The 44,077-nt window shown below is 70.2% G+C and carries 46 protein-coding genes and 1 tRNA gene (1 of these 47 running past the window's edge); 33 read left to right on the forward strand and 14 right to left on the reverse strand.

Annotated features, from left to right (window positions below; genetic code table 11):
* Together Dac01nite_RS10910 and rsrA are read left to right on the forward strand one after the other, a co-directional pair.
* Positions 1–393, forward strand: the 3' portion of a protein-coding gene (locus Dac01nite_RS10910) for a sigma-70 family RNA polymerase sigma factor (RefSeq protein WP_239066623.1). It extends 222 nt beyond the left edge of the window; the window shows 393 of its 615 coding nt (coding positions 223–615); its start codon lies off the left edge, out of view; its stop codon occupies positions 391–393.
* Entirely contained in the window at positions 374–616 is a 243-nt protein-coding gene (rsrA, locus tag Dac01nite_RS10915; RefSeq protein WP_203656883.1) for a mycothiol system anti-sigma-R factor, read from the forward strand. The genes Dac01nite_RS10910 and rsrA overlap by 20 nt, the downstream gene beginning before the upstream one ends.
* Before the next feature lie 89 nt (positions 617–705).
* Here the strand turns inward: rsrA and Dac01nite_RS12235 are convergent, their stop codons facing one another.
* Entirely contained in the window at positions 706–780 is a 75-nt protein-coding gene (locus tag Dac01nite_RS12235; RefSeq protein ID WP_371327667.1) for a 50S ribosomal protein bL37, read from the reverse strand.
* 133 nt (positions 781–913) lie between these two features.
* On the opposite strand from Dac01nite_RS12235, the gene Dac01nite_RS10920 reads away from it, so the two are divergent.
* Complete coding sequence (locus tag Dac01nite_RS10920; protein ID WP_203656884.1) at positions 914–2,002, forward strand: type IV pilus twitching motility protein PilT; 1,089 nt, start codon at positions 914–916, stop codon at positions 2,000–2,002.
* A 99-nt stretch (positions 2,003–2,101) separates the two neighbouring features.
* Here Dac01nite_RS10920 and Dac01nite_RS10925 read toward each other — a convergent pair whose 3' ends face one another.
* The 4 genes from Dac01nite_RS10925 to Dac01nite_RS10940 form a co-directional block, all read right to left on the reverse strand.
* Complete coding sequence (locus Dac01nite_RS10925) at positions 2,102–2,713, reverse strand: GDSL-type esterase/lipase family protein (protein WP_203656885.1); 612 nt, start codon at positions 2,711–2,713, stop codon at positions 2,102–2,104.
* Positions 2,710–6,471 (reverse strand): multifunctional oxoglutarate decarboxylase/oxoglutarate dehydrogenase thiamine pyrophosphate-binding subunit/dihydrolipoyllysine-residue succinyltransferase subunit, encoded by a 3,762-nt coding sequence (locus Dac01nite_RS10930; protein WP_373307250.1) that lies wholly within the window; start codon positions 6,469–6,471, stop codon positions 2,710–2,712. Before Dac01nite_RS10930 ends, Dac01nite_RS10925 begins: the two co-directional genes overlap by 4 nt.
* 193 nt (positions 6,472–6,664) lie before the next feature.
* Positions 6,665–7,477, reverse strand: a complete 813-nt coding sequence (locus Dac01nite_RS10935; RefSeq protein WP_203656891.1) for an ABC transporter permease — start codon at positions 7,475–7,477, stop codon at positions 6,665–6,667.
* Entirely contained in the window at positions 7,474–8,376 is a 903-nt protein-coding gene (locus tag Dac01nite_RS10940) for an ATP-binding cassette domain-containing protein (RefSeq protein WP_203656895.1), read from the reverse strand. Before Dac01nite_RS10940 ends, Dac01nite_RS10935 begins: the two co-directional genes overlap by 4 nt.
* Before the next feature lie 88 nt (positions 8,377–8,464).
* On the opposite strand from Dac01nite_RS10940, the gene Dac01nite_RS10945 reads away from it, so the two are divergent.
* From Dac01nite_RS10945 to Dac01nite_RS10955, 3 genes are all read left to right on the forward strand, one after another.
* Complete coding sequence (locus Dac01nite_RS10945; RefSeq protein ID WP_203656897.1) at positions 8,465–9,775, forward strand: hemolysin family protein; 1,311 nt, start codon at positions 8,465–8,467, stop codon at positions 9,773–9,775.
* Positions 9,776–9,783: 8 nt separating this feature from the next.
* Positions 9,784–10,821 carry a hemolysin family protein gene (locus Dac01nite_RS10950; protein WP_203656976.1) on the forward strand — a complete coding sequence of 346 codons (1,038 nt, stop codon included), beginning with the start codon at positions 9,784–9,786 and terminating at the stop codon, positions 10,819–10,821.
* Positions 10,822–10,971: 150 nt separating this feature from the next.
* Positions 10,972–11,817 carry a M15 family metallopeptidase gene (locus Dac01nite_RS10955; RefSeq protein ID WP_203656899.1) on the forward strand — a complete coding sequence of 282 codons (846 nt, stop codon included), beginning with the start codon at positions 10,972–10,974 and terminating at the stop codon, positions 11,815–11,817.
* 57 nt (positions 11,818–11,874) lie between these two features.
* Here Dac01nite_RS10955 and Dac01nite_RS10960 read toward each other — a convergent pair whose 3' ends face one another.
* Complete coding sequence (locus Dac01nite_RS10960; RefSeq protein WP_203656901.1) at positions 11,875–12,555, reverse strand: head GIN domain-containing protein; 681 nt, start codon at positions 12,553–12,555, stop codon at positions 11,875–11,877.
* A 261-nt stretch (positions 12,556–12,816) separates the two neighbouring features.
* On the opposite strand from Dac01nite_RS10960, the gene ald reads away from it, so the two are divergent.
* Entirely contained in the window at positions 12,817–13,932 is a 1,116-nt protein-coding gene (ald, locus tag Dac01nite_RS10965) for an alanine dehydrogenase (protein ID WP_203656902.1), read from the forward strand.
* Here the strand turns inward: ald and Dac01nite_RS10970 are convergent.
* The gene (locus Dac01nite_RS10970; RefSeq protein ID WP_203656903.1) at positions 13,832–14,680 is read right to left on the reverse strand and encodes a patatin-like phospholipase family protein; all 849 of its coding nucleotides are present in this window, start codon (positions 14,678–14,680) and stop codon (positions 13,832–13,834) included. The two genes, ald and Dac01nite_RS10970, sit on opposite strands and share 101 nt — an antisense overlap.
* A gap of 22 nt (positions 14,681–14,702) precedes the next feature.
* Between Dac01nite_RS10970 and Dac01nite_RS10975 the strand changes: the two genes are divergently transcribed.
* The 4 genes from Dac01nite_RS10975 (at position 14,703) to Dac01nite_RS10990 (ending at position 16,679) form a co-directional block, all read left to right on the forward strand.
* A complete protein-coding gene (locus tag Dac01nite_RS10975) occupies positions 14,703–15,173 on the forward strand; it encodes a hypothetical protein (RefSeq protein ID WP_203656904.1) in 471 nt (156 codons plus the stop codon).
* Positions 15,174–15,269: 96 nt separating this feature from the next.
* Positions 15,270–16,145 (forward strand): aldo/keto reductase, encoded by an 876-nt coding sequence (locus Dac01nite_RS10980; RefSeq protein WP_203656905.1) that lies wholly within the window; start codon positions 15,270–15,272, stop codon positions 16,143–16,145.
* Positions 16,146–16,149: 4 nt separating this feature from the next.
* Entirely contained in the window at positions 16,150–16,392 is a 243-nt protein-coding gene (locus Dac01nite_RS10985; RefSeq protein WP_203656906.1) for a hypothetical protein, read from the forward strand.
* Positions 16,393–16,439: 47 nt separating this feature from the next.
* Positions 16,440–16,679 (forward strand): hypothetical protein, encoded by a 240-nt coding sequence (locus tag Dac01nite_RS10990; protein WP_203656907.1) that lies wholly within the window; start codon positions 16,440–16,442, stop codon positions 16,677–16,679.
* A 93-nt stretch (positions 16,680–16,772) separates the two neighbouring features.
* Here the strand turns inward: Dac01nite_RS10990 and Dac01nite_RS10995 are convergent.
* Positions 16,773–16,845: transfer RNA gene (locus tag Dac01nite_RS10995), tRNA-Arg, on the reverse strand.
* 121 nt (positions 16,846–16,966) lie between these two features.
* Here Dac01nite_RS10995 and Dac01nite_RS11000 point away from each other — a divergent pair.
* Genes Dac01nite_RS11000 through lysA form a run of 6 tightly spaced genes read left to right on the forward strand, consistent with a single transcriptional unit; the run spans position 16,967 to position 22,602 of the window.
* On the forward strand, positions 16,967–18,040 hold the full coding sequence (locus Dac01nite_RS11000) for a LacI family DNA-binding transcriptional regulator (RefSeq protein WP_239066625.1): 1,074 nt from the start codon (positions 16,967–16,969) through the stop codon (positions 18,038–18,040).
* Entirely contained in the window at positions 18,037–18,375 is a 339-nt protein-coding gene (locus Dac01nite_RS11005; RefSeq protein ID WP_203656908.1) for a hypothetical protein, read from the forward strand. The genes Dac01nite_RS11000 and Dac01nite_RS11005 overlap by 4 nt, the downstream gene beginning before the upstream one ends.
* A 4-nt stretch (positions 18,376–18,379) precedes the next feature.
* Entirely contained in the window at positions 18,380–19,171 is a 792-nt protein-coding gene (locus tag Dac01nite_RS11010) for an MBL fold metallo-hydrolase (RefSeq protein WP_203656910.1), read from the forward strand.
* Between the two features lie 10 nt (positions 19,172–19,181).
* Positions 19,182–19,556 (forward strand): MmcQ/YjbR family DNA-binding protein, encoded by a 375-nt coding sequence (locus Dac01nite_RS11015; RefSeq protein WP_203656919.1) that lies wholly within the window; start codon positions 19,182–19,184, stop codon positions 19,554–19,556.
* 32 nt (positions 19,557–19,588) lie between these two features.
* Positions 19,589–21,262: an arginine--tRNA ligase gene (gene argS / locus Dac01nite_RS11020; protein ID WP_203656927.1), complete on the forward strand. Its 1,674-nt coding sequence runs from the start codon at positions 19,589–19,591 to the stop codon at positions 21,260–21,262.
* Between the two features lie 2 nt (positions 21,263–21,264).
* Complete coding sequence (gene lysA / locus Dac01nite_RS11025; RefSeq protein ID WP_203656935.1) at positions 21,265–22,602, forward strand: diaminopimelate decarboxylase; 1,338 nt, start codon at positions 21,265–21,267, stop codon at positions 22,600–22,602.
* Positions 22,603–22,713: 111 nt separating this feature from the next.
* Here lysA and Dac01nite_RS11030 read toward each other — a convergent pair whose 3' ends face one another.
* Positions 22,714–23,565 (reverse strand): SDR family oxidoreductase, encoded by an 852-nt coding sequence (locus Dac01nite_RS11030; protein ID WP_203656936.1) that lies wholly within the window; start codon positions 23,563–23,565, stop codon positions 22,714–22,716.
* 88 nt (positions 23,566–23,653) lie between these two features.
* Between Dac01nite_RS11030 and Dac01nite_RS11035 the strand changes: the two genes are divergently transcribed.
* The 4 genes from Dac01nite_RS11035 to Dac01nite_RS11050 all read left to right on the forward strand — a co-directional run bounded on the left by Dac01nite_RS11035 (position 23,654) and on the right by Dac01nite_RS11050 (position 25,081).
* Positions 23,654–24,007 (forward strand): winged helix-turn-helix transcriptional regulator, encoded by a 354-nt coding sequence (locus Dac01nite_RS11035; protein WP_203656938.1) that lies wholly within the window; start codon positions 23,654–23,656, stop codon positions 24,005–24,007.
* 121 nt (positions 24,008–24,128) lie between these two features.
* Entirely contained in the window at positions 24,129–24,371 is a 243-nt protein-coding gene (locus Dac01nite_RS11040) for a hypothetical protein (RefSeq protein WP_203656940.1), read from the forward strand.
* A 134-nt stretch (positions 24,372–24,505) separates the two neighbouring features.
* The gene (locus Dac01nite_RS11045; protein WP_203656942.1) at positions 24,506–24,739 is read left to right on the forward strand and encodes a hypothetical protein; all 234 of its coding nucleotides are present in this window, start codon (positions 24,506–24,508) and stop codon (positions 24,737–24,739) included.
* Positions 24,740–24,886: 147 nt separating this feature from the next.
* Complete coding sequence (locus tag Dac01nite_RS11050; RefSeq protein WP_203656944.1) at positions 24,887–25,081, forward strand: hypothetical protein; 195 nt, start codon at positions 24,887–24,889, stop codon at positions 25,079–25,081.
* Positions 25,082–25,090: 9 nt separating this feature from the next.
* Here Dac01nite_RS11050 and Dac01nite_RS11055 read toward each other — a convergent pair whose 3' ends face one another.
* Together Dac01nite_RS11055 and Dac01nite_RS11060 are read right to left on the reverse strand one after the other, a co-directional pair.
* Positions 25,091–25,648 carry an arsenate reductase/protein-tyrosine-phosphatase family protein gene (locus Dac01nite_RS11055; RefSeq protein WP_203656946.1) on the reverse strand — a complete coding sequence of 186 codons (558 nt, stop codon included), beginning with the start codon at positions 25,646–25,648 and terminating at the stop codon, positions 25,091–25,093.
* A 16-nt stretch (positions 25,649–25,664) separates the two neighbouring features.
* Positions 25,665–26,522: a DUF817 domain-containing protein gene (locus Dac01nite_RS11060; protein ID WP_203656948.1), complete on the reverse strand. Its 858-nt coding sequence runs from the start codon at positions 26,520–26,522 to the stop codon at positions 25,665–25,667.
* A 69-nt stretch (positions 26,523–26,591) separates the two neighbouring features.
* On the opposite strand from Dac01nite_RS11060, the gene Dac01nite_RS11065 reads away from it, so the two are divergent.
* The 9 genes from Dac01nite_RS11065 (at position 26,592) to Dac01nite_RS11105 (ending at position 36,603) form a co-directional block, all read left to right on the forward strand.
* Positions 26,592–27,887, forward strand: coding sequence for a homoserine dehydrogenase (locus tag Dac01nite_RS11065; protein ID WP_239066626.1), 1,296 nt, complete (start codon positions 26,592–26,594; stop codon positions 27,885–27,887).
* On the forward strand, positions 27,887–28,945 hold the full coding sequence (gene thrC, locus Dac01nite_RS11070; RefSeq protein ID WP_203656950.1) for a threonine synthase: 1,059 nt from the start codon (positions 27,887–27,889) through the stop codon (positions 28,943–28,945). The genes Dac01nite_RS11065 and thrC overlap by 1 nt, the downstream gene beginning before the upstream one ends.
* Before the next feature lie 2 nt (positions 28,946–28,947).
* A complete protein-coding gene (gene thrB, locus Dac01nite_RS11075; RefSeq protein ID WP_203656952.1) occupies positions 28,948–29,874 on the forward strand; it encodes a homoserine kinase in 927 nt (308 codons plus the stop codon).
* Between the two features lie 72 nt (positions 29,875–29,946).
* The gene (locus Dac01nite_RS11080) at positions 29,947–30,636 is read left to right on the forward strand and encodes a ThuA domain-containing protein (RefSeq protein WP_203656954.1); all 690 of its coding nucleotides are present in this window, start codon (positions 29,947–29,949) and stop codon (positions 30,634–30,636) included.
* Between the two features lie 2 nt (positions 30,637–30,638).
* Complete coding sequence (locus tag Dac01nite_RS11085) at positions 30,639–31,220, forward strand: GNAT family N-acetyltransferase (RefSeq protein WP_239066628.1); 582 nt, start codon at positions 30,639–30,641, stop codon at positions 31,218–31,220.
* Positions 31,217–32,176, forward strand: coding sequence for an FUSC family protein (locus Dac01nite_RS11090; protein WP_203656956.1), 960 nt, complete (start codon positions 31,217–31,219; stop codon positions 32,174–32,176). The genes Dac01nite_RS11085 and Dac01nite_RS11090 overlap by 4 nt, the downstream gene beginning before the upstream one ends.
* Before the next feature lie 49 nt (positions 32,177–32,225).
* Positions 32,226–32,831: a TetR/AcrR family transcriptional regulator gene (locus tag Dac01nite_RS11095; RefSeq protein WP_203656958.1), complete on the forward strand. Its 606-nt coding sequence runs from the start codon at positions 32,226–32,228 to the stop codon at positions 32,829–32,831.
* A 5-nt stretch (positions 32,832–32,836) separates the two neighbouring features.
* On the forward strand, positions 32,837–34,570 hold the full coding sequence (locus Dac01nite_RS11100) for an ABC transporter ATP-binding protein (protein WP_203656959.1): 1,734 nt from the start codon (positions 32,837–32,839) through the stop codon (positions 34,568–34,570).
* Positions 34,567–36,603, forward strand: a complete 2,037-nt coding sequence (locus Dac01nite_RS11105; RefSeq protein ID WP_203656960.1) for an ABC transporter ATP-binding protein — start codon at positions 34,567–34,569, stop codon at positions 36,601–36,603. The genes Dac01nite_RS11100 and Dac01nite_RS11105 overlap by 4 nt, the downstream gene beginning before the upstream one ends.
* A 117-nt stretch (positions 36,604–36,720) precedes the next feature.
* On the opposite strand, the gene Dac01nite_RS11110 is transcribed toward Dac01nite_RS11105, so the two are convergent.
* Both Dac01nite_RS11110 and Dac01nite_RS11115 read right to left on the reverse strand, forming a co-directional pair.
* Complete coding sequence (locus Dac01nite_RS11110) at positions 36,721–37,773, reverse strand: ABC transporter permease (RefSeq protein WP_203656961.1); 1,053 nt, start codon at positions 37,771–37,773, stop codon at positions 36,721–36,723.
* Entirely contained in the window at positions 37,770–39,290 is a 1,521-nt protein-coding gene (locus Dac01nite_RS11115; RefSeq protein WP_203656962.1) for a sugar ABC transporter ATP-binding protein, read from the reverse strand. The genes Dac01nite_RS11110 and Dac01nite_RS11115 overlap by 4 nt, the downstream gene beginning before the upstream one ends.
* Positions 39,291–39,575: 285 nt before the next feature.
* Between Dac01nite_RS11115 and Dac01nite_RS11120 the strand changes: the two genes are divergently transcribed.
* The 3 genes from Dac01nite_RS11120 (at position 39,576) to Dac01nite_RS11130 (ending at position 42,936) form a co-directional block, all read left to right on the forward strand.
* On the forward strand, positions 39,576–40,640 hold the full coding sequence (locus Dac01nite_RS11120) for a substrate-binding domain-containing protein (protein ID WP_203656964.1): 1,065 nt from the start codon (positions 39,576–39,578) through the stop codon (positions 40,638–40,640).
* Positions 40,641–40,744: 104 nt separating this feature from the next.
* Entirely contained in the window at positions 40,745–41,914 is a 1,170-nt protein-coding gene (locus Dac01nite_RS11125; protein ID WP_239066629.1) for a Gfo/Idh/MocA family protein, read from the forward strand.
* A gap of 20 nt (positions 41,915–41,934) precedes the next feature.
* Positions 41,935–42,936 (forward strand): sugar phosphate isomerase/epimerase family protein, encoded by a 1,002-nt coding sequence (locus tag Dac01nite_RS11130; protein ID WP_203656965.1) that lies wholly within the window; start codon positions 41,935–41,937, stop codon positions 42,934–42,936.
* Between the two features lie 132 nt (positions 42,937–43,068).
* On the opposite strand, the gene Dac01nite_RS11135 is transcribed toward Dac01nite_RS11130, so the two are convergent.
* The coding region (locus Dac01nite_RS11135; protein WP_203656966.1) for an ROK family protein at positions 43,069–44,077 on the reverse strand (1,009 nt) is incomplete at its 5' end.

Below are 44,077 nucleotides of genomic sequence, written 5' to 3' on the forward strand. Positions count from 1 at the left end.
AAGAAGCAGCGCCAGCCCAAGGTGTCCGACGCCGAGCAGGTCGAGGACTGGCAGATCGCCGCAGCCGCCGAGCACACCAGCTCAGGCCTCGCGTCCGCCGAGCAGGAGGCGCTCGACCAGATCGGCGACGACGAGATCAAGCGTGCGCTCGCCGATCTGCCGGAGGACTTCCGCATGGCCGTCTACCTGAGCGACGTCGAGGGCTTCGCCTACAAGGAGATCGCCGAGATCATGGACACGCCCGTGGGCACCGTCATGTCGCGGCTGCATCGCGGACGAAAACTTCTGAGAGAGAAGCTGAGAGAGTACGCGGCCGAGCGCGGCATCTACGACAAGCGCCCTGCCACCAAGAAGGACAGTGGGGAGGTGTGCCATGCCCGGAAGGGAGTGTGAGGAGGCCCTCGATCGACTGTTCGAATACATCGATGACGAGCTGCCTGACGACGAGCTTCGGCGGATCGGCGATCACCTGAAGACGTGCCCGCCCTGCGAGGCGGAGCACAAGATCAAGGAAAAGATCAAGAATCTGACGTCGCGCACCGGCGGCGACGCCGCGCCCGAGGAGCTGCGCCAACGCATCCTCGCGTCGATCCGCAGCGCACGCGACGACCACTGACGTCGCTGCGCGAAGCCCGTGCCCGCATCGACGGTCCGGGCATGCGAAAGGCCGCATCGGTGACACCGATGCGGCCTTCTGCTCGCCTGTCAGGCGTTGGGGCGCTTGCCGTGGTTGGCTCCGCCCTTGGCACGCGCCTTGCGCTTGCGGCCTCGCTTGCTCATCGGGATCCCCCTTTCTTTGGCAGGGTACGGCTGTGAAGAAGACTATCTATCTTCCCACACTCCACTTCCGTCCGTGCGCGGGCGCAGCTAGCCTCCCCTCAAGACCACGCCCCTGAGTGCCGATGGAGTTCCCGTGAGCGATCAGCCTGTTTCCGTCATCCCGTTCCTGCACGCGCTCGCGAGCACGGGCGGCTCCGACCTGCACTGCAAAGTGGGCTCCGCCCCCCGCATCCGCGTCGACGGCCGTCTGCGCAAGCTCCAGGTGCCGCCGCTCACGCCAGCGGACACCCGCAACATGGTCGCGCAGGTGCTGCCCGAGGACCTCGTGGCGCAGTTCCGCGACACCCACGAGGCCGACTTCGCGTTCTCCCTGTCCGGCGTGGGGCGCTTCCGCGTGAACGCCTACGTCGCGCGCGGCACCGACTGCCTGGTGTTCCGCCGCGTCGCCGTGGGCGCGACGCCCATGGAGGACCTCGGGCTGCCGGCGGTGATCGCGGACCTCGCTCTCGAGCCGCGCGGGCTGGTGCTCGTCACGGGCCCCACGGGATCCGGCAAGACCACCACGCTGGCGTCGATGATCGACCTCATCAACACCTACCGCGAGGTCAACATCATCACCATCGAGGACCCGATCGAGGTCCTCCACAGCGACAAGAAGGCGATCATCTCGCAGCGCGAGGTGCGCTCCGACACCCTCGACTTCACCAACGCGCTGCGCGGCGCCATGCGTCAGGACCCGGACGTCATCATGGTGGGCGAGATGCGCGACATCGAGACCGTGCGCGCCGCACTGTCCGCCGCGGAGACCGGCCACCTGGTGCTCGCGACCCTGCACACCGTGGATGCGCAGGACACGATCAACCGCATCATCGATTTCTTCACCCCCCACGAGCAGTCCCAGGTGCGCGCGACCCTGTCGCAGACGCTTCGCGGCATCATCTCGCAGCGCCTGGTGCGGCGCGGCGACGGCTCCGGCCGCACGCTCGCCGCGGAGGTCATGGTCAACCACGGGCGCATCGCGGAGGCGATCGTCGACCCGTCCAGCCAGCCGCCCATCGCGGACCTCATCGCCGAGGGCGACTACTACAAGATGCAGACCTTCGACCAGCACCTGTTCCAGCTGGTGCAGGAGCAGATGGTCAGCGTCGACGATGCCGTCGCGATCGCCACGCGCCCCCACGATCTGCTGGTGAGCCTGCGCAACGCGGGCGTGATCGTCTAGCGGCTGCGAAGCTCCGCGCCTGTCGGCCCGACCTGTCCTGCTGGGCAGGAACGGCGCAGAGCGCAGACCGAGTCCTGAGGCTCCTGCCAGGGGATGGAGTCAGTCCCGCTGCGCGACGGTGGGGTCGATCCCCAGCCACTCGTGCCACTGGGAGTGCAGCACCAGCCAGGCCATGAGGCCGTAGCCGGCCTGCAGCGGCAGCTCGCCGCCGGACGTGTCCATGTCCGTGGCCCACTGGTCGTGCCGCGCGAGCGGGCCGTACATGTCGACGTAGGGCACGTCGCGCCGGGTGGCGGACTCCTCGCACAGCGCCGCGTACTCGGCGATGGCTCGGCGGTCCACGGCGGCGATGGGCGGTGGTCCCACGAGCATCGCCTTGAGGCCCAGCGCCGATGCGCGGTCGAGCGTGTTCGCCAGGTGCAGCCGGGTCATGGTGGGGGAGACGCCCTGAGACACGTCGTGGCGGCCGATCGCGACCACCACGTGGTCGCTGCCCGTGGACTCCTCGGCAGGACCGCGGCGCCGCAGCACCTCGTCATCCCAGCGGCTAGCGAGCTCGCCGGTGGTCTCTCGTGGCACGGCGAGCGTGTGGAAGCGCAGGTCCGCGCTCAGCGGCAGCGTCCGCGCGACCACGCGCCCCGACCATCCCAGCGCCTTGGGGTCTCCGTGGCCCGCGACCAGCTCGTCGCCCACGAAGAACACGTTCCTCATCGCGACAGCGCCCTCGTCACCAGGTCCTCCTGCTCCTCCTTGTGACGCGAGCTGAGTCCGGAGGCGGGGGAGGCGGCGGCGGGGCGGGTGATGCCCGTGACCTCACGGCCCAGCGCGTTGGGCAGCGCGTGGGAGAGGTACGTCCATCCGCCCTGGTTGCGAGGCTCCTCCTGGACCCACCTGAGGGGCGCATCGCCGTATGGGGCGAGCGCCTTCTCGAGAGCGTCGTGGTCGAGCGGGTACAGCTGCTCGAGCCGCAGGATGGCCGTCGACGTGTCGCCGGACTTGTCGCGCTGCGCGGCCAGGTCGTAGTAGACCTTTCCGGCGCACAGCAGCACGCGATCCACGCCTGCGGGGTCCACGGTGTCGCCGATGACCGGCTCGAAGGTGCCGGTGGTGAAGTCCTCGACCGCGGACTGCGCCGCACGCAGTCGCAGCATCGACTTGGGCGTGAAGACGATCAGCGGGCGCCGCGGGCGGTCATACGCCTGGCGCCGCAGCAGGTGGAAGTAGCTCGCAGGGGTGGAGGGCATCGCGGCGATCATGTTGTCCTCCGCGCACAGCTGCAGGAAGCGCTCGACGCGGGCGGACGAGTGGTCCGGACCCTGGCCCTCGTAGCCGTGCGGCAGCAGCAGCACCACGGAGGAGGACTGCCCCCACTTCTGCTCGGCGGAGGAGATGAACTCGTCGATGATGGTCTGCGCGCCGTTGACGAAGTCGCCGAACTGCGCCTCCCACAGCGTCAGTGCATCGGGCCGCTCGACCGAGTAGCCGTACTCGAAGCCCACCACCGCGTACTCGCTCAGCGACGAGTCGTAGATGTGCAGCGGCGCCTGGTCTGCGGTCAGGTAGCGCAGCGGCGCCCACTCGGCGCCGGTGGCGCGATCGTGGAACACGGCGTGGCGCTGCACGAAGGTGCCGCGGCGCGTGTCCTGCCCCGACATGCGCACCGGGACGCCCTCCTGGAGCAGCGTGCCGAACGCGAGGATCTCGCCGTAGCCCCAGTCGATGCCGCCTTCCCGGGTCATGGCCTCGCGGCGCTCGAGCAGCTTCGCGAGCTTGGGGTGCACCGCGAAGCCCTGAGGCGGGCGCGTGTGCGCGCGGCCCACGCGCTCGATCTGACCGGGGCTCGCCGCCGTCTGCCAGCCCACCATCATGCCGGCGTCGGAGGACTGCGAGCTGGGCAGCTCGAGGCCGGAGATGGACTCCGTGTCCGTCCCCTGGAAGCCGTCGCGAGTCTCGATGAAGACGCGCTCGAGCTGGGCGAGGTAGTCCTGCGACACGGCCTCGGCCTCGTCCTCGGTGATGTCGCCACGCCGGATCAGCGCCTCGGTGTAGAGGTGGCGCACCGAGCGCTTGGCCTCGATGAGGTCGTACATGCGCGGCTGCGTCATCGAGGGGTCGTCGCCCTCGTTGTGGCCGCGGCGGCGGTAGCAGACCATGTCGATGATGACGTCCCGACCGAACGCCTCGCGGTACTCGAACGCCAGCCGGGCGGCGCGCACGCAGGCCTCCGGGTCGTCGCCGTTCACGTGGAAGATCGGGATCTGGTAGCCCTTGGCGATGTCCGTGCAGTACCGCGTCGAACGCGAGTCGCCAGGCCCGGTGGTGAAGCCCACCTGGTTGTTGATGATGACGTGGACCGTGCCACCAGTGGCGTAGCCGCGCAGCCCTGCCAGGTTGAGGGTCTCCATCACCACCCCCTGGCCGGCGAAGGCCGCGTCGCCGTGCACCAGCACGGGCAGGACGGGGAAGCCGTCCGTGGCCGGGTCGGCGGACAGCTGGTCGAGCTTGGCTCGCACGATGCCCTCGAGCACCGGATTGACCGCCTCGAGGTGCGAGGGGTTGGCCGCCAGGTAGACGTTGGTGGTCTCGCCGGACTCCGCGGTGAAGGTTCCCTCGGTGCCGAGGTGGTACTTCACGTCGCCCGAGCCCTGGACGGAGCCGGGAACGGCGGTGCCGTCGAACTCGGAGAAGATCTGCGAGTAGCTCTTGCCGGCGAGGTTCGCGAGCACGTTGAGGCGCCCGCGGTGCGCCATGCCGATGCACACCTCCTGGATGCCGGCCACGGCGGCCGCGGACATCACGGAGTCGAGCAGCGGGATCAGGGACTCGCCGCCCTCGAGCGAGAAGCGCTTCTGGCCCACGTACTTGGTCTGCAGGAAGGCCTCGAAGGCCTCCGCGGCGTTGAGGCGGCGCAGCACTCGCAGGTGCTCCTCGCGGGTGGGCTTGGTGTAGCCCTTCTCGAGGCGCTCCTGGAGCCAGGCGCGCTGAGCGCGGTCCGCGATGTGCATGTACTCGACGCCCACGGTGCGGCAGTACGCGTCGCGCAGGCGACCCAGGACGTCACGCATCTTCCAGGTGTTCTGGCCGCCGAACCCGCCGGTGGCGTAGTGGCGGTCCAGGTCCCACAGGGTGAGGCCATGGGTCTGGACGTCGAGGTCGGGGTGCTTGCGCAGCCGGGTGGACAGCGGGTCGACGTCCGCCATCAGGTGGCCGCGCGAGCGGTAGGCGTGGATGAGCTCGGCGATGCGCGCGGGCTTCGCGGCCTCCGCCTCCTCGTTGGTCGCCGAGTCCTGGACCCAGCGCACGGGCTCGTAGGGCACGCGCAGGGCCACGAACACGCGGTCCCAGAACCCGTCGAGTCCCAGCAGCTTCTTGTGCACGAGCGCGAGGAACTCGCCGGACTGGGCGCCCTGGATGACGCGGTGGTCGTAGGTCGAGGTGAGGGTCATCACCTTGGACACGCCCAGGCGGGCGATGGTCTCGTTGGAGGCGCCCTGGTACTCGGCGGGGTAGTCCATCGAGCCCACGCCGATGATCGCGCCCTGGCCCTCCATGAGGCGCGGCACGGAATGCACCGTGCCGATGGTGCCCGGGTTGGTGAGCGTGATGGTGGTGCCCTGGAAGTCCCCGGCTTGGAGCGCTCCGGTGCGCGCCTTGCGGACGATGTCCTCGTACGCGGACCAGAACTTCGCGAAGTCCATCCGGTCCGCGTCCTTGACGTTCGGCACCAGGAGCTGGCGTACGCCGTCGCCCTTGTCGAGGTCGATCGCGAGCCCGAAGTTGACGTGCTCTGGAGTGCGGATCGCGGGCTTGCCCTCGTCCTGCGCGTAGGCGACGTTCATCGCGGGCTGCTCGGTGAGCGCCTCGACGATCGCGTAGCCGATGAGGTGCGTGAAGCTGACCTTGCCGCCTCGGGTGCGCGACAGGTGGTTGTTGATGACCGTGCGGTTGTCCATCAGCAGCTTGGCCGGGATGGTGCGCACCGACGTGGCGGTGGGGACGGAGAGGCTGGCCTCCATGTTGGTGACCACGCGGGCCGCGGGACCCCGCAGGCGCGACAGGCCGTGCTCGACGTCCTTGGCGGCCAGGGCCTGGTGGTCGTGGCTCTGGAGGTACGCGGCCGTGGGAGCCTGCGCCGTCGCGATGGGCTGCGTCGCGGTCGACTCGACGTCCGCCTCCGGAGCCGGGCTGTCGTCTGCCTTCGCGGCGGTGGCGTCCACCTGTGCGGCGGGCGTGGGCATCTCCTGCGTCGAGGGCTGCTCGATGCGGGGGCGTGCGGTTCCGGCGGCCGATGCGCTGGGCGCTGCGGGCGCGGACGCCTGGGCGGGCGCGGGGCTCGGCTCGCTCGCGGGAGCGGGAGCGCTGGCCGGCTCGGCCTCGGCGGCGGAGTCGACCGCAGTGGCTGACGGCTCCGCGGCTGGCGCCGCGCTCGGGCTCGACGGCGTGGATCCTGAGGCGTCTGCGCCGAGGATCAGGGAGGCGACGGAGGGTGCTCCGGCGCTCCGGGTGACGGTGGTGCGGTCAGTATCTGGCGCGCTGGTGTCGGTGGACACGTCCGGGGCCGCTCGCTTTCTTGGCGCTCATGCGTCGATGACAACTGTGTACTGGCATTCTCCAGCCTAAACGCCTCACCTGAGTGCCGCGTGCCACGATTTGGGAGAATCGTTATGCGATGTCCCGCCGGAACGTCACGAGCCAGCCGATCACGCCCGCGATGGCCGCGTAGCCGAGCAGCACGGCGAAGCCCGCCCACGGCGACAGCAGGTCTCCGGCGCCCACACTGGTGTAGAAGCTGGCGCCAGCCATCGCCTCGCCGGCCGCGCCTGGCAGGAACTTCGCGGCGCCGGCGACGGGCTCGATGAAGGCGAGCGCGACGCGGACGATGGGCTCCACGAGCTGCGTCCAGCCCAGCAGCACCACGATCACCACCACCTGGTTGGTGAGCGCGGACCCGAAGCCCACGCCCACGACGCCCCAGACGGTGAGCGCGACGACGCTCATGCCGAGCATCTGCCACACCTCGACGCTGTCCAGTCCCGTGGGCTCACCGCCGAGCATCAAGGCGCCGGCACCCACTGCGACGCCGCTGGCCATGCCCACGACGCCGTAGAGCAGCGCGAAGGGCAGCACCGCGATGAACTTGGCGGCGATCACGCGCGCGCGGCTGGGCGCGAGCAGCAGCGTGGTGTCGATGGTGCGATGCCGGAACTCGCTGGTGACCGCCAGCGCGCCCAGGATCACCGGGAACACGTAGCCGAACGAGACCGGGAGAGAGTAGACCGTGCGGGCGGTCTCCAGCGGATCCATCATCACGGGCTCGCCCGTCGCGCTGGTGCCGCCGAGCTCGTCCGCGAAGGCGAAGGAGAAGGCGATCGAGCCGGTGATGAAGGCGACGCCGACCGCCATGGAGATGAGCAGCACCCACCACAGTCGCGTCGAGCGGAGCTTGCGCAGCTCGGAGGTGATCGCGGCGCTCATACGATCGACTCCGTCCCGGTGAGGCCCAGGAAGACGCTCTCGAGGCTCTCACCGGCCTCGCTCAGGCCATGCACCTCGAGCCCGTCGGCGTATGCCGCCGCGCCCACGTCCGCCGCCGAGACGCCAGCGATGCTCGCCTGCCCGGCGCGTTCGATGACGCCGGACTCAGGGAAGCGTGCACGCACGAAGTCTGCAAGAGCGTCGGTGGCGGGCGAGACCAGCCGGACCGCGGGCCGCGCGAGGGCGCGCAGCTGCGCGAGGGACGACTGGTGGCGCAGCGCGCCCGACGCGATGATCACCACGTCGTCCACGGTCTGCTCGACCTCGGACAGCAGGTGAGAGCTGAGCAGCACCGTGCCACCGGAGTCCGCGAAGTGACGCAGGAACGACCGCAGCCACTTGATGCCGGCAGGGTCCAGGCCGTTCGCGGACTCGTCGAGCACCAGCACGCTCGGGTCGCCCAGCAGCGCGGTGGCCAGGCCCAGTCGCTGGCGCATGCCCAGCGAGTAGCCCCCCACGCGGCGCCGGGCCGCATCGGTCATGCCGACGGCCTCGAGCACCTCGTCGCACCGTGCGTCGCTCGCCCCCACCAGGGGGGCGTAGGCGCGCAGATGCTCGCGTGCCGTCCTGCCGGGGTGGAACGCTCCCTCGAAGTGCGCGCCCACGATCGCCCCGGGACGCGCGTGCTGGGCGTAGCCGCGGCCGCCGATGGTCGCGGAGCCGGCTGTCGCAGCCACCAGCCCCACGAGGATGCGCAGCGTGGTCGACTTGCCGGCGCCGTTGGGCCCCAGGAACCCGGTGACCCGGCCCGGCTCAGCGGTGAAGGAGAGGTCGTCGACGGCGGTGATGGTGCCGTACCGCTTGGTCAGAGAGGCGACCTCGACGGCGCGTTGCTCCATGCTGCACTCCTCCTTGGTGGGCTCCCCGCCGATGCTAACGGCTGCTGGCTATGCTGGTCGTCACTATGGACTCTGACTGTCAGCCGTCATGATCACGGCCTGGCTGCTCGTCGGGCTCGGCGTGCTGCTCACCCTCGGTACGGCCGTGTTCGTCGCCGCCGAGTTCTCGCTCGTGGCCCTCGATCCTGCGCATGTCGACGACTCCGACCGCAAGGGGCGGCGCGTGCGCGCGGCCCTGGGACGGCTGTCGACCCAGCTGTCCGGGGCCCAGGTGGGCATCACGCTCACCACGATCCTGCTGGGCTACACCGCGCAGCCTGCGCTCGTCGAACTGCTCGAGGTGCCGCTGTCCTCGACGCCGCTGGCCCGTGCCGCGGTCGCGGGTGTCGCCGGCGTCGCGTCCCTGGTGATCGTCAATGCCTTCTCGATGATCGTCGGCGAGCTCGTCCCCAAGAACGCTGCGCTCGCGGACCCGATGCGCACGGCGCGCACGGTGTCGCCGTGGATGATGGGCTTCACGACCGCGCTGCGTCCGCTGATCTCGCTGCTCAACCGCACGGCGAACGCGATCCTGCGCTCGATGGGCGTCGAGCCGCGTGAGGAGCTGTCCGGCGGGCGATCGCCGCAGGAGCTCGCCGCGCTCGTGAGGCGCAGCGCGGAGGCGGGGACGCTCGCCCCGTCGACAGCGCTGCTGCTCAAGAACACGATCGACCTGGATGCGCTGACGGCGATCGACGTGATGACGGACAGGACCCGGCTGCAGACTCTCGCGCGCGACGCCACCGCCGCGGACGTGATGGCGATCGCTCGGGCCTCGGGGCATTCGCGGTTCCCAGTGCTGAGCGACGGCATCGACGACGTCCTGGGCCTGGTGCACCTGCGAGCGGCCATCGCCGTGCCATTCCACGAGCGCGATCGCACGCCTGTCGCCCAGCTCATGGTCGAGGCGCCGCGGATCCCGGAGACCATGCAGATGCGCCCGCTGCTGATCGAGCTGCGCGGGCTGGGCCCGCAGTGCGCGCTGGTGGTCGACGAGTATGGCGGCACGTCGGGCATGGTGACCCTGGAGGACGTGGTCGAGGAGCTCGTCGGCGAGGTCGCGGACGAGCACGACCGGCGTCGCGCGGCCGCCCACCGCAGCCCGGGCGGTGCCTGGGTGGTGCCCGGGGATCTGCGCCCCGACGAGGTCGAGGAGCTCACCTCCTTGTCCATCCCGGAGTCGCCGGCGTACGAGACGGTCGCGGGCTTCGTGATGGCCACCCTGGGCCGGGTGGCGGACGTGGGCGACGAGGTCGTGTGCGAGGACGCGCGCATTCGCGTCGAGCGCATGGACGGGCGTCGCATCGACCGCGTGCGCCTCACGCCCTTCCCGAAGGAAGACGTGGAGGAGCGCACGTGAGCCTGGGCATGGTGCTGATCGTCGTGGGCCTCCTGCTGGCGAACGCCTTCTTCGTGGGCGCGGAGTTCGCGGTGATCTCTGCGCGACGCAGCTCCATCGAGCCGCGGGCGGAGGCGGGCTCGCGGTCCGCGCGCACGGTGCTGTGGGCGATGGAGAACGTCTCGCTGATGCTGGCCTGCGCACAGCTGGGCATCACGGTGTGCTCGGTGTCGCTGGGCGTGGTCGCCGAGCCCGCCATCGCGCACGCCCTCGAGGGGCCCCTGCACGCGCTCGGAGTGCCCGAAGGCGCCTCTCACGTGCTCGCCGTCGCGATCGCGCTCACCGTCGTCGTAGGTCTGCACGTGGTCGTGGGCGAGATGGTCCCCAAGAACGCCGCAGTGTCCAGCCCTGACCGCGCGGCGCTGGTGTTCGGTCCGCCGCTGGTGTGGATCGCGCGAGTGCTGCGCCCCATCATCGGGGCGTTGAACTGGATCGCGAACGGCATCCTGCGCCTGGCGCGCATCGAGCCGCGCGACGAGGTCACCAGCGCGTTCACGGCTGACGAGGTGCACTCGATCGTCGAGCGGTCGAGCGAGGAGGGAACGCTGTCGGATCCGTCCGGCCTGCTGACAGGCGCGATCGAGTTCTCGGACCACACCGCCGCTGACGTGATGGTGCCCGTGGCCGCGGTGACGGGAGTCGAGGCCGGCGTGAGCGTGGACGAGTTCGAGCGCGCGGTGGCCGAGTCGGGCTACTCGCGGCTGCCGGTCAGCGATGGCGGACGGTTCGTGGGCTACCTCCACGTCAAGGACACGCTGTTCGCGCGTCCCGGCGAGCGGGAGGAGCCCATCCAGGAATGGCGGGTGCGGGATCTGCCAGTCGTGGCGCCCGCGGACGAGGTCGAGACCATCCTCGCGTTGATGCGCAACTCAGGCGCCCATCTCGCCTCGGTCGAGGCCGATGGAGCACCCGTGGGGCTGGTGTTCCTGGAGGACATCATCGAGGAGCTGGTAGGCGAGGTGCGCGACTCGATGGCGCGCGAGCAGGCGCGTCCGGGCACCCGCTGATCGCGAAACTTTCGCGCTGACCGTGTGGAGTGGGCAACACGAACGGGTCCCGGGCTGGCCTCATCGTTACCGTTTGGTTACACTCGCTCGAAAGGTTCGGAACACTGTTCGGAACCGATCCGATGGCAGACCACTCCTCTGGAGGCTCGTGTGAGCTCAGACGCTGATGCCCTGGCGCCCGTGCCAGCGCACCGCTCGCGTCGCGTTCGCCGGATCAAGGAGACCCAGGAGATCCAGGTCCGCACCACGCACCGGCGCCGCAAGGTCCTGACGCGCACGGGTGTGCTCGCCGGATTCGCGCTCGCCATGGTGGTGTACCCGATCATGGGCACCATCGCACCCGGCGCGGGAGCGGTGGAGGCCGTCCCGGGCGTGGTCGAGGGCCAGGCGCCGTCGACGGCCCGCGCGCTGCTGGGCGATGGTCCGCAGCTGCTGGACACCGAGCTGCCGCTGCCCTCTCCCGAGTCCGGCACGGCCGTGCTCGCCGCCGCCTCGCAGTACGACATCAGCCAGTACCTGCCCGACTGCGACCCGACGCTCGGGTGGGAGGGCCGCAACGGCCGCCTCAGCGAGGACTCGCTGTGCTCGGTCGGTGGAGGCGAGAGGCTGCGCAACGACGCCGCGGTCGCATTCGCCGAGCTCAACCACCGCTTCAAGCTGGAGTTCGGCCGCGACATCTGCCTGAGCGACTCCTACCGCACGCTGTCGGGCCAGTACGCGACCAAGGCCACTCAGGGCTGGCTCGCCGCGACGCCGGGCAAGTCGGTGCACGGCTGGGGCCTGGCGATCGACCTGTGCCGTTCCGACGCCAGCGGCTACACCAAGTCCTGGCTCGAGGAGAACGGCCGCATGTGGGGCTGGGTCAACCCCGGCTGGGCCAAGTCCTCCAAGTGGGAGCCATGGCACTGGGAGTACCTCCCGGGCACGGATCACCTGGGCGTGTACGAGTCCGGCTACTGGAGCTCGGGCGACCCGTACCGCTCCACCCGCGGCTGACGCCGCGCCTGGCTCACCGACCAGCAGGCCCGGCCCCGCAGCCGGGCCTTCGTCGTGTCAGTCGGCGTTCGGCTCTCGAGCATGCACGCCGCCTGCCCCGCTCACATCTGCGTTCACCTGCGCTCCGCCCGCATGACGAACGTCCCCGAGGCCTGACAGGTCGACGTCGAGGCGCTGCGAGGCCACGAGGTCGACGTCCCCTGCGCCGGACAGATCCACCCTGGCGGTCGCGACCTCCAGCCCCGTCGTGTCGATGTCGCCCGCGCCGTCGAGCGAGAGGTCGAGGGTGTCCGCGCGGCCCGCGGCCGTGACGTCTCCCGCTCCGGTGAGCTCGATCGCGAACGTCGCGGCGTCGATGCCGGACACCTCTATCGTGCCCGCGCCGGAGAGCTCGACCGCGTCGAGAACGGGCACGGTGATGAGGTAGCGGATGCTGCTGTCCGGCCCGTCGAACGTCCACGGTGCGCCGTCGAGCCGCAACGTCCCCTCGCTCACGCGGGCGCGGGTGCGATCGAGCAGGGCGGTGTCCGCCGTCACCGTGACCGAGGCCTCGGGTCCCACGGTGACGGCGACGTCTGCGGCGCCGTTCAGCTCGATGCGCGAGAACTCGTCGACGGCCACCGTGCGTGTCTCGGTGGCGCCATCCAGGTCCGTCGGAAGGGCCGAGCAACCGGCGAGCATCAGGGCGGTCACGCTCGCGGCGACGGCCACGGCGGTGGGGCGGGTGGTGAACATCATGTCGGCTCCTGTTCGGGACGTTGCTTCGAGACGCCTCAGACGCTACGGACCGCGCGGGGTCCCGCGCATCGGCCGTGAGAGCCGTTGCGCGCATCCAGCGGGTGATGTGCCTTCACCCCTGCGAGGGAGTGTCGCCGCGCGCCGCGACAGCAGATGTAGCAGGCTGGAAGCACACGGGCAGCGGGCCGCGATCCGGCTCGAACCCGCTCGCCGACGGCCCTGGCCACCTGCCCGGGCTGCGGTTCGCGAGAAGGAGGCGGCATGCGCATCGGCGTTCCGAAGGAGATCAAGAACCGCGAGACGCGGGTGGCCCTCACTCCCGAGGGAGCGCGGAGGCTGGTCGAGGCGGGCCATGACGTGCTGGTGCAGTCAGGCGCGGGCGCCGCGGCGTTCCTGACCGATGCCGCGTATGCCGACGCGGGTGCGAGGCTGGGCAGCGCGGAGGAGGCCTGGGCTCAGGACCTCGTGCTCAAGGTCAAGGAGCCGGTCCCCGACGAGTTCCCGCTGCTGCGCGACAACGTGCTCTTCACGTTCCTGCACCTGGCCGCGAACGAGCCTCTCGCCGCCGCGCTCGTCGAGGCACGCACCACTGCGCTGTCCTATGACACGGTGCAGCTCGCGGACGGCTCGCTCCCGCTGCTGACGCCCATGAGCGTGATCGCGGGCAGACTCGCGACGCTCGCGGGCGGGTACCACCTGCTGAGCTCGCAGGGCGGCCGCGGCGTGCTGCTGAGCGGCGCGCCGGGCGTCGCCGGAGCGCGCGTGGTGGTGATCGGTGGGGGAATCGCCGGCTCGAACGCTCTCGCCCAGGCGGTGGGCATGGGCGCCGATGCGGTGGTGATCGATCTCGACGAGTCGCGCCTGGCCGCGCTCGCGGCCCAGCACGGCGACCGGGTCCGCACGGTGGTGTCGACCCCGGACAGCATCGAGCAGGAGGTGCTCCAGGCGGATCTCGTGGTCGGTGCGGTGCTGGTGCCCGGCCGTCCGGCGCCCACGGTCGTGAGCCACGACACGGTGACGCGAATGCGTCCAGGCTCGGTCCTCGTGGACGTCGCGATCGACCAGGGCGGATGCTTCGAGGACTCCCGTCCCACCACCCACGACGACCCGGTCTACCGGGTGGGCGAGTCACTGCTGTACTGCGTGGCGAACATGCCCGGAGCGGTGGGGGCCACCGCGACGGCGGCGCTGACGCACGCGACCTTCCCCTACGTCGAGGCGCTCGCGCGCGGCTGGGAGCGGGCGCTGTCCGCAGATCCCGCGCTGTCGCGCGGTCTCAATGTCGATGCAGGAACCGTGAGATACCCCGCGGTGGCGCAGGCGTTTCCTCACCTTCCGGCGTCGCGGGCGCTGCAGGACGCTCGGGCGGTGGACTGACCACCGGGTAGCCCGCCAGGGCTCGCTCGGCGGCCTCGCGTCCCAGCTCGACGAGCCCGGGCAGGTCGCGGGGCAGCCACTGCGAACGGCGCTCCAGGATGGGCCGGACGAGCGTGACGTCGGAGCGGATCGCCCACTCGTGCACCTGCAGTGCGGTGTGCTCGACGCCCAGGCCGTCCCACTCCGGCGCAAGCCTCACCGCGATGACGTGGTCCGCTCCCAGCTCGAACGCTGTCTGGATGGGCAGGTTCTGCACCACGCCGCCGTCGATCAGCATGCGGCCGCCCACGCGCACCGGCCGGAAGATCCCGGGAACGGCGATGGACGCCGCGATCGCGTCCGCGAGCGGGCCGCGATCGAGCACCACGACCTCGCGCGTCTCGATGTCGGTCGCGACCGCCGCATAGCGCAGCGGCAGGTCCTCGATCACGGCGTCCCCGGCGACGTTGCGCACTGTCTGACGCAGCGCATCGGCCGTCAGCAATCCCAAGCCAGGCTTGGGGGACAAGGTGCCGAACGTCCCCCAGCCGGCGCGGTACGTGCGCGCCTCGAGGTCGTAGGGATCCAGGCCCACCGCGTAGGCGGCGCCCATGACGGCGCCGGCGGAGGTCCCGGCGACCACCGTGGGGGTGATGCCGCGCTCGAGCAGCACCTGGAGGACGCCCACGTGGGCGGCTCCCAGGACCCCGCCGCCCCCGAGGGCCAGCCCGACCCGCGGGACGTACCGGAGGTCGTCGAGCGAGTCCATGCCGCCATCGTAGAGTGAGCGCATGTCTGACGAGCCCGAACCCCAGCCACGCTCGTGGGTGCCGCTGGCAGCTGCGGGCGGCGTGGCCGGCCTGGTGCTCATCGTCGCCGTCGGATGGAGCCTGGTCGCCGGTGGCCCCAGCGCCGTCGAGGCGGACGCGATCGAGGCGTGCGAGGCCGCCTACGACGAGACGAACGGGTCGCCGATCCTGGGTGGCGAGGTCTACGAGACGGACGAGTACGCCGACTACTACGCCGTGGCCGACACGCACGGCGAGGTCCCCGTGCCGCTGGAGGACGTCTCCCAGGCGATGCGCGAGCAGTGGCAGGATGCCGCCGACGCCTACCGGGAGACGGGCGACGGCGCTGTGGTGGTGGTGTGGCGACTCGAGGACGACACCTACCGTCAGTGCGCGCTGCCAGTCGCCGGCGGAACGGTCGACGGCAGTGAGGCTGCCGTGAACGACCTGGTCATCGCCAGCGAGAACGACTAGAGCGCCGATGCGCGGGGAAGCCTGCGCGCGGAACTTGCGTTGTGCTCCACAGGCGATACGTTCGAACGTGGACACGTGACCTTCGAGGAGAACTCCATGCAGCAGCGCCAGCTGGGCGACCGCACCGTCAGCGCGATCGGACTGGGCGCCATGCCCATGTCGATCGAGGGCCGGCCGGATGAGGCTCGCGCCATCTCGACCATCCATGCCGCGATCGACGCCGGCGTGACGCTCATCGACACCGCCGACGCGTATCACCTGAACCCGGGGGAGGTGGGGCACAACGAGTCGCTGATCGCGCGCGCGCTGGCCGCGTACTCCGGGCCCGCCGACGCGTCCGAGGTGCTCGTGGCCACCAAGGCCGGGTCACTGCGCCCCGGCGACGGCACCTGGTACCAGAACGGCGACCCCGCCTACATCAAGGAGGCCGCCAAGGCATCGGCTCGGCGCCTGGGCGTCGAGGCGATCGGTCTCCACCAGCACCACCGGCCGGACCCGAACGTGCCGTACGCGGACAGCATCGGCGCGCTCGCGGAGCTGCTCGACGAGGGCGTGATCCGCATGGCGGGCATCTCGAACGCGAACCCGGCGCAGATCCGTGAGGCGCACCAGGTGCTCGGCGGCCGGCTCACGTCGGTCCAGAACCAGTTCTCGCCCAAGTTCGTCTCGAGCTATCCCGAGCTCGAGCTGTGCGCCGAGCTCGGCATCGCCTTCCTTCCGTGGAGCCCCCTGGGCGGCATCTCGAACGCAGCGGACGTGGGCACCAAGCACGCGCCGTTCCAGCAGGTGGCGGACGCGCGCGGCATCTCCCCGCAGCAGGCGGTGCTCGCCTGGGAGCTGTCGCTCGCGGATGTGGTCATCCCGATCCCGGGCGCGTCGCGCCCCAGCTCGATCCTCGACTCCGCCGGAGCCGCTGAGATCGAGCTCACCGACGAAGAGCTGGCCGTGCTCGCGGTCGTACTAGGAGACTGACGCCATGGATGCCTCGAAGATCGCCGTCACGGTGAGCCGGACCGCCGGACTCACCTTGCTGAACCACGGCATCGTGGTGCTCGCGGGGTCCACGCCGGACAGCAAGGTCACCAAGCGCGGGCTGTGGCAGCGTGGTGCGGGCCGCGTGTTCGGCGACGTGGTCGACACCCCGGGATTCGCCGCCGTGGAGGCGGTGCTGGGCGCCGCGCTCGTGATCGTGGTGCCGCGGCTGCTGCGCGCGCGGTGAGACGCGCCGGCGATCGCCGGCGCGTGGGACTGTCTCAGGAGGCAGGCATGGCAAGCACACTGGCAGTACGGCTGGGAGAGACCGCTGCCGTGACCTTGATCGGGGACGGCGTCATCGGGGTGCTGCAGCCCGTGCAGCACATCGAGCGCTGGGAGTCCGGACCCGCGTGGTGGCAGCGTGCGCTGGGCCCTCTGGTGGGCAACGCCCGCGACACTCGCGCGTTCGCCGCGGCGGAGATCGTCGCAGGGCTGGCGCTGATGTGGGCCCTGCCGCCGCGACGGCGGTAGGCGCGCTCGACGTCGTCGCCCGGATGCGACGAAGCCCGAGGGACCGACGCCTTTCAGCGCCCCCTCGGGCTTCTGTGTCGCGAGCATGCGACGTGCCCCCGACAGGAATCGAACCTGCGACCTTCGGTACCGGAAACCGGCGCTCTATCCGCTGAGCTACGGGGGCCTGCGGGATGGATACCGCGACGGTCAAGGCTACCAGCACGGGCGATGCGGCCGATGCGCTGGCGTGCCGGCGGGACGGCCCCGTCGGCGCAGCACCCGGTGCTCTGTCCGGAGGGTGTGGGATGATGCGAGCACTCGGAGCCGAGGAGGTCGCGGTGGCGGTGAGCGTCAAGGACGTCGCGGCGCTCGCGCATGTCTCGGTAGGCACCGTGTCGAACGTCCTCAACCGTCCCGACACCGTGAGCCCCGCCATGGCGGACCGGGTCAAGCAGGCGATCCGGGAGCTCCGCTACGTGCCCAACGACGCGGCTCGACAGCTACGCATGGGCCAGTCCACCGTGGTGGCATTCATCGTTCACGACGCGGGCAACCCGTTCTTCACGGATGTGCTGAGCAGCGCAGAGACCGCCGCGCACGAGCACGGATACACGGTCCTGATGGCCAACAGCGGTCTCGATCAGGAGCGCGAGGCCGCCCACCTGGGCCAGTTCGAGCGCCAGCGCGTCGCGGGCATGCTGATCGTGCCGGCCGGCGATCCGTCCCTCGCGATCGACCGCATGCGCGCGCGCGACATCCCGGTGGTGCTGGTCGACCGCGTCACGGACGACCCCAGCGTCGCCTCGGTGGCATCGGACGACCGCCTCGGCGGCGCTCTCGCCGCCGAGCACCTCGTTGCGCTGGGTCGACGTCGCCTGGTGTTCGTGGGCAGCGCCCGCTCGTTGGTGGCGATCGACCATCGCGTCCAGGGCGCGCGCGAGGTGACACGCCGCGCCGGCCTCGACCTGATCCAGCTGGAGACCCCGAGCCTGACCCTCGAGTCGGGAGTCTCGAGTGGTGCGCGGGTGGCCGCGATGGTGAGGAGTGGGGACTGCGATGCGGTCATCGCCGCGAACGATCTGATCGCCATCGGGCTCGAGAAGGCGTTGCTCTCGGGTCCGCGACCACTGTCGATCCCCGAGGACGTCGCGCTGGTGGGCTACGACGACATCAGCTTCGCCGCCGCCTCGGTGGTGCCCATCACCTCCGTGCGGCAGCCGCGCGCCGAGATGGGCCGCATCGCGGTGGATCTGCTGCTCAGGGAGGCCGCGCTCGACGGTGGGGCCGTGCGCGAGCACGTGGTGCTGGCGCCCACCCTGGTGGTGCGTGCCTCGACGGACCCCAACGCTCCGGGCCCGTCGAGCGTCACCTCTGCATGAGAGCCCTGACCGTCACCGTGGCGACCGCAGCGGCTGCAGCCCTGGCGGCGTGCGGTGCTGACGGCTCGACCCCGGAGCGTGAGCCTGAGGCAGTGGGCACGGCCACTGCCGCGGACCACGGCGGGGGAGCGACTCGCATCGCGTTCGAGCCCGACGCCGGCTACGACTACTTCGAGGGCACCACGTTCGTGCTCGACGAGCAGGTGAGCGTGGGCGGCACGGTGACCAGCGCATCGGCCATCGAGTCCGGCGACCGGCTCGAGGTGTGGACGGGCCCCTGCGCAGAGTCCTTCCCGGTCCAGTGCACGGTCGAGCACGTCGAGGTGCTTGACTAGCCGCATGACCGCCGTCCCCGTGGCCACGCTCATCGGCGGCCCCACCGTGCTCATCGAGTACGCGGGCCTGCGCCTCCTCACGGATCCCACGTTCGACCCGCCTGGCCCTGTGGGCAACCTCACCAAGCTCGAGGGCCCGGCGCTGACGCGGGAGCAGGTGGGCCACGTGGACGTGGTGCTGCTCAGCCACGACGAGCACGAGGACAATCTCGACGTCGCGGGACGGGCCATGCTGGACGATGTGCAGCATGTGCTGACCACCCCCACGGGCGGCGAGCGCCTGGCACGTGCGCAGGGCATGCGCCGCTGGGACCACGCGATCATTCCCGACGGCGATGCCCCGGTGACCATCACCGCCGTCCCGGCGCGACACGGGCCGCGGGTGGTCAAGCAGATCACCGGCCAGGTCACAGGCTTCGTGCTCGAGGCGGAGGGATGGCCCACGGTCTACATCTCTGGCGACAACTCGTCGGTCAAGAAGGCATCGAGGGTCGCCGAACGCTTCCCCGATGTCGCGCTCGCGTTCGTGTTCGCCGGCGGGGCCAAGGTCGAGCGCCTGGGCGACATGCTGCTGACGGCCGATGCGGAACGCACCTCGCGCATCGGCGCTCTGTGGCCGCACGCCGCCCTGGTGCCGGTGCACATCGACGACTGGGCGCACTTCGCGCAGCCCCGCGCCGATCTGCTCGCGTGGTTCGGGGAGCGGGGCATGCGCGACAGGCTCACGGTGATCGAGCGCGGCGCGCGGGTCGATCTTGCGCCACCCGCCCGGGCGGATGTCAGAGGCACTGCGTAGCGTTCGTGTCATGGACGCTCAGCTCCCTGCGGTCGATGCGTGGATCGCCGATGCCCTGGCCGCTCTGCCCGGCGCGGTCACGGTGCCGTACCCCGACTGGGGATCGCAGACGTTCCAGGTGGGAGGCAAGCACTTCGGACGGCTCGGCACCGCGCCCGGAGGAGAGCGCATCGTCACCCTCAAGGGCGATCCGGACGTCAACTCCTCCCTGGTGCAGCGGTACGCGGCCGTCACGCCGGGCTACTACGCCAACAAGCGACTGTGGATCTCGATCGCGATCGATGAGGCGTCGGTGCCCCGGGAGCTCGTGCTCGAGGCGCTCGAGTCCGCGTACGCGATCGTGCGGGCGTCGCTGCCCAAGCGCGTCCAGGCCGAGCTCGAGTGAGCGGGCCCCACGAGCGCCGATAGACTCGGGGAGTGACCCCCGAAGAGCTCTCCCAGAAGATCCGCGATGCCCTCCTGCAGGGCATCGACGACAGCGACTTCCAGCTGTCGCCGTTCGATGTGCCCGAGGTCAAGGTCGAGCGTCCCCGTCAGCGCGAGCACGGTGACTGGGCCACCAATGTCGCCATGCAGCTCGCGAAGAAGGCCGGCACCAATCCACGCGAGTTCGCGACCACGCTGGTGGAGCGCCTCGCGGACGTGGACGGGATCGAGACCGCGGAGGTCGCTGGACCGGGATTCATCAACATCCGCCTGGCCGCCAGTGCAGCCGGAGAGCTGGCTCGCGGCATCGTGGACCTGGGCGCCGACTACGGTCGCGGCGAGTCGCTGACGGGATCCACCGTCAACGTCGAGTTCGTCTCCGCCAACCCTACGGGACCCATCCACCTGGGCGGAACGCGATGGGCGGCCGTGGGCGACTCGATCGCGCGGCTTCTCGAGTTCCACGGCGCCCGCGTGATCCGCGAGTACTACTTCAACGATCACGGCAGCCAGATCGACCGCTTCGCGGAGTCGCTGTACGCGGTGGTCGCGGGCGAGGACCCGCCGGAGAACGGCTACGGCGGCCAGTACATCCAGGACATCGCGGACGAGGTCATGGTGGAGGCGATGGCCGCGGCGGACAAGAACCCGCTCGAGCGGCCCCGCGACGAGGGCATCGAGTTCTTCCGCGAGCGAGGCGTGAAGCTCATGTTCGCGGAGATCAAGCAGTCCCTGCACGACTTCGGCGTCGACTTCGATGTGTTCTTCCACGAGGACTCGCTGCACCACTCCGGCAAGGTGGAGCGCGCGCTCGACGAGCTCAAGGCCTCGGGATCGCTGTACGAGGCGGACGGTGCGTGGTGGCTGCGCAGCTCGGACTACGGCGACGAGAAGGACCGTGTGGTCATCAAGTCCGATGGCAATGCCGCGTACATCGCGGGCGACATCGCGTACATCCGCGACAAGCACGAGCGCGGCGCGGACCTGTGCATCTACCTGCTCGGTGCGGACCACCACGGGTACATCGCGCGCCTCAAGGCCGCCGCCGCCGCGTTGGGCCATTCGCCGGAGATCGTCGAGGTCATCATCGGCCAGATGGTGAACCTCGTGAAGGATGGCGCCCCGGTGCGCATGTCCAAGCGTGCCGGCAACGTCGTCACCATGGAGGACCTTGTCGAGGCCGTGGGCGTCGATGCCGCCCGCTACTCCCTGGCGCGCTCGAGCGCGGACCAGTCGATCGACATCGATCTGGACCTGCTCTCCTCCAAGACGAACGCCAACCCGGTGTTCTATGTCCAGTACGCCCACGCACGCGCGTCCTCCGTGGCCCGCAACGCCGCGGAGTACGGCATCCGGCGCGAGGACGGCTTCGACGCGAGCCTGCTCGAGCACGAATGGGAGGCCAAGCTGCTGGGCATCCTTGGGGAGTTCCCCCGCGTGGTCACCCAGTCCGTCGAGTTCCGCGAGCAGCACCGGGTGGCGCGCTACCTCGAGGAGGTCGCAGGTGTCTATCACGGCTGGTACGACCGCACCCGCGTGACTCCGCAGGGCGACGAGGAGATCAGCGACCTGCACCGCACCCGCCTGTGGCTCAACGATGCGACCCGCCAGGTGCTCGCCAACGGCCTGGGCCTGCTGGGTGTGGGTGCGCCGGAGCGGATGTAGCGATGAGCACGGTATGGCCCGCGACGCACGAGCGCGCAGACGACGGCGCGATGCGCCTGGGCGGGATCGATGTGCGTGATCTCGCGCGCGAGCACGGCACGCCGCTGTACGTGGTGGACGAGGACGACATGCGCTCGCGCGCTCGCTCCTTCGCCCGCCACTTCGGCGAGGCGTTCGCCGCTCACGGCACCACGTGCGACGTCTACTACGCCTCCAAGGCGTTGCTGAGCAGCCGCATCAGCGCGTGGATGCACGAGGACGGCGTGCGCATCGACGTCGCCAGCGGGGGAGAGCTCGAGCTCGCGCTGCGCGGCGGCATGCCGGCGGCGCACATCACCCTGCACGGCAACAACAAGTCCGACGCGGAGCTGCGTCGCGCGCTCGCGGCGGGCGTGGGCCACATCGTGGTCGACTCGCTCACCGAGGTCGAGGTGCTGTCCGCCCTCGCCGTCGAGGCGGGTGTGGTCGCACCCGTGCTGGTGCGCGTCACCACTGGAGTGCATGCCGGTGGCCACGAGTACATCGCGACCTCGCACGAGGACCAGAAGTTCGGCCTGTCGCTCGCCTCGGGAGCCGCGCTCGGGGCGCTGCGCGCCGTTCACGAGGCTCAGGGGCTCGAGCTGCGCGGCATCCACACGCACATCGGCAGCCAGATCCTGTCGATCGACGCCTTCCGCGAGTCCGCGGAGCGGATGCTCGGCCTGCGGGCCGCCTTCGCGGCGGAGTCGGGCGTGGAGGTGCCGGAGGTTGACCTCGGCGGTGGCTATGCGATCGCCTACACCCCGGAAGCGGAGGCGCTCGACCCGTCGGTGGCCGCTCGGGAGATCGCCGATGCGGTGGCGGCCGCGGTGGCCACGGTCGGCGGGTCGTGGCCGACGTTTTCGATCGAGCCAGGGCGCGCGATCGCGGGCCCCGCCGGCATCACCCTGTACACCGTGGGGGTCGTCAAGCATGTCGCGCTCGAGGGCGGCGGCGACCGGCAGTACGTCGCGGTGGACGGCGGCATGAGCGACAACCCGCGCACCATCATGTATGGCGCCGAGTACGCCGCCGAGCTCGCGGACCGGGAGTCGGAGGCGCCGCCGGTGCTGTCCCGTGTGGTCGGCAAGCACTGCGAGTCGGGCGACATCGTGGTGCGTGACGTGCACCTGCCCGCCGACACCGCCCGCGGGGACCTCCTCGCGGTCGCCGCGACGGGAGCCTACGGCCGCTCGATGGCCTCGAACTACAACGCGATCCTGCGCCCGGCGGTGGTCGCCGTGCGCGACGGCTCCTCGCAGGTGCTCATCCGGCGAGACACCATGGAGGATCTGCTCGGCTGGGACGTCGCGCCCGACTGATCCCCGGCCCGCGGAGCCCCCTCGGGCTCGCGACCGGTGCGGGCCTGCTGAGGACGGGAATCGCATCGGCCCCGCCTCCGCAGCGTGCAGGACGGGGCCGATGCGCGTGCGTCAGAGCTCGGCCCGCACCGCCTCCTCGAGGGACGTGGGCTCGCGACCGATCAGGTCACGCAGGTCCGTCGAATCCGTGGCGAGATCGCCTCGAGCGATCGACGCGTCGATCGATGCCCAGAACTGAGCGGTGCCCTCGTCCATGCCTCCCTCGACCATCCCGGCGGCGAGCTCCTCGACCGAGACGCTCGTGTAGGTCACCTCCGTGCCGGTCACGCTGCTGATGGTGTGGGCGAGCTGTGCGAACGTGAAGGTGGTGCCAGCGAGCTCGTACACCGGCTTGACTGCATCCGCCGTGATCGCTGCCGCCGCGGCGTCCGCGAGGTCCGCCCGCGTGGCGGTCGACACTGACGCGTCGCCGGCGGCCGCGACGATCGCGCCACGCTCGCGGTAGCCGGGGATCTGCGCAGTGTAGTTCTCCGTGTACCAGGAGTTGCGCAGCACAGCGGTCTCGATCGAGGAGTCCGCGAGCGCTCGCTCAGTCTCCACGTGCTCGGGCGCGAGGCCCACGGAGGACGAGTCTGCCTTGAGGAGGGACGTGTACGCGATGCGCTTCACTCCGGCCTGCTGCGCGGCGGTGATGACCGCGCGATGCTGCTCGGCCCGCTTGCCCACCTCGGAGCCTGAGACGAGCACCAGCCGGTCCACGCCCTCAAGGGCGACCTCCAGACTGGCGGGCTCGTCGTAGTCGGCGTGGCGCACGCGCACGCCGAGCGCGGCGAGGTCATCGATCGTGGCCGTGTCCCGGGCCAGGGCGATGACGTCGAAGGGCGAGACGTGGAGGTCGAGCAGTGCATGGACGATCCTGCGGCCCAGCTGCCCGCTGGACCCGGTGACGGCGTAGGTGGTCATGGTGGTGCCTTTCGTAGGAGGATGCGACGGTATCGCTAACTATTCGATAGCGCTATCCATTCCGCAGTGATGGACGTATCCTCGTGTCATGACCCCAGAGGGCCCCTCGCAAGCGCTCGTCGCGAACGTGTTCGCTCGCGACTGCGAGTCTCGCGCGGCCTTCGAGCACGTGACGAGCAAGTGGTCGTCGCTCGTGCTGCTCGCGCTGGGCGAGGGGCCGCACCGCTTCGGACAGCTGCGCCGCAAGGTCGACGGTGTGAGCGAGAAGATGCTGTCCCAGGCACTGCGGGGGCTCGAGGCGGAGGGCATGCTGATCCGCTCGGCGCGGTCCACCGCGCCGCCCCGCGTCGACTACGAGCTCACGGAGCTCGGAAGCGACGTGGCGGCTCGCTTGCGCCAGCTGGCGGACCTGCTCGAGGCTGCAGTCGACGCTCGCTCGTGACTCCACCTGAGAATCATCCCTGCAAATCCAGCGTTCGGGCCGATCGCGGAAGGTCTCGGGGTGCGTCTTCGTTCCCCCAAGAGGCGGCAAAGCGTCGCTCATGAGACGGAGGGAGAGCGAGATGCCGAACCCCGAGGAGCAGAGCAACCAGGACGTGAGCGAGGGCACGGAGACCCTGCAGGAGATCGCGGACGAGGTCGAGGCCGAGCGCGAGCAGGCCGGCCGCAAGATGACGGTTCCCGATGACGACACGCCGGAGGACGACGGCGAGACCCGCGAGGACCACCAGGACGATGGCGACCCCAAGCTCGGCGCCACGCCGGTCGCGCGCGTCGAGCAGTCAGGCGGCACCATCCGACCCTGACGGGTGATGTCCTGGCCGCTGAACCTGTGAAGTATCTGAGTGCAGCCCAGACGTTCCCTTCATAAGCGCCAACGACGGGAGTCGCGGCGCGAGACGCCACCGTGGCGTCGAGGTTCCACCGAAGGGAGTCGGCCATGTCGGTTCACAGTCACAAGGACACAGAGGCCCTGCAGCACCTCGCGGACGAGGTGGAGCAGGAGCGAGCCACGAAGGGCCGCACTCCCTTCGATGACATCCCCGAGTCCGAGGGCGGCGATCCCGCCCGTCAGGACGGGCTGGGGAACGAGGCCTCGCAGGATTCTCGTGAGGCGGTCGAGCGCGCGGAGGCATTCGGCGCGCAGGGCCGCCCGCAGACTCCAGGCTTGTAGGCCGCGGAAGGCGGCGGCCCGGGCAACCCCCCCCTCAGCGCCCGGGTCGCCGTCTTTCCATGTCTCGCTTAATCGTCCCCACGGCCGATGCGCGGGAGCCGGCGTGAGACGATGATCGAGACGTTCCTGCGAGTTCGAGGAGGCGCCATGGAAGGCGACCGCACCACACCGGATCTCAGCGCTATCGCGGACGACTTCAGTCTCGCTCCGGTGCCGCATGAGGAGACCGAGCGCGAGGACCCTCGAACCGAGGAGGGCGACTCGCGAGGAGCGAGGCTCCGTCGCAAGGTTCGCTCGTTCGTGATGGCGGACCTCGCCGGCAACATGGCTGGCAAGGGCTGACAGCCGAGCCTAGTCAGGTGTCAGGCCCACCCACGCGGTGATGGCCCCCAGGTCTTCGACGATCTCGTCCATGACCCGGTCGTAGGTGGCCTGGTCGCGTGACCACGGGTCGTCGAGGCTGCGCAGCGGCGCCGGATCTGCGAGCCGGGCCGCATGCAGCGCTGCGGCCGCATTCACGAGACGCTCGCTCGGCGTCGCCCCCTCGGGCGCATCGGCCCTCGTGCTCAGCTCGGCTGCCTCCTTGAGGCCGAACGAGTGCTCGGCCACGCCGCCCCACTCGCCCTCGATCCAGCGCGCATGCTGCTGCGTCGCGACGAGCACCAGGTCAGCGCGGCTCAGGATCCCGCGATCCAGCTGTGTAGGACGGTGCCGGGGGATGTCGAGACCGTGACGGCCGGCCGATGCCCGCATCGGTGAGGGCACATCCATGCCGATCTCCGCGTAGATCCCTGCGCTCGTCACCTCCGCCGCATCGCCCCACTCCCGCTGCGCGAGGTAGTGCATCGCGGGGGAGCGGCAGATGTTGCCGGTGCAGACCATGGTGACTCTGGCGGGGCGTTCGCTCATGGGACGCGAGCCTACGTCAGCGATCCGCGTGGTCGTCACCGTCCGCGCGCTCGACCGTGGGCGCGTCGCCCGGGTGGCCATAGAACGTCCCCTCGTACTGCTTGAGCGACGCGATGATGACGAAGCTGAGCGTCACCAGCAGTGCCCACGACCCGAGCTTGCCCATGTGGACCGCGCGCCACAGATCCGCCTGGTCCGGGTACTGCCACGCCCCGAGGAACGTCCCCATGTTCTCCGCGGCCCACAGGAAGAAGCCGATCAGCACGAAGGCGATCGCCAGGGGCATGCGCAGCCGGCGCGGTCCGATGGAGTAATGGACGTGCGTGCCCCACATCGCGGCGACGAACGCGAGAGCGATCACCCACCGCAGGTCCCAGATCCAGTGATGCGTGAAGAAGTTCAGGTAGGCGGCGACAGCCAGGATCGCCATGAGGACGCTGCGGTAGCCCGTGATGCGCAGGTCGAAGCGCCGCCACGCCTGGCAGAGGTACGAGCCCACGGCGGCATACATGAAGCCCGAGTACAACGGGACGCCTGCCACCATCGTGACGCCCTCGTCCGGGTAGGTCCACGAGCCCTGCGCGACCTTGAAGACCTCGAGCGCGAGTCCCAGCAGGTGGAAGGCGGCGATGACGCCCACCTCGCGGGCGGTCTCGTACCCGGACCACCACAGCCCCAGCGTGATCGCGATGCCGGCGACGAGCAGCGCGTCGTACCGCGCGATCGGCAGCTCGACCACGTCGGTGACGGCCATCGCGGCGAACAGCAGGATCGCGAAGACGAGCGACTGGAGCTGCGTGACGATGAAGCGCCTCAGGAGCACGAGCTCCTCGCTCACGCGCGCGCGCACTCCGGTCTGAGGGCTCGCGGTCATGGCCCCATGATGACGGATCGGCCGCCCCATGCGCGGACGTTCGTGACCGTGTGCCGCTCCGATAGAGTTGTGGCCGTGTCTGCCCCCACCGAACCCGTGAAGATCGCCGTGCTCGGCTGCGGCACCGTGGGCACCCAGGTGATCCGCCTGCTGCTCGACCAGTCGCAGGACCTCGCGGCGCGCATCGGCGCTCCTGTCGAGCTCGCAGGCGTGTACGTGCGAGACACCTCGACGCCGCGCGACGCCGTGGTGCCGGCGTCGGCGCTGACCTCCGACGCCGAGGCCCTCGTCGACGCGGCGGATGTGGTGGTCGAGCTGATGGGCGGGCAGGAGCCTGCGAAGTCGCTGATCCTGCGCGCGCTGGCGCGCGGTGCCGCGGTGGTCACGGCGAACAAGGCGCTGCTCGCGACGCACGGAGCCGAGCTGTACGAGGCGGCCGACGCCGCCGGTGCCGACCTCTACTACGAGGCCGCCGTCGCCGGCGCCATCCCGTTGGTGCGGCCGGTGCGCGAGTCGCTCGCGGGCGACCGCGTCACGCGGATTCTCGGCATCGTCAACGGCACCACCAACTACGTGCTCGACGAGATGACGTCCAAGGGTCTCGACTACGACGCCGTGGTGGCCGAGGCCCAGCGCCTGGGCTACGCCGAGGCCGATCCCACTGCTGACGTGGGCGGCCACGACGCCGCAGCGAAGGCCGCGATCCTCGCGTCGCTCGCGTTCCACCAGCGCGTGGCGCTCGACGACGTCTACTGCGAGGGCATCGAGGCCATCACGCAGGACGACATCCAGGCGGCCCGCGAGACCGACCGAGTGATCAAGCTGTTGGCCGTCGCCGAGCAGGTCGAGGACGGCGTCTCCGTGCGCGTGCATCCCACGCTGGTTCCCGTCGAGCACCCGCTGGCGAACGTGCGAGGAGCCTTCAACGCCGTCTTCGTCGAGGCGGAGGCCGCCGGCGAGCTCATGTTCTACGGCCAGGGCGCCGGCGGGGCTCCCACGGCATCGGCCGTCCTGGGCGACGTCGTCTCCGTCGCGCGCCACAAGGTGGGTGGGGGCAAGGGCCCCCTCGAGTCCAACTACGCGCTGCACGAGGTGCTGCCCATGGACGCCGCGCGCACCCGCTACGCGGTGCGCATGAGCGTGCCGGACCGCCCGGGCGTGCTCGCGGCGGTCGCGACCATCTTCGCCTCGCACGAGGTGGGCATCGAGTCCGTGCGGCAGATGGCTGGCAAGGGACACGCCGGACTGATCCTGTCGACGCACCGCGCGCGCGAGTCCGCGCTGCGAGCGACGGTGGAGGACCTGCGGCTCTCCGAGCACGTCAAGGATGTGTGGTCGGTGCTGCGAATCGAGGGAGAGCTGTAGTGGCGCACGTGTGGCGCGGGATCATCCGCGAGTACCTGGACCGTCTGCCGTTCGACGAGGCCGACCGCATCGTCTCGCTCGGCGAGGGCGGGACGCCGCTGGTCCACGCACCGGGCATCTCCTCCGAGGTGGGCGCGGACGTGTTCGTCAAGGTCGAGGGCATGAACCCCAGCGGCTCCTTCAAGGACCGCGGCATGACCTCGGCGATCACCCAGGTGGTCAAGGACGGCGACCACACCGTGGTGTGCGCGTCCACGGGCAACACGTCTGCCTCCGCCGCGGCCTATGCCGCGCATGCCGGGCTGCAGTGCGTCGTGATGATCCCGCAGGGCAAGATCGCCGCCGGCAAGATGGCGCAGGCCATCGTCCACGGAGCCAAGCTGGTGCAGGTGGACGGCAACTTCGACGAGTGCCTCGACATCGTGCGGTCATTGTCGGAGGACTATCCGGTGGCGCTCGTGAACTCCGTCAATCCGTACCGGCTCCAGGGTCAGAAGACCGCCGCCTTCGAGATCGTGGACCAGCTGGGGCACGCACCCGACATCCACATGCTGCCCGTGGGCAACGCCGGCAACATCTCCGCCTACTGGATGGGTTTCCGCGAGGCCGTCGAGCACGGCGATGCCGCCGTGACGCCGCGCATCTGGGGCGTGCAAGCCGCTGGCGCCGCACCGTTCGTCGCGGGCCATCCCATCAAGGACCCCGAGACCGTCGCGACCGCGATCCGCATCGGCAAGCCGGCCTCGTGGGATCTCGCCATCGCGGCGCGCGACGAGTCCGGCGGCTGGATCCGCGCGGTGTCCGACACCGAGATCCTCGCCGCGCAGGCCCGCCTCGCGGCGGACGTGGGCGTGTTCGTCGAGCCCGCCTCGGCCGCGCCCATCGCCGGGCTGCTCGCCGCTGCGGCGCTGGGCGAGGTGCCCCGCGGTGCCACGATCACCTGCACGGTCACGGGCAACGGGCTCAAGGACACTGCCACCGCGCTGGCCGGGCACGAGGTCGAGCCCACCGTCATCCCCGTCGACGTCACCGCCGCCGCGCAGGCGCTGGGGCTGTAGCCATGCGCCTCGCCGCCGACGTGGTCCGGGTGACGGTGCCCGCCACCGCGGGCAACCTGGGGCCCGGCTTCGATGCACTCGGCATGGCGCTGGGCGTCGCGGACGAGATCGAGGTGCGAGCGGTCGCCTCCGCCGACGTCGAGATCAGCATCGAGGGAGAAGGAGCGGACTCCCTGCCGCGCGACGAGACCCACCTCGTGGTGCGCGCGCTGCGCGAGGCGCTGGACCACGTGGGCGCCTCCCAGGTGGGACTGCAGATCCACGCGGTCAACCGGATTCCCCATGGCCGCGGCCTGGGCTCCTCGGCGGCGGCGGTGGTGGCCGGCATCTCCGCTGCGCGAGGGCTGATCGCCGAGCCCGAGGCCCTGTCAGCCGAGGTCGCGCTTGAGATCGCGACCCGCTTCGAGGGACACCCCGACAACGCCGCGCCGGCGATCTATGGCGGCGCCACCGTCGCGTGGATGGACGCCGATGGTGCCCACGCCGTGCCCCTGACGGTGGCGGACGAGATCGAGACCGCGGTGCTGGTCCCTCGATCCGTGCTGTCCACGACCCACGCGCGCTCGGTCCTTCCGGAGCTCGTGCCTCACAAGGACGCGGCGTTCAACGTGGGCCGCGCCGCTCTGCTCGTGAACGCGCTGGCGGGCCGTCCGGAGGACCTCCTTGCGGCGACGGAGGAGCGGCTTCACCAGCACTACCGCGCGGAGGTGATGGCCGCGGCTCCCGCGATGATCGCGCACCTGCGCGAGCAGGGCCTTGCCGCGGTGGTCTCGGGGGCGGGTCCCTCCGTCCTCGTGCTGGGCACCGATCTGGCCTCGAAGGGCCTGGCGACCGGACCAGCCCCCTGGGCTGAGGGCGTGGGCGACGAGTCGTGGCGCTGCGTCCACACCGTGGAGCGCGTGCCAGGAGCGACGGCGACGCGCCCCTGACAGCGCGACGTTGGCGGGGCCCGGACCGGGCCCTATCATGGGACACAATCGCAGCGACGCGGAGGGACACGGATGAGCAGGCTGTGCTTGATCGTCAGAGGCGGATGGCCCGGGCACGACCCGGTGAGATCGACTGACGCGTTCATCCCTGTCCTTGAGCGCATGGGCTTCAGCCTCGACGTCGAGGACACGCCCGAGCTCTACGCGGACGCCCGCACCATGGCTCGCTACGACCTCATCGTCCAGGCCGTGACCATGGGCAGCGCCACCGTCGACGAGGTGGACGGACTGCGCGGCGCCGTCGCGAACGGCGCAGGGCTGGTGGGCTGGCATGGCGGTCTGATCGACTCGTACCGCAACGCCACGGACTACCTTCAGCTCGTGGGCGCGCAGTTCGCGGCCCATCCTCATCGAGGGTCGGAACGGGGCCGCACGGACCTCGAGCCCTATCGCGACTACACCGTGCGCGTGACCGAGCGAGGCCGCTCCCACCCCATCACGGAGTCGATGGCCGACTTCGACATCACCACGGAGCAGTACTGGGTGCTCACGGATTCGCACATCCGCACGCTGCTGGACTGCGAGCTCACGCCGCAGGAGGGCGACGAGTGGGACGAGCCGCTCACCATGCCGGTGGCGTGGACGCGGCAGTGGGGCCAGGGGCGCATCTTCGCGACCACGCTGGGCCACACGCTGGATGTGCTCGAGCGGCCAGAGGTCAGCGGTCTGATCGAGCGCGGCATGGACTGGGCGGCGCGCTGAGCGTGCGACCGGCCGTCGAGGCCGACCACGACGCGATCGCTCGCATCTGCCTCCTCACGGGCGCCAGCGGCTCCGATGCGACGGGCCTCTTCTGTGACGACGAGGCGATCGCGGACGTGTACGCGACGCCATACCTTCATGGCCCCGGCGGGTTCGCCCTCGTGTGGGATGAGGGCGACGGTGCCGTCGGCTACGTCCTGGGCACCGCGTCGACGCGGGCCTTCCAGGACTGGTTCGTCGAGTCGTGGTGGCCGTCGCGTCCCCCTCGCGAGCAGCAGACCCAGGGAGACCGGTGGCTGCTGCCGTCCGCGAAGGACCCGGACCGCATGCTGATCGACGCGGTCGACGCCTTCCCCGCGCACCTGCACATCGACCTGCTGCCGCAGGCGCAGGGCAGGGGAGCGGGCCGGAGCCTGATCGAGGCGGCCTGCGCGCTGCTCGCGGAGCGCGGAGCTCCAGGCGTGCACCTCGTGGCGGGCAAGGACAACGAGGGAGCCCAGGCGTTCTACCCCCGGGTGGGGTTCGAGCCCATCGCCCAGGATGGCGGGTCCGTCACGTTCGCTCGCAGGCTGCGCCAGGCGTGACTCTCGCCGCGCGGCGCGCTCTCCGGTGGGTCCCCCCGGCGGGCGCTGTGCGGGCCGCCAGCAAGGCCGCTGCCCTGCTCGCCGCTCTTGTCGCGAGCGCGGGACTTCTGGGCGGGGTCGACCTCGCGGTGGGGGCGCTCCTCGGCGCCGTCGCCATCCTGGGGCTCGCCCTCACCGCAGCGCCGTGGTGGGAGCTGGCCCTCTTCGCGGTGGCGGTTGCCTGCTGTGTCGCCGGTGCGCTCGTGGTGAGCGGTCCGATCGCCTCCGCTGCGTGGGTCGCACTCTCGGTGGCCGTGACGGCTCCCTCGGCGATGAGGCATGGTGCGGTGACGGCCGTCGTGCCCGTGCTGGTGGCAGTGGCGGCTACAGGCACCCAGGAGCTGAGCCCGGCCTTCGCGTGTGCAGGGACCGCTGCGGCGGCTGGGCTGTTCGCGCTGATCCTGCGGCTCCTCGGGCTCGGCCCGCTGCAGAGCCAGAGGATTCCTTGGCACGCCATGGTGTGGCATCTCGTGGTGATGGGTGCGGCGACCGCCACGGCTACGGCCGCGGTGATCGGACTCGGACTGGTGCATGGGGTGTGGGTGGTGGTGGCGATCGCCACTGTCCTCGTGCCCATGCGTGACGCCACCATTCGCGCCGGGCGTGTGCGGGTCGCGGGCACCGTGATGGGCGCAGCAGTCGGCACCGTGCTGGCGACGGTGCTGCCGCCGTGGGCGGCCCTCGCGATCGCGCTGGTGGCTCTCCTGTGGGGGCTCGCGTCGGCCCTCGTGGCTCGGCGGACGGAGTTCGTCGCCTACGTCGCCATCTCGATCGTCTGCGCCACCGCGGTGCTCGGGGGTGAGGCCGCCGCGGGTGTGGCGGTGCAGAGGGTGGGCTACACGCTCGCGGGTGCAGGGATCGCGATCCTCCTGGGCCTCGTGACGGCTGCTCGGGACGACGCGGCGCCGGCCTCCTGAGCCCTCGCTCGACTTGCTGAGTGAGTGCTCACTCATTTATCGTGGGCGCGTGAGTCCCTCAGTTTCCGCCCGACCAGGCCGCGCTCGCCCCATGGCGCCCGAGGAGCGGCGCGCGATGATCGTGTCCGCATCGATCCCACTGATCCGCGAGCATGGCGCCGAGGTCACCACCCGGCAGATCGCGCAGGCAGCCGGCATCGCGGAAGGCACGGTCTTTCGCGCCTTCGCGGACAAGGACGCGCTCATCGACGCCGCCGTCGAGGCCATCATGGACCCGTCCGAGGTCCTCGCGGCGCTCGCCGAGATCGACCCGGGCGCGACGCTCGAGTCCAAGGTCCAGCAGGTCGTCACGCTGCTGCACCAGCGCGTCCTCGGAGTGGTGACGTTCATGGGAGCCCTGGGCCCGCGCGATCACGCGCGGCACCGCGACAGCATGTCGCATCGACGCCCACCGTTGAGCGAGGCCTCTGGCGTGGTCGCCGATCTCCTGGAGCCGCACCGCGACCAGCTGCGCATCCCGGTCGCCACCGCCGTCGACTACCTGCGCGTGGTCGTCTTCGGCGTGTCCATGCCCTTCCTGCGTGCGGAGACGGACACCGATCCGGTCGCGCTCGCAGACGTGATCCTGCGCGGCATCGCCGCAGAGCTGGAGTGAGCCCCATGCTGTGGAGACTGCTCGTGACGTCCATCACGCCCTACTGGCGGCTGCTGGTCGGAGTCATCGTGTTCCAGTGCGCGCAGGCGATCGTGAACCTCTACCTGCCCACGCTCAACGCGGACATCATCGACAACGGCGTCGCCACCGGCGACACCGGCTACATCTGGCGCATGGGCGGATGGATGCTGGTGCTGTCCTTCGTCGGGATCGCGTGCACCATCACCGCCGTCTACTTTGGCGCCAAGATCGCCATGCGGGTGGGCCGTGACCTGCGCGGTGACATCTTTGGCCGCGTCGCGACGTTCTCCGAGGCTGAGGTGCAGCGCTTCGGGGCGCCGTCGCTCATCACCCGCAGCACCAACGACGTCCAGCAGGTGCAGATGCTCGTGCTGATGACGTGCACGCTGCTCATGACCACCCCCTTCACGCTCATCGGCGGAGTGGTGCTCGCTCTCCAGCAGGACGTCGAGCTGTCGCTCATCATGGCGGTCGCGATCCCCGTCCTGCTCATCATCGTGTCGCTCATCGTGTGGCGCATGGTGCCGCACTTCCGCCGCATGCAGGTGCGGATCGACGGCATCAACCGCGTGCTGCGCGAGCAGCTCACCGGCATCCGCGTGGTGCGCGCCTTCGTCCGTGAGGGCGTGGAGGACCAGCGCTTCGGGGATGCCAACGCGCTGGTCACGGAGTCCGCCCTCAAGGCGGGCCGGCTCATGTCCGCGATGTTCCCGCTGGTGCTGCTGATCGTGAACCTGAGCTCCGCGGCGGTGATCTGGTTCGGCTCGTATCGGATCGATGCGGGCGAGATGCAGGTGGGCGCGCTCACCGCGTTCCTGTCCTACCTCATCCAGATCCTGTTCTCGGTGATGATGGCGACCTTCCTCTTCGTGCTCGTGCCCCGCGCCGCCGTGTCCGCCGACCGCATCACGGAGGTCCTGGAGACGGAGTCCAGCGTGCGACGGGAGGCATCAGCGGCGACAGTCCCCGGCACGGGCGAGGTGGTGTTCGAGAACGTCACGTTCACATATCCCGGCGCCGAGCAGCCCGTGCTCGCGGACATCAGCTTCACGGCGAGCCGCGGCACCACCACCGCGATCATCGGTTCCACGGGCGCAGGGAAGTCCACGCTGGTCAACCTCATCCCACGCCTGTACGACGCCACCGCCGGCGACGTGCGGGTGGGCGGCGTGAACGTACGCGAGGCGGACCCGGAGTCGCTGTGGTCACGCATCGGCGTGGTGCCGCAGCGGCCGTACCTGTTCGCGGGAACGGTGGCCAGCAACCTGCGCTACGGACGCGAGGACGCCACGGATGACGAGCTCTGGGACGCCCTGCGCATCGCTCAGGGCGAGGACTTCGTGCGAGCAATGCCCCAGCAGCTCGACACCCCGGTCGCTCAGGGCGGCACCACCGTGTCCGGCGGCCAGCGCCAGCGGCTGTCGATCGCCCGTGCGCTGGTGCGTCAGCCGGACGTGCTGATCTTCGACGACTCCTTCAGCGCCCTCGACACGGCGACGGACGCGCGCCTGCGGGCTGCGCTCGGTCGCGAGATCGAGGATGCGACCATCATCGTCGTCGCGCAGCGCGTCTCGAGCATCGTCGACGCGGATCAGATCCTCGTGATGGAGGACGGACGGATCGTCGCCCGTGGCACCCATGCGGAGCTCCTCGAGAGCTCCGAGACCTATCAGGAGATCGTCAGCACCCAGCTGCGCGCAGAGGAGGTGGCGGGATGAGCGAGACCGAGGAGGCCACCGAGGCCGTCGACACCAAGGTGCCGCGCCCCGCGCAGCAGCGCCAGCACGGCCCCGGCGGCCCCGGCATCGGCGCGCCCACGGAGAAGCCCCACCACTTCAAGGAGTCCGGGCTGCGCCTGATGCGGCTGCTCGGGCCGGAGCGCATGCTCGTGTGGCTCGTGGTGGTGCTGGGCGCTGGCTCCGTCGCGCTGTCTGTCGCCGGCCCCAAGATCCTGGGCAACGCCACCACGGTGATCTTCGAGGGCTTCCTCGCCGGTGCGATCGACTTCCCTCAACTGCACAGCATCCTGCTGTGGGTGATCGTGATCTACATCGGCTCCGCCATCCTGGGACTGGCGCAGGGTCTGATCCTCAACGGAGTCACGCAACGGACCATCTTCCGGCTCCGGGAGAGCGTCGAGGACAAGGTCCACCGCCTGCCGCTCAGCTACTTCGACACGCACCAGCGCGGCGACATGCTGAGCCGGGTCACCAACGACATCGACAACATCTCCCAGACGCTGCAGCAGACGCTGAGCCAGGTGTTCATCTCCGTGCTCACGGTGATCGGCATCCTCATCATGATGTTCTCGATCTCGTGGGAGCTGGCCCTGGTCGCCCTCGTGTCCATCCCTCTGACCGCCGTGGTCGTGGCGCAGATCGCCAAGCGCAGTCAGCCCAAGTTCGTGGCCCAGTGGAAGCACACCGGCGAGCTCAACTCGCAGATCGAGGAGGGCTACACCGGCCATGCCCTCGTGAAGGTGTTCGGGCGCCAGCAGCAGACCGCCAAGGAGTTCGCCGTCAAGAACGACGAGCTGTACGAGGCCAGCTTCGGCGCGCAGTTCATCTCCGGCATCATCATGCCGTCCGCGCAGTTCATCGGGAACCTCGTGTACGTGGTCATCGCGGTCGTGGGCGGTCTCAAGGTCGCCAGCGGGACGATGACCCTGGGAGACGTCCAGGCGTTCATCCAGTACTCGCGCCAGTTCCAGCAGCCCATCAGCCAGCTGGGCTCCATGGCCAACCTGCTGCAGTCAGGCGTGGCCTCAGCCGAGCGGGTGTTCGAGCTGCTCGACGCCGAGGACCAGGAGCCGGACGTCGAGCCGGCGCAGAGTCCGAGCGACGACCACGGCCGGCTGGTGTTCGAGGACGTGTCCTTCCGCTACGTCGAGGACAAGCCGCTGATCGATCACCTGAACCTCGCCGTCGAGCCGGGCCGCACCGTCGCGATCGTGGGGCCCACGGGCGCAGGCAAGACCACGCTGGTGAACCTCATCATGCGCTTCTACGAGCTGAACTCCGGGCGCATCACCCTCGACGGCACCGACATCGCGACCATGACCCGCGCGGACCTGCGCTCACGCACGGGCATGGTGCTGCAGGACACGTGGCTCTTTGGCGGCACCATCCGCGACAACATCGCCTACGGCCGCACCGACGCCACGCAGGAGGAGATCCTCGACGCCGCCACGGCCGCATACGTGGACCGGTTCGTCCACTCGCTGCCCGACGGCTACGACACCGTGCTGGACGACGATGCGACCAACCTGTCCGCCGGCGAGCGCCAGCTCATCACGATCGCCCGCGCGTTCGTGGCTCAGCCGCAGGTGCTCATCCTCGACGAGGCGACCAGCTCCGTCGACACCCGTACCGAGCTCCTAGTGCAGCGCGCGATGGCGGAGCTGCGCAAGGACCGCACGGCGTTCGTCATCGCCCACCGCCTGTCGACCATCCGCGATGCGGATCTCATCCTGGTGATGGAGAGCGGGTCGATCGTCGAGCAGGGCAACCACGCGGAGCTGCTCGCGGCCAAGGGAGCGTACTCGCGCCTGTACGAGGCGCAGTTCGCCGCACCTCTCGACGAGGTGGACGCGCCGGAGGGCCTGCACGTGCCGCCGGAGACGCCCATGGGAGTCCCGGCCGATGCGCCGGTCGCCCTGGACCCGGCGGTCGCCGCACACGACGGCCCTGACCTGGCCGTCACGGAGCACTCCCACGAGCGCGCCGGCCGAACGGGCGAGCCTCGCGACTGAGCTCACCCGCGCATCGGCCGTGCGGGCGCGCGGCCGATGCGCGACGCTGCTCCTGGAACGACGACGGCCGCCGTCCCCCGTGGGGGACCGGCGGCCGTCACCAGTTCGACCAGCCCGTTAGGCGGTGGACGGAGCCTGGCGGTTCGCGAGGCGCTGCTGCAGCATCACCGCGACCACGATGATGACGCCCTTGGCGACCAGCTGCCACGAGCTGGAGAGGTTGTTCTGGGTGAAGACGTTCACCAGCACCGCGAACAGCATCACGCCCAGGACGGTGCCGCCGATCGTGCCGCGGCCACCCACCAGCAAGGTGCCGCCGACGACCACGGCGGCGATCACGTCGAGCTCGACCAGCTGGCCATGCGTCGACGTTCCGGCAGTGGTGCGTGACAGCGTGATGAGTGCAGCGATTCCCGCGCACGCTCCCGAGATGATGTACAGGTACACCATGTGACGCTTGACGTTGACGCCCGCGAGCCGCGCCGCAGTGGGGTTGCCACCGATCGCGACGGTGCGCCGGCCGAACGTGGTGCGGTTGAAGAGGAACCACCCGGCGATCGCGACGGCCACGAAGATCCACACGATCCAGTCGACGCCCAGGAAGTCGCCGCGGAAGAAGTCGAGGAAGCCCTGGTTGTTGACGACCTGAGTGGACCGTCCCGAGATGACCTCCGCGAGTCCTCGAGCGCCCACGAGCATCGCCAGGGTCGCGATGAACGCGACGACCTTGCCGTACGCGATGATGAGGCCGTTCGTGAGACCTGCTATCACGCCCACCGCGATCGCCACGAACACCATCAACGGCCAGAAGCCGGCCGATGCGGTCTGGATCGCGCCCAGCGTCGCGATGACCGAGGAGAGCCCCAGGACGGATCCCACCGACAGGTCGATTCCTCCTGCAGTGATGACGAAGGTCATGCCGATCGCCATCACGCCGATGACGGCGGCGTAGCGCACGATCACGAAGAAGTTGTCGACGTTCATGAAGTTCTCGCCAGCGGTGATGGCGCCCACCGCGATCAGCAGCAGGAGTGCGACGACCAGTCCCACGCTGCGGCCAGCGGGGCTGGCGAAGAAGCGCTTCACGGGATTCGCGGCGGAGGCCCCGGAGGTCTTCTCCGGGGCGTCGGGTGCGCCGCTCGCGTCGGGGGTGGTGGTCTGCTCGCTCACGCGGCACTTCCCTTCATGACCAGGTCGAGCACTCCGTGCTCGTCGATATCTGCTGTGGAACGCTCGGCGAGCACGTGCCCGTCGGCGATGATGAGAGCGCGGTCGGCGAGCCCCAGGACCTCCTCGATCTCCGAGGAGACCACGAGGATGGCGGTGCCCGCTGCTGCCAGGTCGCGGATCAGTCCGTAGATCTCGACGCGGGCGCCCACGTCGACGCCGCGGGTGGGCTCGTCGAGGATGAGCACCTCGGTGCCGTGGATCAGCCAGCGCGCCAGCATGATCTTCTGCTGGTTGCCGCCCGAGAGCGTGCGGGTGATGCGGTTCGGCTCGGCGGGCCGCAGGTCGAGGGCCTTCATCTGCTCCTCGGTGGCGCGGCGCTCGGCGCCCTCGTCGAGCAGGCCGCTCTTGGCGAACCGAGCGAACGTCGACAGCGTCGCGTTGCGGTAGATGGGCTCCTCCAGCAGGAGGCCCTGGCTCTTGCGCTCCTCGGGTGACAGGCCCACGTCCGCGCGAACCGCGGACGCCACGGACCCCGGCTTGAGCGTCCTGCCGTGGACCTTGACGGTGCCGGTCGTGGCCTTGCGATGGCCGTAGATGGTCTCGAGGATCTCGGAGCGGCCCGAGCCCACGAGGCCCGCCAGGCCCACGATCTCGCCTGCGCGCACGCTCAGGCTGACGCCGTCGAACACACCCGCGAGGGAGAGGTTCTCGACCTCCAGCACCACCGGAGCGTCGTCGGCGACGGGCGCGCGCTGGGGGAAGGCGTGCTCGATGTCGGTGCCGGTCATCAGCGGGATCAGCTCGTTCGTGGGCGTCGCCGAGACAGCGAGGTTCGAGCCCACCGAGGCGCCGTCCTTCAGCACCGTGATGCGGTCGCCGATGCGCTCGATCTCCTCGAGCCTGTGCGAGATGTAGATCACCGCGATGCCGAGATCCGTGAGCTCGCCCACGACGCGGAAGAGGTTGTTCACCTCCTCGGAGTCGAGCACGGCGCTCGGCTCGTCCATGATCATCAGCTGGATGTCATGCGAGAGAGCGCGGGCCATGGACACGATCTGCTTGTTGGCGGGGGACAGGGTCCCGACCTCGCGCGACGGCGACAGGCTCGGGTGGCCCAGGCGCTCCATCAGCTCACGGGTGCGCTTCGCGGCCTCCCGGCTGCTCAGCACGCCACCCTTGGCGAGCTCGTGTCCCAGGAAGATGTTCTCTGCGATGGACAGTCCGTCCACCACGTCGAGCTCCTGGTACATGGTGGCGATGCCCAGCTCGAGCGCCGCGACGGGGCTCGCGATGCGCACGGGCTCGCCGTTCCAGATGATCTCGCCCTCGTCGGGCTGATGCGCGCCGGAGAGCGTCTTGATCAGGGTGGACTTGCCCGCGCCGTTCTGGCCGAGCACGCAGTGGACCTCGCCGGGTCGCACATCCAGGTCGACGCCCTTGAGCGCGCGAGTCGGGCCGAAGCTCTTCACGAGCCCTCGGACCTCGAGTAATGACTTTTGGCGGTCGTCTTTGATCACGGCTTGAAGATAACACAGCGCACAGAGCCCCGGAAGGAACTCTGACAGCGCCGATGACCCTCGCGCACGCGCATGACACTACCCATGATCGCGCGCGCGAGAGCAGAGTTCTTCGTTGCCAAACCGTTATGACGGTACGCATGCAGAAGTTGCCCACCACTTGCCGGATTCTGTTACGTTGAGGCTTGTCAGTGTGGACATCGAGCCGACTCGCACCGCGATCCCCGGCACGGCGTGACCCCTATCGCTGGCAACGACGACAGTGATCCATAGAGGAGGAACACCATGTACGCATTCCGCTCCAAGCGACTGCGGATGATGGCCACCACCGGGGCGGCGCTCGCGGGCGTGGCACTGCTGGCTGGCTGCAGCACGGACGACGCCGACGGCGACGACACCGGCAGCGAGGACACCGAGGAGACCACCGAGACCGGCGGCGACGAGGGCGGCACCGGCGACACGGTCGTCATCGGCTTCTCCGGCCCGGCGGCCGACCACGGCTGGCTCGGCGCCATCAACTCGGCCGCGATCGCGGAGGCGGAGTCCTACGACGACGTCGACCTGCGCATCGCCGAGGGCACCAACGACGCCAACCTGCAGATCAGCCAGGTCGAGACCTTCGTCAACGAGGGCGTCGACGTGATCGTGCTGCTGCCCACCGACGGCGCGGCGCTCACCGAGGCCGCGATCAACGCGATGAACGCGGGCGTGCCCGTGGTCAACGTGGACCGCGAGTTCTCGTCCACCGACGCCGCTCGCGTCACCATCCTGGGTGACAACTACGGCATGGGCGTGAGCGCCGGCGAGTACATGTGCGAGCGTCTGGGCGACCAGCCCGATGCGATCATCGGCGAGATCGCCGGCATCGACTCGCTCCAGCTCACCACGGACCGCTCGCAGGGCTTCAGCGACGCTCTGGCCGAGTGCGGACTGTCCGTCTCGGCTCGCGTGGCGGCAGAGTTCACCATCGACAGCGGCCAGGAGGTCACGGCGCAGCTGCTCTCCGCGAACCCGGAGTTCGACGCCATCTGGAACCACGACGACGACCAGGGCATCGGCGTCCTGGCTGCGATCGACGAGGCCGGCCGCGACGAGTTCTTCATGGTCGGTGGAGCTGGCTCCGCCAACGCCATGCGCGAGATCGCGTCGGGCGAGTCGGTGCTCGAGGCGACGGTCATCTACCCGTCGACCCAGGCTGCGGACGGCATCGCGCTCGCGCGACTGCTCGGACTGAACCAGGGCATGGGCGACCTCGTCTCCCCCGGAGTGCCGCACCGCATCGTCCTCGATGCGCCCGTGGTGACCGCGGAGAACGTGGACGAGTTCATGGACATCGGCTTCGAGTCCTGACCGGCTGAGCTGACCGATGGTGCGGTGGCTGTGCCCTGAGGCGCAGCCACCGCACCGTCACCATCTCGACCCCCTTCTTCGCCACGACAGAAAGCGAGAGCACGATGCCCGCGCCGCTGCGCGTCGCCATGATCGGCAATGGATTCATGGGCGCCGCACACTCCCAGGGCTGGAGGACAGCCCCCCGATTCTTCGACCTGCCAGCCATCCCCGAGATGACGGTCATGGTGGGCCGTGACCCCGACAAGAACGCCGCCCTCGCCCAGAGGTGGGGGTGGGCGGAGGCGTCGCAGGACTTCGACGCCGTGATCGCCCGCGACGACATCGACGTGGTCGACATCGTCACCCCTGGCAACCTGCACTGCGACATGGCGATCGCCGCCCTCGAGGCAGGCAAGCATGTGCTGTGCGAGAAGCCGCTCGCGAACACCGTGGAGGAGGCCAAGCGCATGGATGCCGCGGCCACCGCGGCTGCCGAGCGCGGCGTTCTCGCCATGGTGGGCTTCACCTACCGCCGCGTGCCTGCTGCGGCCTTCGCCCGCGACCTCGTCGCGCGCGGCGCCCTGGGAACCATCCGCCAGGTGCGTGCTCAGTATCTTCAGGACTGGCTGTCCGACCCCGAGGCGCCGCTCACATGGCGCATGGACAAGTCCAAGGCCGGATCCGGCGCGTTGGGCGACATCGGAGCGCACGCGATCGACATGGCTCAGTTCATCACCGGCCAGACCATCGACTCCGTCTCCGGCGTGATGGAGACGTTCGTGAAGGAGCGGCCGACGATGGGCGAGGGCCAGGGACTGTCCGGCAGCGCCGGCGAGGGCCGCGGCCCCGTGACCGTGGACGACTACGCCGCCTTCAACGGCCGCTTCGACTCCGGCGCGCTCGGCACGTTCGAGGCCACTCGCTTCGCGACGGGCCGCAAGAATGCGCTGCGCGTCGAGGTCGCTGGCGACAAGGGAAGCATCCTCTTCGACCTCGAGGACATGAACGCGATCCAGTACTACGACGCGACGGCACCTGCGACCGAGCAGGGCTTCCGCCGCATCTACGTCACCGAGGCGGACCACCCGTACCTCGAGGCGTGGTGGCCCCCGGGCCACATGCTCGGCTACGAGCACGGCTTCTCCCACCAGGTGAAGGACCTGGTGGAGGCCCTTGCTGCGGGCGTTCAGCCCACGCCGTCGTTCGCCGACGGCTACCAGGTCCAGCGGGTGCTCGACGCGGTCGAGCGCAGCGCGGGTGACGGCAGCGCGTGGGTCTCCACCCAGGCATAGATACGAAAGGAACTGCAGCAATGGCGCGACAGATCTCTCTGTTCACCGGCCAGTGGGCCGACCTCCCGCTCGAGGAGGTCGCAGGCCTGGCGTCCGGGTGGGGCTATGACGGCCTCGAGCTCGCATGCTGGGGCGATCACCTCGACGTGAGTCGCTGGGACGACGACGAGTACGTCCAGGGACGGCTCGACCTCATGGAGCGTCACGGTCTCGCGATCGTGGCGATCTCCAACCACCTCACCGGGCAGGCGGTGTGCGACGATCCCATCGACCGCCGTCATGAGGAGATCCTTCCTCCCGCGGTGTGGGGCGACGGCGACCCCGAGGGCGTGCGACAGCGCGCCGCGAACGCGATCAAGGACACGGCGCGCATGGCCTCGAAGCTGGGCGTGAAGACGGTCGTGGGCTTCACCGGATCCTCGATCTGGAAGACGCTCGCGATGTTCCCGCCCGTGCCCGCGGACATGGTCGAGGCCGGGTACCAGGACTTCGCCGACCGTTGGAACCCCATCATGGACGTGTTCGACGAGGTGGGCGTGCGCTTCGCGCTCGAGGTCCACCCGAGCGAGATCGCCTACGACTACTGGACCGCCAAGCGCGTGCTGGAGATCATGAGCGACCGCCCCTCGTTCGGCCTCAACTGGGACCCCAGCCACATGGTGTGGCAGGACGTGGACCCGGTGAGCTTCCTGTGGGACTTCCAGGACCGGATCTACCACGTGCACTGCAAGGACACCAAGAAGCGTCTGAACGGTCGCAACGGCCGGCTGTCCTCGCACCTCGCGTGGGCGGACCCGCGTCGCGGGTGGGACTTCATCTCCACCGGGCATGGCGACGTGCCGTGGGAGGACTCGTTCCGGATGCTCAACGCGATCCAGTACGACGGACCTCTCTCCGTCGAGTGGGAGGACGCCGGCATGGACCGCCTCGTGGGCGCTCCCGAGGCGCTCGAGTTCGTGCGTCGCTACGCGTTCGATGCGCCGGATGCGGCGTTCGACGCGGCCTTCAGCTCCAAGGACTGACCCGCCCCACGCACGACGACGGCCCCCCGCGCTCCGGCGCGGGGGGCCGTTCGCGTGCTGGGGGCTGAGGCGCTGGGGCGAGCGGCCGATGCGCGCGTGACGCTCCCATCGGCCGTCGCCGCGCGTGAGCGCTCAGGGGGTGGTGGCGCGGACCAAGGCCTCGACGCTGTCCACCGACAGCGCGTGCTGGATCGCCATCGACGACGCGCCTGACACGGCAGCCTTGTCGCTGCCGCGCGAGCGCACGATCTGCAGGCTGCCGGTCGCGAGCGGCGTCGAGCGCGTGTAGATGACCTCGCGCGCGCCGGCGAGCAGGTGGTCGCCCGCGTTCGCGACCGGACCGCCCAGCACGATGACGGCGGGGTTGATGAGGCTCACACAGGTGGTGAGGACCTGGCCGATCACGCGCCCGGCCTCGCGCACCGCGCGCACGGCCTCGATGTTGCCCTGGTTCACGGCGGCGGCGACGTCCTGCGGGCTCGTCACGTCGAGGCCCTTCGTGCGCAGCTCGGCGGCGATCGCCGGACCGGCGGCGACGGCTTCGAGGCAGCCCGTCGAACCGCATCGGCAGAGGACGTCGTCTGCGCCAGCGACGTACACATGCCCGATGTCCCCAGCGATGCCCTGGGCGCCGCGGTGCACCCGACCACCGGCGATCATGCCTGCGCCGATGCCCGTGGACACCTTGAGGAACAGCAGGTCGTCCACGTCGGGCCAGTGGTCGTTGCGCTCACCCACGGCCATGACGTTCACGTCGTTGTCGACCAGCGTGGGGACACCGAAGGCGTCGCCCAGCATCCCCGGCACGTCGAACCGGTCCCAGCCAGGCATGATGGGCGGGTCCACGGGGCGGCCGGTGGTGTGCTCGACCGGTCCGGGAAGCCCCACGCCGACGGCGCGCAGGAAGTCCTGCGTCCCGTGCTCGTCGAGCAGGCGCCGGCCCTCGTCGATGACCCAGCCCAGCACCTTCTCGGGGCCCTCCGCGACCGCGATCGACACCTCGATGTCGCGCACCAGGCTGCCGTGCAGATCGCTGATCCCGATGTGGGCGTGAGTGGCGCCGATGTCCACGCCCAGCACGCCCTGCTGCGTGCCGTCGAAGGCGAACTGGCGCGACGGGCGCCCGCCGGTGGAGGCGGCG

It is taken from the genome of Demequina activiva (genome assembly GCF_016862815.1).
GTDB lineage: Bacteria > Actinomycetota > Actinomycetes > Actinomycetales > Demequinaceae > Demequina > Demequina activiva.

What these genes read in the sequence shown, in the direction of transcription:
- Dac01nite_RS11035 (WP_203656938.1), top strand. Translation starts at nt 23,654, where the DNA reads ATGACCCCAGAGGGCCCCTCGCAAGCGCTCGTCGCGAACGTGTTCGCT.
- Dac01nite_RS11015 (WP_203656919.1), top strand. Translation starts at nt 19,182, where the DNA reads ATGGACGCTCAGCTCCCTGCGGTCGATGCGTGGATCGCCGATGCCCTG.
- Dac01nite_RS11040 (WP_203656940.1), top strand. Translation starts at nt 24,129, where the DNA reads ATGCCGAACCCCGAGGAGCAGAGCAACCAGGACGTGAGCGAGGGCACG.
- Dac01nite_RS11055 (WP_203656946.1), bottom strand. Translation starts at nt 25,648, where the DNA reads ATGAGCGAACGCCCCGCCAGAGTCACCATGGTCTGCACCGGCAACATC.
- Dac01nite_RS10925 (WP_203656885.1), bottom strand. Translation starts at nt 2,713, where the DNA reads ATGAGGAACGTGTTCTTCGTGGGCGACGAGCTGGTCGCGGGCCACGGA.
- Dac01nite_RS11105 (WP_203656960.1), top strand. Translation starts at nt 34,567, where the DNA reads ATGAGCGAGACCGAGGAGGCCACCGAGGCCGTCGACACCAAGGTGCCG.
- Dac01nite_RS11060 (WP_203656948.1), bottom strand. Translation starts at nt 26,522, where the DNA reads ATGACCGCGAGCCCTCAGACCGGAGTGCGCGCGCGCGTGAGCGAGGAG.
- Dac01nite_RS11045 (WP_203656942.1), top strand. Translation starts at nt 24,506, where the DNA reads ATGTCGGTTCACAGTCACAAGGACACAGAGGCCCTGCAGCACCTCGCG.
- Dac01nite_RS10940 (WP_203656895.1), bottom strand. Translation starts at nt 8,376, where the DNA reads ATGGAGCAACGCGCCGTCGAGGTCGCCTCTCTGACCAAGCGGTACGGC.
- Dac01nite_RS11100 (WP_203656959.1), top strand. Translation starts at nt 32,837, where the DNA reads ATGCTGTGGAGACTGCTCGTGACGTCCATCACGCCCTACTGGCGGCTG.
- Dac01nite_RS10960 (WP_203656901.1), bottom strand. Translation starts at nt 12,555, where the DNA reads ATGATGTTCACCACCCGCCCCACCGCCGTGGCCGTCGCCGCGAGCGTG.
- Dac01nite_RS10985 (WP_203656906.1), top strand. Translation starts at nt 16,150, where the DNA reads ATGGATGCCTCGAAGATCGCCGTCACGGTGAGCCGGACCGCCGGACTC.
- Dac01nite_RS11080 (WP_203656954.1), top strand. Translation starts at nt 29,947, where the DNA reads ATGAGCAGGCTGTGCTTGATCGTCAGAGGCGGATGGCCCGGGCACGAC.
- Dac01nite_RS10970 (WP_203656903.1), bottom strand. Translation starts at nt 14,680, where the DNA reads ATGGACTCGCTCGACGACCTCCGGTACGTCCCGCGGGTCGGGCTGGCC.
- ald (WP_203656902.1), top strand. Translation starts at nt 12,817, where the DNA reads ATGCGCATCGGCGTTCCGAAGGAGATCAAGAACCGCGAGACGCGGGTG.
- Dac01nite_RS11125 (WP_239066629.1), top strand. Translation starts at nt 40,745, where the DNA reads ATGCCCGCGCCGCTGCGCGTCGCCATGATCGGCAATGGATTCATGGGC.
- Dac01nite_RS10980 (WP_203656905.1), top strand. Translation starts at nt 15,270, where the DNA reads ATGCAGCAGCGCCAGCTGGGCGACCGCACCGTCAGCGCGATCGGACTG.
- Dac01nite_RS11010 (WP_203656910.1), top strand. Translation starts at nt 18,380, where the DNA reads ATGACCGCCGTCCCCGTGGCCACGCTCATCGGCGGCCCCACCGTGCTC.
- Dac01nite_RS10950 (WP_203656976.1), top strand. Translation starts at nt 9,784, where the DNA reads ATGGTGCTGATCGTCGTGGGCCTCCTGCTGGCGAACGCCTTCTTCGTG.
- Dac01nite_RS11000 (WP_239066625.1), top strand. Translation starts at nt 16,967, where the DNA reads ATGATGCGAGCACTCGGAGCCGAGGAGGTCGCGGTGGCGGTGAGCGTC.
- rsrA (WP_203656883.1), top strand. Translation starts at nt 374, where the DNA reads ATGCCCGGAAGGGAGTGTGAGGAGGCCCTCGATCGACTGTTCGAATAC.
- lysA (WP_203656935.1), top strand. Translation starts at nt 21,265, where the DNA reads ATGAGCACGGTATGGCCCGCGACGCACGAGCGCGCAGACGACGGCGCG.
- Dac01nite_RS11130 (WP_203656965.1), top strand. Translation starts at nt 41,935, where the DNA reads ATGGCGCGACAGATCTCTCTGTTCACCGGCCAGTGGGCCGACCTCCCG.
- Dac01nite_RS10945 (WP_203656897.1), top strand. Translation starts at nt 8,465, where the DNA reads ATGATCACGGCCTGGCTGCTCGTCGGGCTCGGCGTGCTGCTCACCCTC.
- Dac01nite_RS11005 (WP_203656908.1), top strand. Translation starts at nt 18,037, where the DNA reads ATGAGAGCCCTGACCGTCACCGTGGCGACCGCAGCGGCTGCAGCCCTG.
- Dac01nite_RS11030 (WP_203656936.1), bottom strand. Translation starts at nt 23,565, where the DNA reads ATGACCACCTACGCCGTCACCGGGTCCAGCGGGCAGCTGGGCCGCAGG.
- Dac01nite_RS10975 (WP_203656904.1), top strand. Translation starts at nt 14,703, where the DNA reads ATGTCTGACGAGCCCGAACCCCAGCCACGCTCGTGGGTGCCGCTGGCA.
- Dac01nite_RS11120 (WP_203656964.1), top strand. Translation starts at nt 39,576, where the DNA reads ATGTACGCATTCCGCTCCAAGCGACTGCGGATGATGGCCACCACCGGG.
- thrB (WP_203656952.1), top strand. Translation starts at nt 28,948, where the DNA reads ATGCGCCTCGCCGCCGACGTGGTCCGGGTGACGGTGCCCGCCACCGCG.
- Dac01nite_RS10990 (WP_203656907.1), top strand. Translation starts at nt 16,440, where the DNA reads ATGGCAAGCACACTGGCAGTACGGCTGGGAGAGACCGCTGCCGTGACC.
- Dac01nite_RS10935 (WP_203656891.1), bottom strand. Translation starts at nt 7,477, where the DNA reads ATGAGCGCCGCGATCACCTCCGAGCTGCGCAAGCTCCGCTCGACGCGA.
- Dac01nite_RS11050 (WP_203656944.1), top strand. Translation starts at nt 24,887, where the DNA reads ATGGAAGGCGACCGCACCACACCGGATCTCAGCGCTATCGCGGACGAC.